The 54,717-nt window shown below is 67.2% G+C and carries 56 protein-coding genes and 1 tRNA gene (1 of these 57 only partly in view); 34 read left to right on the top strand and 23 right to left on the bottom strand.

All coding sequences use genetic code 11. From position 1 onward, the window contains the following. Positions 1–193: the 5' end (the start) of a SufE family protein gene (locus tag I0K15_RS17695; RefSeq protein WP_196102800.1), read on the bottom strand. Its footprint begins 224 nt before the window's first position; only the first 193 of its 417 coding nucleotides appear in the window; its start codon is at positions 191–193; the stop codon falls past the left edge of the window. Between the two features lie 125 nt (positions 194–318). Here I0K15_RS17695 and I0K15_RS17690 point away from each other — a divergent pair, with 125 nt between their 5' ends. The 3 genes from I0K15_RS17690 (at position 319) to I0K15_RS17680 (ending at position 1,992) form a co-directional block, all read left to right on the top strand. Then, positions 319–732, top strand: coding sequence for a hypothetical protein (locus tag I0K15_RS17690; protein WP_196102799.1), 414 nt, complete (start codon positions 319–321; stop codon positions 730–732). Between the two features lie 10 nt (positions 733–742). Then, positions 743–1,141: a GFA family protein gene (locus I0K15_RS17685; protein WP_196102798.1), complete on the top strand. Its 399-nt coding sequence runs from the start codon at positions 743–745 to the stop codon at positions 1,139–1,141. Between the two features lie 110 nt (positions 1,142–1,251). Continuing rightward, positions 1,252–1,992, top strand: coding sequence for an aminoglycoside phosphotransferase family protein (locus I0K15_RS17680; protein WP_196102797.1), 741 nt, complete (start codon positions 1,252–1,254; stop codon positions 1,990–1,992). A 6-nt stretch (positions 1,993–1,998) separates the two neighbouring features. On the opposite strand, the gene rnd is transcribed toward I0K15_RS17680, so the two are convergent. After that, positions 1,999–3,165, bottom strand: coding sequence for a ribonuclease D (gene rnd / locus I0K15_RS17675; RefSeq protein WP_196102796.1), 1,167 nt, complete (start codon positions 3,163–3,165; stop codon positions 1,999–2,001). Positions 3,166–3,547: 382 nt separating this feature from the next. On the opposite strand from rnd, the gene I0K15_RS17670 reads away from it, so the two are divergent. From I0K15_RS17670 to I0K15_RS17645, 6 genes are all read left to right on the top strand, one after another. Then, entirely contained in the window at positions 3,548–4,363 is an 816-nt protein-coding gene (locus I0K15_RS17670; protein ID WP_196102795.1) for a sugar phosphate isomerase/epimerase family protein, read from the top strand. A 403-nt stretch (positions 4,364–4,766) separates the two neighbouring features. After that, on the top strand, positions 4,767–6,095 hold the full coding sequence (locus I0K15_RS17665; protein ID WP_196102794.1) for an extracellular solute-binding protein: 1,329 nt from the start codon (positions 4,767–4,769) through the stop codon (positions 6,093–6,095). A gap of 74 nt (positions 6,096–6,169) precedes the next feature. Beyond that, positions 6,170–7,051 carry a carbohydrate ABC transporter permease gene (locus I0K15_RS17660; protein ID WP_196102793.1) on the top strand — a complete coding sequence of 294 codons (882 nt, stop codon included), beginning with the start codon at positions 6,170–6,172 and terminating at the stop codon, positions 7,049–7,051. Between the two features lie 12 nt (positions 7,052–7,063). Next, positions 7,064–7,990 carry an ABC transporter permease subunit gene (locus tag I0K15_RS17655; protein WP_196102792.1) on the top strand — a complete coding sequence of 309 codons (927 nt, stop codon included), beginning with the start codon at positions 7,064–7,066 and terminating at the stop codon, positions 7,988–7,990. Positions 7,991–8,000: 10 nt separating this feature from the next. Further along, a complete protein-coding gene (locus I0K15_RS17650) occupies positions 8,001–9,113 on the top strand; it encodes an ABC transporter ATP-binding protein (protein ID WP_196102791.1) in 1,113 nt (370 codons plus the stop codon). Beyond that, positions 9,110–9,826, top strand: a complete 717-nt coding sequence (locus tag I0K15_RS17645) for a DUF1868 domain-containing protein (RefSeq protein WP_196102790.1) — start codon at positions 9,110–9,112, stop codon at positions 9,824–9,826. Before I0K15_RS17650 ends, I0K15_RS17645 begins: the two co-directional genes overlap by 4 nt. 191 nt (positions 9,827–10,017) lie before the next feature. Here I0K15_RS17645 and I0K15_RS17640 read toward each other — a convergent pair. Then, a tRNA-Leu gene (locus I0K15_RS17640) sits at positions 10,018–10,104 on the bottom strand. Positions 10,105–10,206: 102 nt separating this feature from the next. Between I0K15_RS17640 and lipB the strand changes: the two genes are divergently transcribed. Continuing rightward, positions 10,207–10,893: a lipoyl(octanoyl) transferase LipB gene (gene lipB, locus I0K15_RS17635; RefSeq protein ID WP_230374174.1), complete on the top strand. Its 687-nt coding sequence runs from the start codon at positions 10,207–10,209 to the stop codon at positions 10,891–10,893. A gap of 81 nt (positions 10,894–10,974) precedes the next feature. Here lipB and I0K15_RS17630 read toward each other — a convergent pair whose 3' ends face one another. Next, the gene (locus tag I0K15_RS17630) at positions 10,975–11,241 is read right to left on the bottom strand and encodes a hypothetical protein (RefSeq protein ID WP_196102788.1); all 267 of its coding nucleotides are present in this window, start codon (positions 11,239–11,241) and stop codon (positions 10,975–10,977) included. A 424-nt stretch (positions 11,242–11,665) separates the two neighbouring features. Between I0K15_RS17630 and ctaD the strand changes: the two genes are divergently transcribed. The 5 genes from ctaD (at position 11,666) to I0K15_RS17605 (ending at position 15,844) form a co-directional block, all read left to right on the top strand. Beyond that, positions 11,666–13,324: a cytochrome c oxidase subunit I gene (gene ctaD / locus I0K15_RS17625; RefSeq protein WP_196102787.1), complete on the top strand. Its 1,659-nt coding sequence runs from the start codon at positions 11,666–11,668 to the stop codon at positions 13,322–13,324. 69 nt (positions 13,325–13,393) lie between these two features. Beyond that, entirely contained in the window at positions 13,394–13,864 is a 471-nt protein-coding gene (locus I0K15_RS17620; protein WP_196102786.1) for a hypothetical protein, read from the top strand. After that, the gene (locus I0K15_RS17615; protein WP_196102785.1) at positions 13,857–14,333 is read left to right on the top strand and encodes a DUF2244 domain-containing protein; all 477 of its coding nucleotides are present in this window, start codon (positions 13,857–13,859) and stop codon (positions 14,331–14,333) included. Before I0K15_RS17620 ends, I0K15_RS17615 begins: the two co-directional genes overlap by 8 nt. Before the next feature lie 121 nt (positions 14,334–14,454). After that, on the top strand, positions 14,455–14,712 hold the full coding sequence (locus I0K15_RS17610; protein ID WP_196102784.1) for a hypothetical protein: 258 nt from the start codon (positions 14,455–14,457) through the stop codon (positions 14,710–14,712). Beyond that, positions 14,696–15,844 carry an MFS transporter gene (locus I0K15_RS17605; protein WP_196102783.1) on the top strand — a complete coding sequence of 383 codons (1,149 nt, stop codon included), beginning with the start codon at positions 14,696–14,698 and terminating at the stop codon, positions 15,842–15,844. The genes I0K15_RS17610 and I0K15_RS17605 overlap by 17 nt, the downstream gene beginning before the upstream one ends. Positions 15,845–16,096: 252 nt before the next feature. Here I0K15_RS17605 and I0K15_RS17600 read toward each other — a convergent pair whose 3' ends face one another. After that, on the bottom strand, positions 16,097–16,552 hold the full coding sequence (locus I0K15_RS17600) for a GatB/YqeY domain-containing protein (RefSeq protein ID WP_196102782.1): 456 nt from the start codon (positions 16,550–16,552) through the stop codon (positions 16,097–16,099). A 194-nt stretch (positions 16,553–16,746) separates the two neighbouring features. Here I0K15_RS17600 and carA point away from each other — a divergent pair, with 194 nt between their 5' ends. Continuing rightward, the gene (carA, locus tag I0K15_RS17595) at positions 16,747–17,901 is read left to right on the top strand and encodes a glutamine-hydrolyzing carbamoyl-phosphate synthase small subunit (protein ID WP_196102781.1); all 1,155 of its coding nucleotides are present in this window, start codon (positions 16,747–16,749) and stop codon (positions 17,899–17,901) included. 81 nt (positions 17,902–17,982) lie between these two features. After that, complete coding sequence (locus I0K15_RS17590; protein WP_196102780.1) at positions 17,983–19,875, top strand: glycosyltransferase family 2 protein; 1,893 nt, start codon at positions 17,983–17,985, stop codon at positions 19,873–19,875. Here the strand turns inward: I0K15_RS17590 and I0K15_RS17585 are convergent. From I0K15_RS17585 to I0K15_RS17560, 6 genes are all read right to left on the bottom strand, one after another. Next, complete coding sequence (locus tag I0K15_RS17585) at positions 19,855–20,721, bottom strand: PhzF family phenazine biosynthesis protein (RefSeq protein ID WP_196102779.1); 867 nt, start codon at positions 20,719–20,721, stop codon at positions 19,855–19,857. The genes I0K15_RS17590 and I0K15_RS17585 overlap by 21 nt on opposite strands. Before the next feature lie 108 nt (positions 20,722–20,829). Then, positions 20,830–21,345, bottom strand: coding sequence for a holin family protein (locus I0K15_RS17580; RefSeq protein ID WP_196102778.1), 516 nt, complete (start codon positions 21,343–21,345; stop codon positions 20,830–20,832). Further along, complete coding sequence (locus I0K15_RS17575) at positions 21,336–21,950, bottom strand: holin-associated N-acetylmuramidase (protein WP_196102777.1); 615 nt, start codon at positions 21,948–21,950, stop codon at positions 21,336–21,338. Before I0K15_RS17575 ends, I0K15_RS17580 begins: the two co-directional genes overlap by 10 nt. Positions 21,951–22,081: 131 nt before the next feature. Next, entirely contained in the window at positions 22,082–22,516 is a 435-nt protein-coding gene (ccmE, locus tag I0K15_RS17570) for a cytochrome c maturation protein CcmE (RefSeq protein ID WP_230374173.1), read from the bottom strand. A gap of 10 nt (positions 22,517–22,526) precedes the next feature. Next, positions 22,527–23,552: an N-acetyl-gamma-glutamyl-phosphate reductase gene (gene argC / locus I0K15_RS17565; protein WP_196102776.1), complete on the bottom strand. Its 1,026-nt coding sequence runs from the start codon at positions 23,550–23,552 to the stop codon at positions 22,527–22,529. A 405-nt stretch (positions 23,553–23,957) separates the two neighbouring features. Further along, positions 23,958–24,833, bottom strand: a complete 876-nt coding sequence (locus I0K15_RS17560) for a lysophospholipid acyltransferase family protein (RefSeq protein WP_422393989.1) — start codon at positions 24,831–24,833, stop codon at positions 23,958–23,960. A gap of 201 nt (positions 24,834–25,034) precedes the next feature. On the opposite strand from I0K15_RS17560, the gene I0K15_RS17555 reads away from it, so the two are divergent. The 3 genes from I0K15_RS17555 (at position 25,035) to I0K15_RS17545 (ending at position 29,874) form a co-directional block, all read left to right on the top strand. Next, on the top strand, positions 25,035–26,954 hold the full coding sequence (locus tag I0K15_RS17555; protein ID WP_196102775.1) for an acyltransferase family protein: 1,920 nt from the start codon (positions 25,035–25,037) through the stop codon (positions 26,952–26,954). 173 nt (positions 26,955–27,127) lie between these two features. Continuing rightward, positions 27,128–29,044, top strand: a complete 1,917-nt coding sequence (locus I0K15_RS17550) for an acyltransferase family protein (RefSeq protein ID WP_196102774.1) — start codon at positions 27,128–27,130, stop codon at positions 29,042–29,044. A 299-nt stretch (positions 29,045–29,343) separates the two neighbouring features. After that, positions 29,344–29,874, top strand: coding sequence for an RICIN domain-containing protein (locus I0K15_RS17545; protein WP_196102773.1), 531 nt, complete (start codon positions 29,344–29,346; stop codon positions 29,872–29,874). Positions 29,875–29,937: 63 nt separating this feature from the next. Here the strand turns inward: I0K15_RS17545 and rpsI are convergent, their stop codons facing one another. Next, complete coding sequence (gene rpsI, locus I0K15_RS17540; RefSeq protein WP_196102772.1) at positions 29,938–30,459, bottom strand: 30S ribosomal protein S9; 522 nt, start codon at positions 30,457–30,459, stop codon at positions 29,938–29,940. A 2-nt stretch (positions 30,460–30,461) separates the two neighbouring features. Continuing rightward, positions 30,462–30,926, bottom strand: a complete 465-nt coding sequence (gene rplM, locus I0K15_RS17535; RefSeq protein ID WP_196102771.1) for a 50S ribosomal protein L13 — start codon at positions 30,924–30,926, stop codon at positions 30,462–30,464. Between the two features lie 260 nt (positions 30,927–31,186). Between rplM and panC the strand changes: the two genes are divergently transcribed. From panC to I0K15_RS17505, 6 genes are all read left to right on the top strand, one after another. Continuing rightward, a complete protein-coding gene (gene panC, locus I0K15_RS17530) occupies positions 31,187–32,002 on the top strand; it encodes a pantoate--beta-alanine ligase (protein ID WP_230374172.1) in 816 nt (271 codons plus the stop codon). Next, positions 31,999–32,817, top strand: a complete 819-nt coding sequence (gene panB, locus I0K15_RS17525) for a 3-methyl-2-oxobutanoate hydroxymethyltransferase (protein WP_196102769.1) — start codon at positions 31,999–32,001, stop codon at positions 32,815–32,817. The genes panC and panB overlap by 4 nt, the downstream gene beginning before the upstream one ends. Positions 32,818–33,426: 609 nt before the next feature. Continuing rightward, positions 33,427–33,849: an adenosylmethionine decarboxylase gene (gene speD / locus I0K15_RS17520; protein ID WP_230374171.1), complete on the top strand. Its 423-nt coding sequence runs from the start codon at positions 33,427–33,429 to the stop codon at positions 33,847–33,849. A 31-nt stretch (positions 33,850–33,880) separates the two neighbouring features. Continuing rightward, complete coding sequence (locus I0K15_RS17515) at positions 33,881–34,390, top strand: 2'-5' RNA ligase family protein (protein ID WP_196102767.1); 510 nt, start codon at positions 33,881–33,883, stop codon at positions 34,388–34,390. After that, entirely contained in the window at positions 34,387–35,247 is an 861-nt protein-coding gene (gene speE / locus I0K15_RS17510) for a polyamine aminopropyltransferase (protein WP_196102766.1), read from the top strand. The genes I0K15_RS17515 and speE overlap by 4 nt, the downstream gene beginning before the upstream one ends. A 158-nt stretch (positions 35,248–35,405) precedes the next feature. Then, the gene (locus tag I0K15_RS17505; protein WP_196102765.1) at positions 35,406–35,621 is read left to right on the top strand and encodes a YgaP family membrane protein; all 216 of its coding nucleotides are present in this window, start codon (positions 35,406–35,408) and stop codon (positions 35,619–35,621) included. A gap of 103 nt (positions 35,622–35,724) precedes the next feature. Here the strand turns inward: I0K15_RS17505 and I0K15_RS17500 are convergent, their stop codons facing one another. Continuing rightward, the gene (locus I0K15_RS17500; protein ID WP_196102764.1) at positions 35,725–36,147 is read right to left on the bottom strand and encodes a PaaI family thioesterase; all 423 of its coding nucleotides are present in this window, start codon (positions 36,145–36,147) and stop codon (positions 35,725–35,727) included. Between the two features lie 49 nt (positions 36,148–36,196). On the opposite strand from I0K15_RS17500, the gene I0K15_RS17495 reads away from it, so the two are divergent. After that, positions 36,197–36,988, top strand: a complete 792-nt coding sequence (locus I0K15_RS17495) for an enoyl-CoA hydratase (protein WP_196102763.1) — start codon at positions 36,197–36,199, stop codon at positions 36,986–36,988. Positions 36,989–37,093: 105 nt separating this feature from the next. Here the strand turns inward: I0K15_RS17495 and ctaA are convergent, their stop codons facing one another. Continuing rightward, entirely contained in the window at positions 37,094–38,227 is a 1,134-nt protein-coding gene (ctaA, locus tag I0K15_RS17490) for a heme A synthase (RefSeq protein WP_196102762.1), read from the bottom strand. A gap of 68 nt (positions 38,228–38,295) precedes the next feature. Further along, positions 38,296–39,201: a LysR family transcriptional regulator gene (locus I0K15_RS17485; protein WP_196102761.1), complete on the bottom strand. Its 906-nt coding sequence runs from the start codon at positions 39,199–39,201 to the stop codon at positions 38,296–38,298. A 90-nt stretch (positions 39,202–39,291) separates the two neighbouring features. On the opposite strand from I0K15_RS17485, the gene I0K15_RS17480 reads away from it, so the two are divergent. Further along, on the top strand, positions 39,292–40,410 hold the full coding sequence (locus I0K15_RS17480; protein ID WP_196102760.1) for an iron-containing alcohol dehydrogenase: 1,119 nt from the start codon (positions 39,292–39,294) through the stop codon (positions 40,408–40,410). A gap of 36 nt (positions 40,411–40,446) precedes the next feature. Here the strand turns inward: I0K15_RS17480 and I0K15_RS17475 are convergent, their stop codons facing one another. From I0K15_RS17475 to I0K15_RS17465, 3 genes are read right to left on the bottom strand one after another with little or no spacing between them, the layout of a single operon-like run. Then, on the bottom strand, positions 40,447–41,178 hold the full coding sequence (locus I0K15_RS17475; RefSeq protein ID WP_196102759.1) for a proteasome-type protease: 732 nt from the start codon (positions 41,176–41,178) through the stop codon (positions 40,447–40,449). A gap of 60 nt (positions 41,179–41,238) precedes the next feature. After that, positions 41,239–42,219 (bottom strand): alpha-E domain-containing protein, encoded by a 981-nt coding sequence (locus tag I0K15_RS17470; protein WP_196102758.1) that lies wholly within the window; start codon positions 42,217–42,219, stop codon positions 41,239–41,241. A 9-nt stretch (positions 42,220–42,228) separates the two neighbouring features. Then, positions 42,229–43,632, bottom strand: coding sequence for a circularly permuted type 2 ATP-grasp protein (locus I0K15_RS17465; RefSeq protein ID WP_196102757.1), 1,404 nt, complete (start codon positions 43,630–43,632; stop codon positions 42,229–42,231). 127 nt (positions 43,633–43,759) lie between these two features. Here I0K15_RS17465 and I0K15_RS17460 point away from each other — a divergent pair, with 127 nt between their 5' ends. Further along, positions 43,760–47,053 carry a transglutaminase family protein gene (locus tag I0K15_RS17460; RefSeq protein ID WP_196102756.1) on the top strand — a complete coding sequence of 1,098 codons (3,294 nt, stop codon included), beginning with the start codon at positions 43,760–43,762 and terminating at the stop codon, positions 47,051–47,053. Between the two features lie 96 nt (positions 47,054–47,149). On the opposite strand, the gene I0K15_RS17455 is transcribed toward I0K15_RS17460, so the two are convergent. Next, positions 47,150–47,596 (bottom strand): type II toxin-antitoxin system RatA family toxin, encoded by a 447-nt coding sequence (locus tag I0K15_RS17455; protein WP_196102755.1) that lies wholly within the window; start codon positions 47,594–47,596, stop codon positions 47,150–47,152. A 66-nt stretch (positions 47,597–47,662) separates the two neighbouring features. On the opposite strand from I0K15_RS17455, the gene hpt reads away from it, so the two are divergent. From hpt to I0K15_RS17435, 4 genes are all read left to right on the top strand, one after another. Next, on the top strand, positions 47,663–48,208 hold the full coding sequence (gene hpt / locus I0K15_RS17450; RefSeq protein ID WP_196102754.1) for a hypoxanthine phosphoribosyltransferase: 546 nt from the start codon (positions 47,663–47,665) through the stop codon (positions 48,206–48,208). Positions 48,209–48,284: 76 nt separating this feature from the next. Further along, on the top strand, positions 48,285–48,815 hold the full coding sequence (locus tag I0K15_RS17445; protein WP_196102753.1) for a CBS domain-containing protein: 531 nt from the start codon (positions 48,285–48,287) through the stop codon (positions 48,813–48,815). Positions 48,816–48,892: 77 nt separating this feature from the next. After that, positions 48,893–49,426, top strand: a complete 534-nt coding sequence (locus I0K15_RS17440) for a CBS domain-containing protein (protein WP_196102752.1) — start codon at positions 48,893–48,895, stop codon at positions 49,424–49,426. Then, entirely contained in the window at positions 49,423–50,100 is a 678-nt protein-coding gene (locus tag I0K15_RS17435; protein ID WP_196102751.1) for a phosphotransferase, read from the top strand. Before I0K15_RS17440 ends, I0K15_RS17435 begins: the two co-directional genes overlap by 4 nt. Here I0K15_RS17435 and I0K15_RS17430 read toward each other — a convergent pair. Next, positions 50,097–51,317: a rhodanese-like domain-containing protein gene (locus I0K15_RS17430; RefSeq protein WP_196102750.1), complete on the bottom strand. Its 1,221-nt coding sequence runs from the start codon at positions 51,315–51,317 to the stop codon at positions 50,097–50,099. The genes I0K15_RS17435 and I0K15_RS17430 overlap by 4 nt on opposite strands. Before the next feature lie 158 nt (positions 51,318–51,475). Further along, positions 51,476–52,432, bottom strand: coding sequence for a lipoyl synthase (gene lipA / locus I0K15_RS17425; protein ID WP_196102749.1), 957 nt, complete (start codon positions 52,430–52,432; stop codon positions 51,476–51,478). A 181-nt stretch (positions 52,433–52,613) separates the two neighbouring features. Here lipA and I0K15_RS17420 point away from each other — a divergent pair, with 181 nt between their 5' ends. After that, positions 52,614–53,567: an MBL fold metallo-hydrolase gene (locus I0K15_RS17420; RefSeq protein WP_196102748.1), complete on the top strand. Its 954-nt coding sequence runs from the start codon at positions 52,614–52,616 to the stop codon at positions 53,565–53,567. Positions 53,568–53,631: 64 nt separating this feature from the next. Here the strand turns inward: I0K15_RS17420 and I0K15_RS17415 are convergent, their stop codons facing one another. Continuing rightward, the gene (locus tag I0K15_RS17415) at positions 53,632–54,717 is read right to left on the bottom strand and encodes a serine hydrolase domain-containing protein (protein WP_196102747.1); all 1,086 of its coding nucleotides are present in this window, start codon (positions 54,715–54,717) and stop codon (positions 53,632–53,634) included.

Genomic DNA, 54,717 nt, shown 5'->3' with positions numbered 1-54,717 from the left:
GGCGATCGTTCTCGAACCGCGGGACGAGCCAGACCTGGCTCGCGCAGCCGTCCACCTTGGTCGCGGGCGTGCGCAGCCCCTCGTGCAGCGGGTCCATCGCCTTGCCCATCTCGATGACATGGGCGTAGCGGTCCTCCCAATCGTCGAGGAACTCGAAGGTATCCACGATCTCGTCGAATTCCGCCTGGGCCATCGGCTCACCTTTCCTTGAGGTTGCCTGATCTAAGCGCGGGTCGGCGGAGCGTCTACCCCCCTTCCGCAGATGCGGCATGCTGGCCTAGGGTGCGCGCACCGAACGACAATGCAGGAGAACTGCCGATGATCCGCCCCCCTCTCGCGATGCTTGCCCTCACCCTGCCCCTGATCCTGACCGCCTGTGGCGACCGGGATCCGGAGGTGCAGGCGCCCGAACCGGAGCCCGACCTGCGCGTCGCCGTGGTGGAGGCGGTGGAGCTCGGCCGCACGACCGGGGGCTGGATCGTAAGCGTGACGGCGCAGGATCCGCGCGGCGTGGTGCAGGATCTGGAGCTGGAGCCCGCGGGGCGGAGCGGCGGCCTCGTGGTCTACGATCTGCAGGCCGAGACGTCGGAGACGATGCAGGCCCGCGTCGGCCAGCGCGGCCGCGTGGCGATCTTCGTGCCGAACGAGGATCTGGCCGGCGCGACCGGTGTCCGCGTCGAGGGCTCGCAGGCCGGGGCGACGGCGCTGCTGCCCGGCATTCCGGAGGGTTAAGGAGGGTGTCATGGCCAAGGGAAGTTGCCTCTGCGGTGCGGTGAGCTTCGAGGTGGCGGGCGCGTTGCCCACCGCCGACGGGTGCCACTGCACGATCTGTCGCAAGTTCTCCGGCCATTACTTCGTCTCCGCGGACGTGCCGAAATCGGCGCTGACCGTTACGGGCGAGGAGAACGTCACGTGGTATGCCTCGTCGGAGAAGGTGCGCCGCGGCTTCTGCCGGATTTGCGGCGCGTCGCTCTTCTTCGACCCGCCTGCACGCGACTGGATTGCGGTGGCGCTCGGCGCCATTGACGGGCCGACCGGCACGCGGATGAGCGAGCACATCTTCATGGGCAACAAGGGCGACTACTACGAGATCGCCGACGGCCTGCCGCAGCACGACACCATCCCGAAGCACGGGGCGTGAGGCTTCCCGACAGCCTGCGCGCCGTGGCGGGCCTGCCCGGTGGGGCGGCCTGGCTCGAGGCGCTGCCGGGTCTGGTCGACGAGATGCTGGCGCGGTGAGACCTGACGCCGATGGGCGAGGCCCTGTCCGGCAGCGAGTCGCTGGTGCTGCCGGTGGCGCGGGGTAGCGCTCCGCTGGTTCTGAAGCTTCAAGATCGAGGCCCCGAGGCGGCGCACGAGGCCGACGCGCTGCGGCGATGGGACGGCTCCGGGGCGGTTCAGCTCGAGGCGTATGACGCCGAGCGCCGGGCGCTGCTGATCGAGCGGTGCCACCCCGGCACGCCGCTCGCCGATGCCGAGCGCACCGATCCGATGGACGTGATCCTGGAGCTGCTGCCCCGCCTCACGGTGGACGCGGGGCCGGGCTTCACACCGCTTCAGGCCGAGGCGCGGCGGTGGTCCGCGACGCTGCCGGAGACCTGGGCGACGGCCGGGAAACCTTGCGAGCGCGCGCTCGTCGATGCTGCCGTGGACCTGCTGCCCGAGCTCTCGGCGGAGGATGGGAGCACGCTCGTCAATCAGGACCTGCACGGGCACAACATCCTGGCGGCCGAACGGGAGCCGTGGCTCGCGATCGACCCCAAGCCGCTGCGCGGCGCGCCGGACTTCGCGCCTGTCCCGGTCATCCGCAGCTTCGAGTTCGGGCATTCGGAGAAGGCCGTGCGGTACCGCCTCGACCGGCTCTCGGCCGAGCTGGGGCTCGACCGGGCGCGGGTTCGAGGTTGGACCATCGGGCACACCACGGCATGGGGGTTCGGTGGCGCCCATGACGCCACCCACCACCAGACCGTGCGCTGGCTGATCGGGATATGAGGGCGGTCAGCCGTCGAGTTCGACCACCTTCACCGACTTGCCCCCCGCACCGAGCGCGATGCGGCCGTCGATCAGCGCCTCGGCCTGCTGGCCGAAGAGCTCGTGCCGCCAGCCGTTCCTCAGACGCTCGCCCTCGGGCCGGCCGAGCACGAAGGCTTCGAGCTCCGACGTGGTCGCAATGAGCTTCTGCGCGACGCCGGATTTCTCGGACCGGGCGCGCAGTAGCACCTTCAGAAGGTCCATCAGCGCCGGGCTCGCCTGCCCGCCCTGCTCGCGCGGCGGGGCCTTGGGCCAGGTCTCTTCCGGTGCGGTCACGGCGGATTTTACCGCCTCGACAATGGCTTCGGCAGTACGACCCTTGCGCGCCTCGCGCAGCAGGAGGCGCGACTTGCCCAGATCCTCGACCGTCAGCGGACCGTTGGAGGCGACCTCCAGCAGCGCGTCGTCCTTCAGCAGGCGGTTGCGCGGCACGTCACGGCTCTGCGCCTCCCGCTCCCGCCAGGCGGCGAGGGCCTTGGCGATGGCGAGAAAGCGTGGCGAGGACGAGCGGGTCTTGAGCCGCCGCCACGCCTCCTCCGGCTCGGTCCGGTAGGTGTCCGGGCTCAAGAGAACGCCCAGCTCCTCCTGCACCCAGCGGGCACGGCCGGTCTCCTCCAGCTTGCGCGAGAGGTTCTGATAGATCTGCCGCAGCCAGGTCACGTCGGCGAGGGCATAGGCCTTCTGCTTCTTGGACAGCGGACGCTGCGACCAGTCGGTGAAGCGGGAGGACTTGTCGAGCCCCGCCTTGCAGATCGAACGCACCAGCGTCTCGTAGCCCACCTGCTCGCCATAACCGCAGACCATGGCGGCGACCTGCGTGTCGAAGAGCGGATCGGGCAGCACCTCGGCCTTCTGCCAGAAGATCTCCAGATCCTGCCGGGCGGCGTGGAAGACCTTCACCACCGACGTATCACGCATCAGGTCGTAGAGCGGAGCGAGGTCGATCTCGCCGGTCAGCACGTCGATGAGCGCGGCGCTCTCGTCGCCGTCGCCAGGATAGGCCATCTGGATGAGGCAGAGCTGGGCGTAGTAGGTCCGCTCGCGCAGGAACTCCGTATCGAGGGTGACGAAGGGATGGGCGCGCGCCTCCTCGCAGAAAGCCGCCAGGTCCGCCGTCGTCGTGATTTCACGCATGGATTACCTTAATTTGTTTTAAGCGAAGCTAGTCTGGAACTCCGGGAAAGACAAAGCCTTGTCCCTAAAATGCGTGGCATCGTCTCAACAGTGACCCGCAGAATTAGCCTGTCGTTCAGGAAACGGGATTGGCCGGAGCGCTCGCGAAAGCGCCGGGTCATTTTTGATGCTGTCGAGAAGACATCCGGCGCGCGGAATACAGGAGCACTGCTGCCCTGTCACGGGGCATTCGAGAGAGAGTCTGCGTGGTGTGTTCTCGGCATCCAGGCCGTGACGCCCACCCCGCGGCGCTCCCGGCCGCTTCAGGAAAACGTCGCCCCACCGTCACCGCGCCGTCACGGCGGGCCTGCACCTTCCGCGCGAACGGACGGGAGGGACTGGGATGGATCCGATCGTGATCGGCGCGGCTCTGCGCGCGGCGGATATCGAGACCTATCGGGAGTGGCTGCTGGAAAAGCCGCGCGATCTGGAGGTTCAGGACTTTATCGACGCGGACCTTCTGAGCGGCGACTGGTCGGCGCGCGTGGACGAGGTGAAGCGGCTGATCGACGGTCATACCGGGCGGCTCGGCATCCACGGGCCGTTCTGGGGCTTCACGATCCACTCCAAGGACCCGGACGTGCGCGCGGTGGTGGCGAAGCGGATGGAGCAGGGGCTGGACGTCTGCGATGCCCTCGGGGCGACGCAGATGGTGATCCACTCGCCCTACACGACCTGGGATTACAACAACATGGACAACAATCCGGGCGCGCGCGACATGGTGGTGGAGAATGTCCACGCCACGCTGGGCGCGGCGGTGAAGCGGGCCGAGGATATGGGCGTCACGCTCGTCGTCGAGAATATCGAGGATGTGGACCCGGCCGACCGGCGTCATCTGGTGGAGAGCTTCGACAGCCCCGCCATTGCGATCTCCATCGACACGGGCCATGCGCATTACGCCCACCATTCGACGGGCGCGCCGCCGGTGGACTATTTCGTCCGCGACGCGGGTGCGCTGCTCCGCCATGTCCACCTGCAGGATGCCGACGGTTACGCGGACCGCCACTGGGCGATCGGCGAGGGGACGATCCTGTGGACCTCGGTCTTCCGGGCGCTGGCGGAGCTGGAGCAGACGCCGCACCTGGTGCTGGAGCTGCGCGACAAGGGCGGCATTCCGGCCTCGATGGCGTATCTGAAGGGCCTCGGCTTGGCCGAATAGGTCGGCTGGGCGTCCGACGCCCGGCATCCTCGGCGTGTCGAGAAAGAACACGGCACCTGCGCTCGGGCCATAGCTAGTCCGGCAGTGATGGCGTGACCGGCGTTGCGTATCCGGCATAACCCGATGTGCTGGATCGGACGGCATGTCCGCTCACTGGATTCCCGAATTGATAAGGTCCTGCGACACCCGTAGCCGTCCGCGCCAGAGGTGCGAGCGGTCGCGGCTCAGGTTTCTCCGTCCAGCCAATGGCTTGGCCGAAAGACGCGGCTGTCGTCCACCTGACCTTACGTCACCCAGACGATTCAAATTTGAGACGAAAACTTCTCTGAACGGAGCACTGGCCTTCAACTTGGGTCCGCAGGGTCGGCCCGGGATGAAATCTTCACGATTCAGGGAGCCTTCGATGTCAAAGTGCAGCACGGGCCTTGCCGCCGTAACCATCGTCCTGTCCGCGGGCGCGGCGCAGGCGGAACCGATCCGCTTCGAATACTGGTACGGCCTCAGCGGCCAGCTCGGCGACGTGGTCCAGCAGACCTGCGACCGCTTCAACCAGAGCCAGGACGACTACGAGATCGTCTGCGTCGGTCAGGACGGCTATGCCAACGCCGTGCAGAACTCAATCGCGGCGTTCCGCGCCGATCAGCACCCGACCATCGTGCAGGCCTACGACGCGGGCACCGCGGACCTGATGATGTCCGGCGAGTTCTACCCGGTCAGCCAGATGATGGAGGATTTCGGGATCGAGATCGACTGGGATGACTATTTCCCGGGCATCGCTAACTATTACGCCTCCTCGACCGGTGAGCTGTTCTCCATGCCGTTCAACAGCTCCACCCCGATGATGTACTACAACATCGAGGATCTGGAGGCCGCCGGCATCACCCCGCCCGAGACCTGGGAGGCGTTCGAGGAGGCGCTCGTCACGCTGAAGGCCAACGGCGAGGAGTGTGCTTTTGCCTACACCCCCTCGACCTGGATCGACCTCGAGCAGTTCTCGATGGCGCACGGTGTGCCCATCGCCACGAACAACAACGGCTATGACGGCCTCGACAGCGAGTACGTCTACAACACCACGATCCATGTCCAGCACATGGAGAACATCAAGCGCTGGCACGACGAGGATCTCTTGGAGATCCGCACCACGCAGGGTGGCCTCAACGCCCGCGACAGCTTCGCACAGGGCGAGTGCAGCTTCTATTTCGGCTCGATCGCGAGCCACTCCACCGTGCACAACCTCGTCGAGGATACCTTCGAGTGGGACGTCGCGATGATCCCGGTCTACGAAGGGACCGAGCGCAAGAACACGGTCGTTGGCGGCGCGTCCCTCTGGGTGCTGTCTGGCAAGTCCGATGACGAGTATCGCGGCGCTGCGGCCTACCTCCAGTTCCTCGCAACGCCCGAGAGCGAGCGGTTCTGGGTGACCAATACCGGCTACATCCCGGTGACGCGGAGCGGCTTCGAGGCGCTGAACGCCGAGGGCTTCTACGAGAACGAGCCCTATCGCGGCCGCGAGCTCGCGCTCGCCTCGCTGACCTACACGGACCCGACGCCGATCACCCGCGGCATCCGCCTCGGCAGCTTCATCCAGGCGCGCAGCGAGTGGGTGAACGAGGTCGAGGCCGCCCTGCAGGGGCAGAAGACCATGCAGGAGGCGCTCGACACCGCCGTCGAGCGGTCCAACGCGCTGCTCGACCGCTTCGCGCGCACCTATCGCGGCCAGGAACTGCCCTGATCGCCCCGACCTGAGACCTGCCCGCCCCGGATCGTGCCGGGGTGGGCACCGGCTTGAGCGAGATCGGGGGCGGGATGCGACGCGCTTACTTCAAGAACAACTGGGTCGCGGCACTGGTGGTCGCACCGCAGTTGCTGATCATCTTCATCTTCTTCTACTGGCCGACCAGCCAGGCGCTCTACTGGGCGTTCACGCTGGAGCAGCCCTGGGGCGGCGGCAACGAGTGGGTGGGGTTCGAGAACTTCCGCTACCTGCTCACCGACGATCTCTACTGGCAGTCGGTGCGCGTCTCGGTGATCTATGCGGTGGCGACCACGGTGCTGGCGATGTCCATGGCGCTGATCCTCGCGCTCTTCGCCGACCGGCAGCTGCGCGGCTACCACGGCTTTCGCATCGGCCTGATCTGGCCCTATGCGATCGCGGCCCCGGCGATCGGGCTCGCCTTCCGCTTCATCTTCAATCCGTCTGCCGGGGTGGCGAGCTATCTCAACTACGCCTTTCCTGAGATCTGGAACCCGGTGATGAACGGCGATCACGCGCTGATCATGGTGATCATCGCGGGCGCGTGGAAGCAGGTCTCCTACAGCTTCATCTTCTTCCTTGCGGGGCTGCAATCGATCCCGCGCTCGCTCTTGGAGGCCGGGGCGATGGACGGGGCGCGGGTGATGCGGCGGATGCGCGACATCCAGTTGCCGCTGCTCACCCCGACCTTCTTCTTCCTGATCATCATCAACCTCACCGACAGCTTCACCGACAGCTTCGGGATCGTGGACACCATGACCTCCGGCGGGCCTGCGCGGGCGACGGAACTGATGGTCTACAAGATCTACGAGGATGGCTTCCGCGGGCTCGACTATTCGGGGGCCGCCGCGCAGTCGATCATCCTGATGTTCCTCGTCATCGCACTCACCTTCGTCCAGTTCCGCTATGTGGAACGGCGCGTTCACTACACCTGAAGGAGGGACCCGATGGTCGAACGCACGCCTTGGCTCAACATTCTGACCCACGTGATCCTGTTCACGGGGCTCGCGATCCTGGTCGTTCCGATCTACCTCGTCTTCGTCGCGGCCTCCCAGACCCTGCAGGACGTGATGGCGATCCCGGCGAAGCTGCTGCCGGGCGACCAGCTTTTCCCCAACATCGCCGCCGCCTGGCACGAGGCGGAGTTCGACACGAAGTTCCTCAACACGCTGATCCTCGCCACGGGGGTGGTGGTCGGGAAGATCGTGCTGGCCGCACTCACGGCCTTCGGCATCGTGTTCTTCGATCACCGGTTGAGGATGCCGATCTTCTGGGCGGTGTTCATCACTCTGATGCTGCCGCTGGAGGTGCGGATCGTGCCGACCTATGCGGTGGCGGCCAACGCGCTGTCGCCGTTCCAGACCATCCTCGACATGCTCGGGATCACCGGGCTGGTCAATGCGCTGACCGGCTTCGAAATCGCGCTCAACTGGAACCTGCTAAACAGCTATACCGGGCTCATCATGCCGCTGGTCGCGACGGCGACGGGCACGTTCCTCTACCGCCAGTTTTTCCTCACGATACCGGATGAACTGGTAGAGGCGGCGAAGATGGACGGGGCGGGGCCGTTGCGCTTCCTGCGGGAGATCCTGATCCCGCTCTCCGTCACCAACATGGCGGCACTCGCCACCATCATGTTCGTGGTGGGCTGGAACCAGTACCTCTGGCCACTCCTCATCATCACCGATCCGGCTTACGGGGTCGCTGCGGTGGAGCTGAGCCGCCTCGTGCCGAACATGAACACCACCGGCGGCGACATCCCGAACTGGCACTGGGCCATGGCCGGTACGCTGATCGTGATGCTGCCCCCGGTGGCGGTCGTCATCCTGATGCAGCGCTGGTTCGTGCGCGGTCTCATCAACACCGACAAGTGAGGAACCGGACATGTCCGACATCTCGATCCGCGACGTGCGCAAGTCCTATGGCAAGGAGGAGGTCGTGCACGGCGTCTCCCTCGACATCCACAACGGCGAGTTCGTGGTGATCCTCGGCCCCTCGGGCTGCGGCAAGTCCACGCTCCTGCGCATGATCGCGGGGCTGGAGGCGATCACGAGCGGCGAGATCGCCATCGGCGACACGGTCGTCAACGAGCTGGAACCGCGGGAGCGGGGCTGCGCCATGGTCTTCCAGAACTACGCGCTCTATCCGCACATGACGGTGGAGGGGAACATCGGCTACGCGCTTAAGGTCGGCGGCATGCGCAAGGCCGAGCGGCTGGAGCGGGTGCGCGAGGTGGCCCGCTCGGTCGGTCTCGAGGAGTTTCTCGACCGCAAACCCGGCCAGCTTTCGGGCGGGCAGCGGCAGCGTGTGGCTATGGCCCGCGCCATCATCCGCGAGCCCGAGGTCTTTCTCTTCGACGAGCCGCTCTCGAACCTCGACGCGAAGCTGCGTGTGCAGATGCGTCACGAGATCCGGCGCATTCACAACCGGATCGGCGCCACCTCGGTCTTCGTGACCCACGACCAGCACGAGGGCATGACCCTCGCCGATCGCATGGTCATCATGAACAAGGGCACGATCGAGCAGGTCGGCACGCCGGAGGAGATCTACGACCGGCCTGCGAGCCTCTACGTCGCGGGTTTCATCGGCTCGCCCGCGATGAACATCCTGCCGGGCGAGATCCCGACCGGGGCCACCGTCGTGACCCTGCCGGACGGCGCCCGCATCCGCATCCCGCAGGCGATCGCGCAACGCCATGGGGGCCGGATGGTGCAGATCGGGCTGCGGCCCGAGACGCTGAGCCTCACGGCGCCCGAGGTGGCCACGCTGAAAGCCCGCTTCGAATTCGCGGAGGAGCTCGGCTCCGGCCGCCTCTACCACCTCGCCGTCGAAGATCTGACGCTCACCGTCCTGTCCTCCGAGAAGCGCCGGTTCAAGGAGGGCGAGATCGTCGGAGTGAGCGTCGCGGACGGCCTCGTCCACGTCTTCGACGCGGAGAGCGGTGCGCGGCTCGGTGACAGCAGCGTGGATCAGCCGGCGCTGGAGGTCGCGCAGTGAGCGACCGCCTCGACCCCGCCTATGCGCGCGACTACCTGACTGGCCGGCTAACCGGCGGGCCTCGCCCGGCGGCGGTCGGGCGCAAGTTCTCGGCAGATGGCGCGGTGCTGCCCGCGCCCGGCAACACCTTCCTCTGCCACGTCGATCCGGCTTCCGACGCACATGCCGCCCTGGCTCGGGCGCAGGACATCCTGAAGGCGGGACCGCTCGCCGACGCTTTCACCTTCCTGCCGCCCGCGAGCTTTCACATGACGGTCTTTCAGGGCGTCATCGCGACGGAACGCGACCTGGAGCGCTGGCCCGGGCATCTCGCCACGGACGCCGCGATCGACGACGTGACGACCGACATCGAACCGCGGGTAGCGTCCCTGACACTGCCAACGGCGTTCCAGATCCGCCCGCTCGGTATCTTCGGCGGCTTCTCGGTCTCCGTCAGCGGTGCCGACGCGGAGCAGGAGGATAGGCTGCGCCGCACCCGCGACACCCTCTCGGACGCCATCGGCCTGCGTGCGCCCGACCACGACAGCTACGACTTCCACATCACGCTCGGCTACCTGCTGCGCTGGCTCAGTCCGGAAGACGCCGAAACCGTGCTCGACACCTCCCGCCGCGCGGCGGAGGAGCTGCCGGAGCAGATCACGCTCGGCCCGGTGGAGTTCTGCACCTTCGACGACATGCACCGCTTCGCCCCAGTTCGCCAACTTATGTCGTGAAAGCCTATTGAGTCGCCAAGCGACTTAACAGCTACCGAGCTATGGCGCGCGTCGTCTGCTCATAGCCGAAACAACAACTCACAAACATGTAGCATTCGGTTAAGCAGCAAAACAGAAATCGCCGAGGCTTGCACTGCTGTCATACAGTATGCCGAACTGGTAACTCGGCTGATCTATTCCACCTAGAAAGGTGGTGCGGTCGAGAAGACTCGAACTTCCACGGGTTTTACCCCACAGCGACCTCAACGCTGCGCGTCTACCAATTCCGCCACGACCGCATCGTGGTGTGGGCGGGCGTATAGCAACGCGCCCAGACCTTGTGAAGGGGGGAAGTGACGGAATATGTCATGCGCACCCATTTTCTTTCGCGGAGCCTCCCGATGGTCGTCTGGACACGGTCCGACCGCCCCGTCCCCTACCCCGACGCGCTGGCCGAGATGGAGGCGCAGGTGGCCCGTATTGCAGCCGGTGACGGGGAGGAGGCGGTGTGGCTGCTGGAGCATCCGCCGCTCTTCACCGCGGGGACCAGTGCCAAGCCCGAGGATCTGCTCTGGCCCGACCGCTTCCCGGTCTACGAGGCGCGGCGCGGGGGCGAGTACACCTATCACGGGCCTGGACAACGGGTGGCCTACGCGATGCTCGATGTCGGGCAGCGAGGCCGCGACGTGCGCGCCTTCGTCTGGCAGCTGGAGGAATGGGTGATCCGCACGCTCGCCGCCTTCAACTTGCGGGGCGAGAGGCGCGCGGGGCGCGTCGGCGTCTGGGTGGCGCGGCCGGACAAACCGCCCCTGCCCGATGGGACCCCACGGGAGGACAAGATCGCGGCGATCGGGTTGCGGCTGCGGCGCTGGGTGAGCTTTCACGGCATTTCCATCAACGTGGAGCCGGACCTGAGCCATTTCGACGGGATCGTGCCCTGCGGCATCCGAGGGCACGGGGTGACCTCGCTGGTCGATCTGGGCCTGCCGGTGACGATGGAGGACGTGGATCTGGCGTTGAAGGAGAGCTTCGCGGAGGTCTTCGATGCGACCACACCCAAGCGAGAGACCGCGCTCTCAGTCCGTTAGGATGACCCAAACGAAAACGGCGCGGGCCCTGGGGCGCCGCGCCGTAAAAGCATTCGACCGAAAAGACGGTCGACGGAACGCTTACTGCTGGTTCACGATTGCTTCGACTTCTTCCTGCTTGTCCGTGGTCGAGCCGTCGCCCTCGAGCACGTTGCGGATCAGAGCCAGCTGACCGAGGGTCAGGGTGGTCACGTCGGCTTCGACGCCGATGTTGTCCAGTTCGGACTGCACGAGAGCCTCGAACATGGTCAGGCCCACGCCCATTGCCGACTGAGTGTGTGCCTCGGCGAACACGCCGGTGGAGGCGAAGGTTGCAGCGGCGGTGAGAGCGATAAGCGAACGCTTCATTTTAGTTTCTCCTGTTTTCACGACAGCCCGAAATCAGCGCGATCCCGGCATCCCCGTCGTACCGTGACAACTCACATGTCCCACGTTGGGTTTCAAATAAACTTCCTGCAACAGAAAATTTATCTTTCGGGACTGTCATCAGCGCGACGCCGCAAACATGTTTCAGTCTCTCGTTTCGGCAAGACTGGGGTGGGTCTTTTTTTCGAACCGTGCTCAAGAAGCCGTGAAGGACGGGGTGACAACTGCGTCACAACCGGTGATGCGGATCGGCGCCGCAACGCGAGCATCAGTCGCACCTGGAAATGCTCGGAAATGGTTGAGCCCCCGCGAGAACCCGAGTAGCACACGGTCGACGAAGGTATGCACGCCTGCGCGCGAGTCGTGATGCTATGCTGCCTTCCGCAAGATGCAGGAGACGTAAATCATGGCAGATGCGGCCACCCATGCCGATGACGCACATGACGAGCGGGGGTTCTTCACCCGCTGGTTCATGTCCACGAACCACAAGGATATCGGCATCCTCTACCTGATCACGGCGGGCCTTCTGGGCTTCATTTCCGTCGCGTTCACCGTGTACATGCGCCTGGAGCTCATGGAGCCGGGCGTCCAGTACATGACGATGGAGGATGGCTCGCCCAACGGGCACATCTGGAACGTGATGATCACCGCCCACGGCATCCTTATGATGTTCTTCGTGGTGATCCCTGCGCTCTTCGGCGGGTTCGGTAACTACTTCATGCCGCTCATGATCGGCGCGCCGGACATGGCGTTCCCGCGTCTCAACAACCTGTCCTACTGGCTGTTCGTCGCGGGCTCCGCGCTCGCGCTAGCGTCGGTATTCTCGCCGGGCGGCAACGGACAGCTCGGATCGGGGATCGGCTGGGTGCTCTATGCGCCGCTGTCGACCTCCGAAGCGGGTTACTCGACTGACCTTGCGATCTTCGCGGTGCACGTCTCCGGCGCCTCGTCGATCCTGGGGGCGATCAATATCATCACGACCTTCCTGAACATGCGGGCACCGGGCATGACGCTCTTCAAGGTACCGCTCTTCGCCTGGTCGATCATGGTCACGGCCGTGCTGATCCTGCTGGCACTGCCGGTTCTGGCCGGCGCGATCACCATGCTGCTGACCGACCGCAACTTCGGCACGGCGTTCTTCCAGGCCGAGTATGGCGGCGACCCGGTTCTCTACCAGCACCTGCTGTGGTTCTTCGGCCATCCGGAAGTGTACATCGTGATCCTGCCGGGCTTCGGCATCATCTCCCACGTGGTCGCGACCTTCTCCAAGAAGCCGATCTTCGGCTACATGCCAATGGTCTGGGCGATGATCGCGATCGGCGCGCTCGGCTTCGTCGTGTGGGCGCACCACATGTACACAGTCGGCATGTCGACCTCGCAGCAGGCCTACTTCATGATGGCCACGATGGTCATCGCGGTGCCTACCGGCGTTAAGATCTTCTCCTGGATCGCGACGATGTGGGGCGGGTCGGTGCAGTTCACGACGCCCATGCTCTGGGCGATCGGCTTCATCTTCCTGTTTACCGTGGGCGGCGTGACCGGCATCGTGCTGAGCCAGGCGGCCATCGACCGGGCCTATCACGACACCTACTACGTCGTGGCGCACTTCCACTACGTGATGTCGCTGGGTGCGGTCTTCGCCATCTTCGCCGGGATCTACTACTGGTTCTCGAAGATGACGGGCTACGCCTACAGCGAGATCGGCGGCAAGATCCATTTCTGGATGATGTTCATCGGGTCGAACATCACCTTCTTCCCGCAGCACTTCCTGGGCCGTCAGGGCATGCCGCGCCGCTACATCGACTACCCGGAGCAGTTCGCGCTCTGGAACTATGTCAGCTCGATCGGCGCGTTCATCTCCTTCGCCTCGTTCCTCTTCTTCCTCGGCGTCATCGCGCATGCCTTCTGGGTGAAGCGCGCCGTGAAGGAGCCGAAGTACTGGGGAGAGGGCACGGATCCGACGCTGGAGTGGACACTGCCCAACCCGCCGCCCGAGCACACGTTCGAGCAGCTCCCGACCCGCGAGATGTGGGACGAGAGCCTGATCCGAGGCGACAAGCACTAACGCGTCCCGGATGCTATCATCAGGGCCGGGGAGCGATCCCCGGCCCTTTTTGCGACAGGAACGGCTCAGATGCGCATCAAGCTTCTCTGGCAGATCGTGACGGTGCTGGTGCTGCTGAACGCGGCACTGGTCGCGAATGGCCTGTTCGTGGCGGACCGGGTGCCGCCGCTGAGCGAGACGGCGCTGATCGGCGCGACCTCCAAGCTCGACGGCCAGGTGCAGATGGCGCTGGCCGCGGCGATCGCCGCCCTCTTCTGGCCACGGAAGGGACTGGCGCTGCGCCCTGCCCTCGCGAACGCGATCGGCGGCGGCCTGCTCGCGGCCTTCGGTGTCGCCTGGATCCTGAGCAACCTGCCGCTGGAATACCACGCGGCCCTTGTCGCGGGCCGTGGCGGGACGGAGAACCTCGTCGATCCAGCGCTGATCGAGGAGGCCGCCCGCATCTTCGGCGCCGTGAACGTGGTCGTCATCGCCGTGCCGCTCATCTGCCTCAGCCTTGCGGCCTTCACTCGTTTCGCCCGGAGGGATGCGCATGGTTGAGACCCGCCAGTCCGAGCCGATCCTCTCGCTCACCCTCTGGCCGCACCAGTCACTGACTGCCGAAGGGTTCGAGGTGATGTCCTGGGTGATCGGTCTCGGCCTCGCGCTGCCGGTCGTGCCCTTCATCGGCACACCGGTCTTCTGGGGCCTCCTCCCCTTCGTCGGCGGTGCGTTCCTGCTGTTCCGATGGATGGTCCGCTACAACCAGCGCAAGCGGCGGCTGCGCGAAGAGCTGCGGATCTGGCCCGATCTCATCACCGTCGAGCGGATCGAGGCCGACGGCACTACCCGCGACTGGCAGGCAAACCCGCACTGGGTCCGCGTGCAACTGCGCGAGGATGCAAAGATCGAGAACTACCTGACGCTGAAGGGCGCAGGTAGGGAGATCGAGCTCGGCGCCTTCCTCAGCCCCGAAGAGCGGGTGGCGCTGAAGGAGGATCTCGAGCGGGCGCTGGTGCGGGCGTACTGACCGCTCCGACTGCAAGCGCCGATTGCGCCGGACGAAGCGCTGTGGCACTGACTCGGATATGGCGCGATCCGAGCGCTTACCTGCATCCGACACCGCGCATCCTCGTTGAAAGGCAGAAGCCATGCTTGCCATGCTGAAAGCGACCCGCGTTTTCGTGGCCATAGGCCTTGTCGTCGGCGGTCTGGCCGGAGCGCTGCTCTTCGGCCTCGGCATCGCCGCCTATTTCGGCGCGATCGATCTGGGGCCGGACTTCGCCAGCATGAACCCGCTTTACCTCGCCATCCTCGGCTTCGGCCTGCCGCTGGGCGCGTGGCTCGGCTGGCTGCGGTTCAACAGCCTTTTCGACAGGGCGGTGACCTCCCGTGGCGGCGCGGACTGAGGCGGGCGCCCGGCCGACGGGCCTGCGCGCGGCGCTGCTGCTCTTCGGGCTGAACGGGGCGCTCTACGGAAGCTGGGCGGCGCGGATCCCGGACATCAAGTTCTCACTCGGGCTCGACGAGGCGACGCTAGGGCTGGTGCTGCTGGCGGCGGCCTGCGGCGCGGTGTCGAGCTTCGGCCTTGCCGCGCGGGCGGCGGACCGGTTCGGCGCAGGACGGGTGACGCTGGTGCTCGCCGGGCTCGCGATCCCGCCGCTGCCGATGCTGGCGCTGGCGCCATCGGCCTGGACGCTGGCGGCGACACTCTTCGTCTTCGGCGCGGTGGCGGGCTCAATGGACCTGTCGATGAACGCCTACGCGACGGAGGTGGAGAAGCGCGCCGCGCGCTCCCGCATGTCGCTGCTGCACGGGACGTGGTCGATCGGCTTCGCCTTGGCGGCCGCGGTGGCCGGCGTGGTGGCCGACCGGCTCGCCCCCGCGCCGCATCTGGGCATGATCGCCGTGGTCGGGGTCGGAGTGCTTGCGGTGGCCGTTGCGCTGATCGTGGCGCCCGGTGCGCAGGGCGCAGGCGGCCCGCGCGCGGCGCTCTTCGCCATTCCCCGCGGCCCGCTGGTACCGGTGGCAGCCCTTGTCGCCATCGCCTTCCTCGCCGAGGGCGCGGTGATGGACTGGGCGGCCGTGCATGTGCGCGAGGGGCTGGGCGGCACGACGGCGGAGGGCGCACGGGTCCTCACCGCCTTCGCGCTCACCATGGTCGCGGTGCGGCTCGCGGGCGATGCGGTGATGGACCGGCTGGGGCCTGTGACGACGGCACGGATCGCGGCGGGGCTGGCGACGGTGGGAGCACTCGGCATGGCCTTCGCCCCGACGCCGATCTGGGCTGCGGTCGCGATGGTCCCGCTGGCGTTGGGGCTCGGGCCGATGGCGCCGCTGGGCTTCTCGCAGGCGGGCAAGAAGGCGCGCGGCGGCTCCGGCGAGGCGGTCGCAGCGGTCGCCCTCACGGGCTATGGCGGTATCCTGGTGGGGCCGGTCCTGATGGGCTTCAGCGGCGCGGCGCTGGGGCTCGGCACCAGCTTCGGCCTGATCGCGCTGGGGGGTGTCGCGATGTTCCTGCTGGGCCGCCGACTGGTGTGAGGGGCCGTCGCGTCCCGGCCGCAGCGCCGGGACCTTTAGGCCCAGGGCGCACCGTCTACTGACGACGAGGACCGCGCTACTGAGAGACCCCGGATCAAGTCCGGGGTGGTTCGTACTCTGAACAACTGTCCCGGCCGAAGCGCCGGGACCGCTCGGGATTAGGCGTGTTCGGCAGCGCTTTCTGAAGGAGCGTGCTAAACGATGGCACACGGCCCCGGATCAGGTCCGGGGCGGTTCCGGCCAACCTAAAGGTCAGCCCAGCCGAGCCTTCACGTCCGCGCCGACCTTGCCGAAATCCATCTGGCCGGGATGCGTGGCCTTCAGCTCCGCCATCACCTTGCCCATGTCGCGGATGGAATTGGCGCCGACCTTCTGCATGGCCGCCTTGATCGCTGCTTCCGTCTCCGCATCGTCGAGCTGACGGGGCAGGAAATCCTCGATCACCGCGATCTCGCCGCGCTCCTGCTCGGCCAGTTCCAGCCGGCCGGCCTCCTCGTAGGCGGTCGCGCTGTCCTCGCGCTGCTTGATCATCTTGGAGAGGATGGCGAGGATCTCCGTGTCCGAGACACCGTCGCTCGCCTCGTCGCTGCGGGCCGCGATGTCGCGGTCCTTGATCGCGGCATTCACGAGGCGCAGCGTCGACAGCCGGCCGCTGTCCTTCGCCTTCATCGCCTCCTTCATCGCCGCAGAAATACGCTCACGCAGCATGGCAACCCCGTCTGTGCCGTCCGACCTCTCGCGGACCGGGCGACTATACCGGGCCTGCCTGGGACGTGCAACGCTCGCCGGATCGCTCAACCATATGATATAATTACATATTTTTCAAAACCGCTTTCGCTTGACGCAACGGGCGCAGCACCGTAGCTTCCGCCAGATTTCACACATGTCAGAGGTTGTCCCCCATGGCCGACACCGCCCCCACCGCCGCCCTGGTCCTCGCCGACGGAACCGTCTTCCATGGCCGAGGCTTCGGGGCGGAGGGGCTGGTGACGGCGGAGCTTTGCTTCAACACCGCCATGACCGGCTACCAGGAGGTGATGACCGATCCGTCCTATGACGGGCAGATCGTGACCTTCACCTTCCCGCATATCGGCAATACCGGCGTGACGCCCGAGGATGAGGAGGCGAGCCAGCCTTACGCCAAGGGCATGGTGGTGAAGTGGGACCCGACGGAGCCGTCGAACTGGCGCGCCGTGGGCACCCTGCCCGACTGGCTGCGGCGGACCGGGCGGATCGGGATCGGCGGCATCGACACACGGCGGCTGACCCGGGCGATCCGGACCATGGGCATGCCGCATGTCGCGCTGGAGCATCGGGCGGACGGGCAGTTCGACCTCGAGAAGCTCGTCGCGGCCGCCCGCGGCTTCGAGGGGCTGGAGGGCGCGGACCTCGCCAAGGGTGTGAGCACGCTGCAGAGCTACCGCTGGGAGGATGGCCGCTGGGAGTGGGGCACGGGCTTTCCCGCCGGACAGGTCGGCGGGCCGAAGGTCGTCGCCATCGACTACGGGGCGAAGCGCAACATCCTGCGCTCGCTGGTCTCCGCCGGGTGCGAGGTGACGGTTCTGCCCGCGACCGCGACCTACGAGGACGTGATGGCGCAAAGCCCCGACGGGGTGTTCCTCTCCAACGGCCCGGGCGATCCAGCGGCGACCGGCGCGTATGCCGTGCCGATGATCCGGGAGCTGATGGACAAGACCGAGCTTCCGATCTTCGGCATCTGCCTCGGCCACCAGATGCTCGCCCTCGCGCTCGGCGGGCAGACGGTGAAGATGAACCACGGCCACCACGGCGTGAACCACCCGGTAAAGGAGATCGAGACCGGCAAGGTCGAGATCACCTCGATGAACCATGGCTTCGCGGTGGACGGCGGCACGCTGCCCGCGGGCGTAGTGGAGACGCATGTGTCCCTGTTCGACGGCACGAATTGTGGTCTGCGGGTCGAGGGTCGGCCGATCTTCTCCGTCCAGCACCACCCGGAGGCGTCGCCCGGACCGCAGGACAGCTTCTACCTCTTCGAGCGCTTCGCGGCGTCGATGAAGGAAGAAACCACGGCCTGAACTCCACGCGTTAACCTTTTGTCGTGGTTAACGTTTTGTTTACTCTCCTAGGGCCATCGTCCCCCCAATCGTGGGGACGATATGAACCAGGGATTCCAGGAACAGGCGACGCCGTTCGTTGGGCCGAACGAGAGTCTTGCCCCCTCTCCACCGCGCACCGATATCGGTGAGCTCGCGGTCGAGCTCGGCTATGCGCAGCCCGGCGCGGTGCTGCATACCCGCCTGATCGCGCGGCGCGCGGGCGAGAGCCTGCACAACACATTGTTGGCCGAGGGCCTGATAGACGAAGCGCAGCGGATCGAGCTTCTGTCCCAGATCTGGGGCGTCGGGCGCGTCGATCTGGATGCGAGCCCGCCCGACGCGGAACTGCTCAAGGATTACAGCGTCTACGACATGCTGCGGATCGGCTTCATGCCGTGGGTGGGCCTTGGCGGCGTGCGCATCTTCGCCCTCAGCGATCCGGAGCGGACGGAGGAGGTCCTGCAGCTCAACCATCCCGATGGGGTGAAGCCCGCCATCTCACTTGCCCCACGCTCGATGATCGAGGCTCAGCTCACCGCCCACTTCGACCCGCTCCTCGAAAGCCGGGCGATGACGCTCTGCCCGCCGCGCTATAGCTGCCGGAACTGGGGTGGCGGCCGGCATGTGTGGCTCGGGCTCGGAACGGGCTTTTCGCTGATCTCCGCCTTCTTGCTGTGGCCCGGGGTATCGCTGACCCTGGCGCTGATCGTGATCGCGCTCGGCAACACGCTGACCCTGATGATCCGCTGCGTCGCGCTGATCGCCGTCGCGCGCAGGCCCTTGCCGGCCGAGGACCCTGACCCGCCCGGCAAGCTGCGCGACCCGCCGACGGTCACGGTCCTGCTGCCGCTGCTGCGCGAGGGGCCGGTCCTGAAACGGCTGATCGACGCGCTGAACGCCCTCGACTACCCCGCTGTCCGCCTCGACCTGATTGCGCTGGCGGAGGAGCAGGATGTGGAGACGCGGGAGACGCTGGCGGCTCTCGACCTGCCGCCCAACCTGCGGGTCCTCACCGTCCCGCACGGCACCCTGCGCACCAAGCCGCGGGCGATGAACTACGCCCTGCCCTTCTGCCGTGGTGAGATCATCGGGATCTACGATGCGGAGGACCGGCCGGAGCCTGACCAGATCCTGCGCGTCGTCGGCCATCTGCGCGAAGCACCCGAGGACGTCGCCTGCGTGCAGGCCCGCCTCGACTTCTACAACCCTAACCAGAATTGGCTGACGCGCTGCTTCACGCTGGAATACGCGACGTGGTTCCGGGTGCTGTTGCGCGGGGTGGAGGCGCTGCGCCTGCCGCTACCCCTGGGCGGCACCTCAGTCTTCTTCCGCCGCGCGGCACTGGAGCGGGTCGGCGGCTGGGACGCGCATAACGTCACCGAGGATGCGGAGCTCGGCATGCGCCTCGCCCGCTTCGGCTATCGCTGCGAGATGATCGCCTCGACCACCTACGAGGAAGCCAACCCGAGCCTGCCGAACTGGCTGCGGCAGCGGTCGCGCTGGTTGAAGGGCTACTGCATCACATGGGCCACACATATGCGCCGACCCGGTGCCCTGTGGGGCGATCTGGGACCGCGCGGTTTCCTGGGCTTCCACGCGATCCTACTGGGGGCGATCGTCGCCTATCTCGCCCTACCGCTCTTCTGGGCGATGACCATTGCGACAGTGGCCGGGCTGACCGTTCCGGCGATGGAGGCGGTGCCGAAGCCGCTGTGGCTCATACTCGTGGTCAGCTTGCCGCTCGGCCAAGCGGTGATGCTGACGGCGGTGGGCGTGGCGCTGAGGGCGCGGCGGTCGCGCTGGCTCTGGCCTTGGGTCTTCACCCTGCCCTTCTACTGGCCTCTCGGCGCGATGGCGGCGTGGCTGGCGGTGTTCGAGCTCTTCACCGCGCCCTTCCACTGGCACAAGACCGAGCATGGGCTCGCCGACACCTCAGATGTGGAGCACTCCTGACATCAGCACATGGGCCTGCCCCGCCACACGCACGCCCTCGATCGCCTCGCGCGGCCCGAGGACGGAGACGCGCGCCCGGCCCGGGCGGCCCAGCCCATGGCCCTGCTCGGCAACGTAGTCGGGCGTGGCGAGGTGACCGTGATGCCAGAGCCAGGACGCTGCGCACCCCGTCGCCGACCCGGTGAACGGATCCTCGTCCTGTTCGGGCGGGAGCATCAGGAGCCGGGCGAAGGTGTCGCCGCCGTCAACGCCTTCAAGGCAGACGAGATAAGGCTCCATTTGCCCCTGCCCGCTGTCGGCCTGCCACGCGGCGAGTGCCTCCCGATCGAGCTGCGCGCGGCGCACCGCGTCGAGGGAGCGGAGCAACGTCACACAGAACGGCGTGCCGGTGGAGACGACTTGCGGCGCGCCCACGACCTCCTCCGCCGCGAGGCCGTAGATCGCGGCGATCCGCTCCGGTGCGAAGGTCGGGCCGAAGGTGGGCGCGGGCTGCGTCATCTCGATCCAGCCGTCCGCATGGATGTGGATCGGCAGGACGCCGGCCCCGACCTCCAGCGTGAAGCGGTCGCCCGCGGCCACCTTCCCCCGATGCATCAGCGAGGCGACAGTGGCAACGGTCGGATGGCCTGCCAGCGGGATCTCCCGCGTCGGCAGATAGTAGCGCGCGCCGAAGTCGGCGGTGTCGCTGGGGACGAGATAGGCGCATTCGCTGAGGCTCGTCTCGCGAACGAGGGCGAGGCGGTCCTCCAGCGCCATGTCGCCCGCCCCGTGCACCACAACGCAGCCGTTGCCGCCGAAGGCCCGGTCGGTGAAGGCATCCACCCAGTCGCAATCGTAGCTCGCCATCCGCCTCTCCTTTCGCGGACAGGAAAGGAGAGGCGGATGGCGCGGGTCAAAGGAAGTATTGTGCCCGGAACAAAGCGGTCCCGCCGGGTCGGGCGGGGCCGCAAGCGTTCAGCGCCCGGCGCGCCACTCGGCCACGACAGGGTTCTCGTCGGTGGGCGGAGCGGGGCGGCGCGCGTCCTCCAGCGCCTCGACGGTGGCCGCGACCCGGGCGACGGACTGGGTGTCGGACGTGAGGCGGCGCATGCGGATGTGGTGCAGCTCGCGCGCGCCGAAATAGAAGCTCACCACAGCCCCCATCAGCCACCAGAGCGGGTCAGGCACCAATGCGAGGCCCTGCATCCGCGCAGCGAAGCCCAATGGATCCTGCATCGCGTAGACGAAAAGCCCCATGGTGCCGAGCGCCATGGCCAGGCGCGGCAGCCGGTTGAGCCCGTCGATCGCCGCATCGAACCAGGTGCGGTTGTGGCCGAACTCCGCCCCGTGCTGGGCGAGGGCGGCCAGATGCTCCTGATGCTCCTGCGCGGCGCGGGCGGTGCGGTTCTCGGTAAAGACCTCGGCCACGCCGGTGATCGCCTCGCCCACGCCGCGGGCGGCGGTGCCGATGATGGTGCCGCTCACGCCCATGCCGACACCCGTGCGCGGTGCTGGGCGTCGGTGAGATGCCAGCGGGGGTGGATGAACTCCTCGGCCCGGACGATCCAGCCGCCCTTGCCGCCATCGCGCCGCCGCGCGTATTTGCGGCTGGTCGGGCGGCGGTCGGCGAGCGCGTAGTACCAGTTGCGCCGCTCGACGCCGTAGGCATCGTTGAGCCGGTCGCCCCCGATCTCCGCCGCAGCCCGGTGCGCGGCGGCCGCCGTAAGCGGACCGATGGCGCCGTCGATGGTGACCGGCTCGCCGAACTTCGCGAGCAGGCTTTGCAGGAGCCGCACGGCCCGGCTGCCCGCATTCACGTACATGTCGAAGACCGCGGCCTGCACCGGCGCAGGCAGACGCCCGATCTCGGGCGCCTCGAAATAGTCGCGGCGGAAGATCGCGGCGGCGTGCTCCACCGGCAGGATGCGCACGTCCGCCGCATCCACGTCGCCGTCGCCATCCAGATCGAGGCCCAGCCGCCGCATCGTGTGGATGGTAACGCCGTGGTTCGTGGCCCCGCCGGGATCGTCGGGATCGTCCACGAAGCCGCCCTCACGGGCGAGAATACCCGCGATCATCTCGTCAATCCTGTCCATCAAACGCCCTTCCGAGAATGCTTTAAGGAAAGGTGAAAGGATGCTGGAAACTGTTTGAAACGCGGTTAACGGCGCGGTGGAAAATCTTCGGACGAAGATTTTGAACGATCTTTCGTCCGAAAGATCGTGTCTCAGTTGGTGAGCTCGATGCCCCGCTCCTCGAACGCGTCGGTGAGTTCCTTCGGCCGGTACTCCTCGTCGTGCTTGGCGAGGACCTCGTCCGCCCGGAAGAGCTCGCCGTCCATCCGGCCCGTCACGATGGTATCCTCCCCCTCGGCAAAGAGGTCGGGCACGATGCCGGTGAAGGTGACGCGGATGTCGGCCTCCGTATCGGTGACGGTAAAGAAGTGAACGTCGCCCCGCTCCCAAGTTCCCTCCTTGACCAGACCGCCGAGGCGGATGGTCTGACCTTCAGCAGGCGGGTTCTCCACGATTTCGGAGGGCAGGCGGAAGAACTGCCCGCCTTGCCCGATGCCCACGATGATGAGGCCCGAGGCCGCGGCCAGCAGGACGGCGCCCAGGGCGACGAGTTGCACGCGGCGGCGTTTGCGGGGGCTCATGGGCATCGGTCTCTCCTTACGGGAACAGCGGCGCGAGCATCAGGCCCGCGGTCTCATCCAGTCCCAGCATCAGATTTGCGTTCTGGACCGCCTGACCGGAAGACCCCTTGGTCAGATTATCGAGAGCGGCAAAGACCCGCACCCGCCCCGACCGCCGATCACCGACGACGCCGACATGCACGAAGTTGGAGCCGCGCACATGCCGCGTCGCCGGCGCCTCGCCCATCGGCAGCACCTCGCAGAAGGGTTCGGGGCCGTAGCGTTCGGCAAGCGTCGCATGAATCTCGTCCGCGTCGCCGCGCACATGGCAGGTGGCGAGGATGCCGCGATTGGCGGGCATCAGGTGCGGGGTGAAGGTGACCTCGACGGGGCGCCCGGCGGCCTTGCCGAACTGCTCGTCGAACTCCGAGGTGTGGCGGTGCTGCGGCAGGCCGTAGGCATGGGTGCCCTCGCTGACCTCGGAGTGCAGCATCGCTTCCTTGGCCGCACGGCCCGCACCGGAGACGCCGCAGACCATGTCGATGATGATCTCGTCGGGATCGATCACGCCCGCCTGCAGGAGCGGCAGAAGCGCGAACATGCCGGTCGCGGCGTTGCAGCCGGTGCCCGCGACGAGGCGGGCCGCGCGGATGTCGTCCCGGTAGAACTCGCTGAGGCCGTAGACAGCGGTCTTCTGCAGCTCCGGCGCGCGGTGGGCGTCGCCGTACCAGCGCTCGTAGACCGCGGTGTCCGACAGCCGGAAGCCAGCGGAAAGGTCGATGACCTTCACGCGCTCGGGGATGGCCGCCACGATCTGCTGCGACGTGCCGTGCGGCAGGGCTGCGAAGGCGAGGTCGATGCCGGACCAGTCGACGGTATCGACCTTGGTGAGCTCCGGCAGGTCGAGATGGCGCAGATGCGGAAAGACCTCGGCCAGACGCATCCCGGCCTTTCGGTCGGCGCAGAGCGCGCCGATTTCCAGGTCGGGATGGGTGGCGATGAGGCGGATCAGTTCGGCGCCGGTATAGCCGCTGGCCCCGATGATCGCGACGGTCTTGGTCATCTCGGTCTCTCCATAAGTAGGCGCTAACTAATGGACCACGACCGGAGGATCAATCGTGGCTGAGCGCTGAGGGCCGCGCCCGACCTGGAGGGCGCTCGCGGGACGGGATTGATATGCTCGCACTTTCAAGCATTCATATGGCTGCTTCGATGTCCGGCATCACCAACGCGCCCTCCTGGGGGAGGGTGATTGGGCTTCCCGGAAATCGTCCGGTGGACGGTTTCGCCCGATCACGGGCGGAGCCCCCGGGCCGGCGCGGCCCGGCGGTGCCGCCCGGCGGAAGGGTGCTTCTACTTGGTACCACCCCGGACTTGATCCGGGGCCTTTGGATGAATTGCGCCACGCTCTGGGCGGTCCCGGCGCTGCGGCCGGGACGGTGTACCGGAAGCCTACGCGGACGAGGCGTCAGCGCGCGTTCTTCTCCTCGAACTCATAGCCGAAGCCGAGATTGGGGATCGGGGTGGGCGACAGCGCGTAGGTCTGGGCGCGCAGCCAGTCCATCAGCTCCCGCGGATTGCCGGAGCGCGCGTCGATCTCCGCCCGGTCGAGCGGCTCGCCGATCACGACCGGAACCGCCCCGCCGACCCGCGCCTTGAACTCGGAGATCAGGAGCGCCATCCGCAGCGTGTAGTGCAGGTGCGAGGCCACCTGGAAGCGCCGCGAATTCGCCCCGTGGAAATACACGGGCACCACCGCCGCGGCCGACTTCGCGATCATCTTCGCCGTGAAGGTCCGCCAGCGCGGGTCGAGCGGGATGCCCCGCGGCCGCGCCGCCGTCGACACCGTACCTCCGGGGAAAATCCCGATGCAGCCGCCCTCCCGCAGATAGTCCAGCGCCGTCTTGCGGGTTTCGAGGTTCAGCCGCTGCGCCTCCTTCGTCTCGTCGAAGCTGATCGGCAGGATGATGCGGTTGAGATCCTGCGCCTTCTGGAAGACCTGGTGGGCGATGATACGAAAATCCTGCCGCGTTTCCTGCAGGATGTGGCCCATGATCAGCCCGTCGAGGATCCCGAACGGGTGGTTGGAGATGACGACGAGCGGCCCCTCCCGCGGGATGTTGTCGAGCGAGCCGCCGATCACGTCGAGGCCGAGCCCGTAGCGCTCCACCATCACGGACCAGAAGTCGCGGCCCTGCGCCACCTCGTGCTCGTAGCCCTTGGCGCGCCGGATCAGCCCCGGACGGCCCGTCAGGTTCTCCAGCGCGCGGATCATGGCGCGCCCGCCGCGGGTGCGGGCGGAGTTGGCGTAGGATATCTCGCGGGCGACGTGGCGAAGCTGCATCAGTCTGATCTCAAGCCGTTACGTAAGGTCATTTCGGAAAAAAGCGCGGCCCATCAGCCACATCCTTGGCATGATCCCGGCGCCGATGCCAGAACACGCGACATCACAAGTTTAAGTTGTGTTTTACTTACCGAGCGAATCTTCCGCCAGCGGATCACCCCTCGCTGGCGTTTTTTGATACGAGATTTTACAGGCCGGTCCATGTTGCACCGTACGGAGATTGACGGGCTGCGCGCATTCGCAGTGCTCCCCGTCATCGTTTTCCATGCCGAATTTCCGCTGCTGCCGGGCGGCTTTCTCGGGGTCGATATCTTCTTCGTCATCTCCGGCTACCTGATCACCGCGATCCTGATGGAGGATATAGACAAGGGGCGCTTCTCCCTTGCCAAGTTCTACGAACGGCGCGCCCGGCGGATCCTTCCTGCCCTCGCCGTGATGCTCGCGGTGACGGTGCCGTTTGCCTACGCATGGATGATCCCGCCACAGCTTGAGGAGTACGGGCACAGCCTGATCGCCGTGCCGCTCTTCCTGTCGAATGTGCTGTTCTTCTTCAAGACCGACTACTTCACGCCCGCGGCCGAGGAGCAGCCGCTGCTCCACACCTGGAGCCTCGCGGTGGAGGAGCAGTTCTACATCTTCTTCCCGATCCTGCTGTTGCTGTTGTGGCGCCACGCCCGGCCACAGCTCACCAAGACCGTGATCGTGCTCCTGTTCGCCGGGTTCTTTATCAGCGAGATCGGGTGGCGGACGCTGCCCGAAGCCGACTTCTACCTCCTGCCCTTCCGGGGCTGGGAGCTGCTGGCAGGGTCGGCCTGTGCGCTCGTCCAGCGGAAGTACGGTCAGGGCCGGCACGAATGGCTGGCGGCCCTCGGTCTCGCGCTGGTCGTCGCCTCCTTCGTGCTGCTGGGTCCGCACACGCCGATGCAGAGCCTTCTGGGCATCCTGCCGGTGACGGGCACCGCGCTCATCATCCTCTTCGCCTCCGAGAAGACCTGGGCCGCGCGCATCCTGTCGCTCAAACCCTTCGTCGCGATCGGGCTCATCAGCTACAGCGCCTATCTCTGGCACCAGCCGATCTTCGCCTTCGCGCGGATCCGGATGCTGGGCGCACCGGATGGCTCGACTATGGTGATGCTGACGCTGCTCACGCTCTTCGTCGCGTGGCTGTCCTGGCAGTTCATCGAGCAGCCGTTCCGCCGCAAGCGGATGCCGCTCTTTGCCAACCGTGCCGACGTCTTCACGGCGACGGCCGCGGCCAGCATTTTCGTGGTTGCTGTCGGCGTGGTCGCGACGCACGTCGCTTACAACCCCCGCTGGATGAACCTCACGCCGATGCAGCAGGCGTATCTCGCCAGCACCGAGCGCAGCCCGATGCACGAGGCCTGCTACCTCACCCGGCACGAGGATGCCGCCGCCACCGAGAGCTGCACCTTCTTCGAGGATGACGTGCGGGTCGCCGTGTTGGGCGATAGCCACTCCACCGAACTCGCTTTCGCGCTGGCCGAGGAGCTGCGGCCCTTCGGCACCGGCGTGCGCCAGTTCAGCCGCTCTGCCTGCGGTCCGCCCTTCTCCAACGAGGGTGGCATGAGCATGAGCTGCGTGAACTGGGTGAAGGACGTGGTGGACCTCATCATCGCGGATGAGGAGATCACCCATGTCGTTCTCGGCTACCGGCTGAATCTCTATCTTTCCGGTAGCCATGAAGAGGTCTGGCCTGCGCTGCCCTCCGAGCATGATGAGGCGCATCGCAACTCCATCATCCGCTCGCTACACGAGCTGATCCTCACGCTCTCCCACACCAAGGAGGTCGTGATGCTCGCCCAGGTGCCCGAGCTGCCCGCTCCGATCGAGGAGCTGGTCTATCGCGACTATCTCGACCGCAACGGGGAGATCCTGGGCGTCACGCGCGCCTGGTGGGACGACCGCACCCGCTTCGACCGGACGCATCGGACGGACCTGCCGGACAACTTCACCCTGATCGATCCGACGGAGATCTTCTGCTCTTCGGATCGGTGTTTCGCGGGTCGGAACGGTGTCTCCTACTACTTCGACGACGACCACCTGTCGATTCACGGCGCCCGGCAGGTTGCGCGCGCCATTCTGCCGCATGTCATGAACTGATTTCGGCGGAGCATCGCCGAAACGCTCCGCCTTTTCGACGTGCTCGCGATTTTAGTGACCCGTTAGCTCAACCTTTGCCTGTGTCCAGATGTCCGGGCTCGCCTGCCCGTGCTATGTCGCACTGCAGCGTAACGTGAGCGGCCGGGGGGCCGCGTTCGAGCGTTGGAGGGGGCATGAACTACCGTCGCGAGATCGACGGGCTGCGCGCTGTCGCGGTCCTGCCGGTCATCCTGTACCACGCGGACGTCCATTTCCTGTCGGGGGGCTTTCTGGGCGTCGACATCTTCTTCGTGATCTCGGGCTACCTGATCACCGCCATCATCGCCGAGGAGGTGGCGCAGGGCCGCTTCTCCATAGCCCGGTTCTACGAGCGGCGGGCGCGGCGGATCCTGCCGGCGCTCACGGTGGTGCTGGTGGCCACCCTGCCCTTCGCCTGGGCGTGGATGATGCCGTCCCAGTTGGAGGATTACGGCGCGAGCCTCGTGGCCGTGATGCTCTTTGCATCCAACATCCTCTTCTTCCTGCAGCTGGACTATTTCGGCCCGGCGGCGGAGGAGCTGCCACTCCTGCACACCTGGACGCTGGCGGTGGAGGAGCAGTTCTACATCTTCTTCCCGCTCCTGATGCTCGCGATCTGGCGCTTCGGTCCACGGGTGGTGGTCGGCGTGCTGGTGGCGCTGTTTCTGCTGAGCCTCGCGGCCAGCGAGGTTGGCTGGCGCGTGGCGGACGAAGCAAACTTCTACCTGCTGCCCTTCCGCGCGTGGGAGCTGCTGGCGGGCTCGCTTTGTGCACTTGCACAACGCCGCTTCGGCCAGTCGCGCAGTGAGGTGCTGGCGGGCATCGGCCTCCTGATGATCGCCGGTGCGATCCTGATGTTCGACAAGACGACGCCGATGCCGAGCCTCTGGGGCCTGATCCCGGTGGGCGGCACGGCGCTGGTGATCCTGTTCGCCGCCACCGGCACGTGGACCGCACGGCTGCTGTCGGTGCGGCCGATGGTGGCGATCGGGCTCATCAGCTACAGCGCGTACCTGTGGCACCAGCCGCTCTTCGCCTTCGCCCGGATCCGCTTGCTGGAGCCGCCGAGCCTGCCTCTGATGCTCACCCTCGCAGCCCTGTCGCTGGTGCTCGCCGCGATTTCCTGGCGCTTCGTCGAGCAGCCGTTCCGCCGGAAGGAGGCGCGCTGGCTGCCCGCCCGCTCCGCCGTCTTTGGTGCGACGGCTGCGATCAGCGGCGTGGTGCTGGCGGTCGGCCTCACGCTCTTCCTGCGCCCCGGCACGCCGGAGAGCCACGGTCTCAGCGCCCGCCACGCGGCCTACCTGCAAAGCGCGCGGCCCAGCCCGCAGCGCGCCGACTGCCACTCCACCGGCGGCAATCAGATCGATCCGGAGCAGCCTTGCGTCTTCTTCGCCGAGGATGCCCGCGTCGCGGTGTTCGGCGACAGCCATGTGGTCGAGCTCAGCTACGCGCTCGCCCGCCTGCTGGAGCGCGACGGCGAGGGCGTGATCCAGCTCAGCCAGAGCGCCTGCCCCCCGAAATACGAGGCGCCGCCCTATTCTTCGCTCTGCGCCCGCTGGACGCGCGAGGCGCTCGACGCGCTGCTGGCAGACGAGACGGTGACGCATGTGGTCGTGGGCTACCGGCTGAACTCGAAGCTCTTCGGCGGGCATGAGCAGGTCTGGCCCGCCCAGCCCGCCTCGTTCAGCGAGGACGATCGCGACGCCACGATGGACGCGCTCCACGGCATTCTCGCTGAGCTTGCGCAGACCAAGGAGGTCATCCTCGTCGCCCAGTCGCCGGAGCTGCCGGCTCCGGTCACGGAGCTCGTCTACCGCGACTTCACCGATGGCTACGGCAACCTCGTCGGCGTGTCCGAAGCGTGGTGGGAGGCCCGCAGCCGCTACGAACGCGCCCGCCGCGACGAGCTGCCCGCGGGCGTGTCCGTGGTCGATCCGATGGGCCTGTTCTGCGCCGAAGGCAACTGCGTCGCGGGGCGCGATGGCGTCGCCTACTACTTTGACGACGACCACCTGTCGATCCACGGCGCGGAACTGGTGGCGCGGGAGATCCTGCCATACTTGGACCTGTGATCGGGGCGGCAGGCCGGGCGAGCGCCTGCCCGTGGGGTGGCGCTCCCAACCGTCGAACGATGCACTTTATCCCGGTCAAGTCGTTGCTAGCTTTGATCGAAGCGTGTCGTAGCAAAGCGCCAGCCCGCCGGGACGGACGGGCGCTCGCCCGGCGCCTTCGGCTTGATTCCGGGCGCGTTGGCGCTTCTTGCAAGCGATTGGAGATCCGCGATCTGACCTATTCGTGAGAGAATGAATGTTGATGGCGGGCAGCGGCTCAACGATTTCACCAGAGATGGTGGTTATCGGGGGACCGGCGGATGCAAAAACGACAATCCATTCTAATCGCAGCACTCCTCAGCATCGCCGCGACCACCGCCCTCGCTCAGACGCCGCCGCAGATCCGGCTCGCCGACCCGCTCGACTATCCCGGTGAGGGCTACTGCATCGACGTGGTCGGCGTCGGCGACACGGCCCGTGCCGACCTGCCTCTCGTCGTCCACAACTGCCTGCCCGAGCGCGGCAGCAGCGACCGGATCGCGGAGGAGCGGGAGGGTCGGCTCTTCATGCCCGCCTTCGACGCCTGCGTGACCGCGTTCGGGGTCACGGCACCCCTGCCCGGCTCGCCCGTCGTGCTGCGGCCCTGTGGCGCGCAGGAGAGCTTCCTGCCCGCCGACCGCTTGCAGCTCTTCGACCGGACGGCGGAGAACCGGCTGCGCCTGCGCGGCAGCGACCTGTGCCTAGCCGCTGGACCTGACTCCGCCCGGACCTTCAGCCCCAACGACCGCTGGCGCACGCTGACGATGGAGCCCTGCGACACCGTCCCCATCGCCCGCTCCGCCTGGGACTGAGTCCAAACGAAAAACGCGCCCGGCGGGACCGGGCGCGTTTCGCATTGCAAGGCGTCCGACGGATCAGCGCTTGGAGAACTGGAAGCTCCGGCGGGCCTTGCGCTTGCCGTACTTCTTCCGCTCCACGACGCGGCTGTCGCGGGTCAGGAAGCCCGCGGCCTTCAGCGCCGGGCGCAGGGAGGGCTCGTAGAGGCTCAGCGCCTTCGAGACGCCGTGGCGCACCGCACCCGCCTGACCGGAGAGGCCGCCGCCCTTCACGGTTGCCATCACGTCGAACTCACCCTCGACCCCGGCGATGGAGAACGGCTGGGCGAGCAGCATCTGCAGCACGGGGCGCGCGAAGTACTCGTTCATCGGCTTGCCGTTCACGGTGACGGTGCCGTTGCCCGGCTTCACCCATACGCGGGCGATCGCGTCCTTCCGCTTGCCCGTCGCGTAGGAGCGGCCCAGCTCGTCACGGACCGGCTCACGCGGTGCCGCGGTCTCGGTCAGCATCTCCTGCTCGTCGCCGTCCACGCCCAGCGCGGTGGTCTCGGCGGCGACCGCCTCTTTCAGGCCGTCGAGCGATTTGATTTCGTCAGCCATCGTCATGCGCTCCGGGTGTTCTTGGCATTCATGGACTTCACGTCCAGCACTTCGGGGTTCTGCGCCTCGTGCGGGTGCTCACCGCCGGCATAGACGCGCAGGTTGGTCATCTGCTGGCGCGACAGCGGGCCGCCCGGCAGCATGCGCTGCACGGCCTTGGTCACGACGCGCTCGGGGAACTTGCCTTCGAGCAGCTGCTCGGCCGTGCGCGACTTGATGCCGCCCGGGTGACCGGTGTGCCAGTAGTAGGTCTTGTCGGTGCGCTTGTTGCCCGTGAGCTGGACCTTGTCCGCATTGATGACGATGACGTTGTCGCCCATGTCCATGTGCGGGGTGAAGGTCGCCTTGTGCTTGCCGCGCAGGCGCATGGCGATGATCGAGGCGAGACGGCCCAGAACCACGCCCTCGGCGTCGATCAGGATCCACTTCTTCTCGATATCGGCCGGTTTGGCAGAGTAGGTTTTCATCTCTCGCAATCCGTGTTCTCGGTATCGTTGGCCCCTGCACGGAGAGCCCGCGCGGGAGGATGGCGTGGTTCTAGCGATTTGCACGGTGCGGTCAATTGCAAAGCGCGCGGAAGATCTAATCAAAAACAATGACTTGGAAATTAGGTATCTTAATACCCCATCTCTGAGGAGGTTTTCCGCCGCGTCCGCTGTGGACACGCCCCCGGCGAGACGCTAGGCCCCGCGCAACAATGTTGCGGAACCGCACGGGGGAGGAGCCGGTGATCATCTGCGAGACCAAGGCGGCGCTGCGCGCGGCGCGCGCCGATCTGGCGGGCAGCGTCGGGTTCGTGCCCACCATGGGCTTCCTGCACGAGGGTCACATGAGCCTCGTGCGCGCGGCGAAGGCGGAGTGTGACCGATTCGCCGTCTCGATCTTCGTGAACCCGACGCAGTTCGGCCCGAACGAGGATCTCGCGAGCTACCCGCGCGACCTGCCCCGCGACCTCGCGATGCTGGAGGCGGAGGGCGTGGACCTCGTCTTCACCCCCGGTCCGGAGGAGATCTATTCCGGTGGCGACGTCACCGTCGATCCAGGGCGTCTGGGTCGCATCCTGACGGGAGAGCTGCGCCCCGGTCATTTCGGCGGGGTGGCGACGGTCGTGACCAAGCTCTTCAACCTTGTCCGCCCGGATCGGGCTTACTTCGGTGAGAAGGACTACCAGCAACTCACGCTGATCCGCGCCATGGTCGCCGATCTCGACATGGGGCTGGAGATCCGGGGGATGCCGACGGTGCGGGAGGCGGACGGCCTCGCCATGTCCTCCCGCAACGTGCGCCTGACGCCGGAGCATCGGGCGGAAGCCCCCGTGCTGAACCGCGCTCTGGATACGGCGGAGGCGGCGGGTCTCCGCCCGGTCGCCGAGCTCGCCCGGATCATCCGCGACGTGCTTGATGGTCAGCAGGTGGAAGCGGTGGACATACGCGACGCGCGGACGCTGACGGAGGTCGCGGGCGTGCCGGACGCCCCCGTCGTCGCCCTGCTCGCCGTCCGCTTCGGCACCGTGCTTCTCATCGACCAGAGGGTGATCTCATGAGTGTGCATTCCGACGCGAAGCCCGTTACCGTCCCCGCGATCCGAGTCCGGAAGGGGGCCGAGCCACTGGTCGCGCTGACCGCATATCACGCGCAGGCGGCCTCCTGGGTCGATCCCCATGCGGACATCATCCTCGTGGGCGACTCGCTCGGCATGGTGCTCCACGGCCTGCCCTCCACCGTCGGCGTGCCGCTGGAGATGATGCTGATGCACGGCGCCTCTGCCGTCCGGGGCGCGAAGCGAGCGCTCGTCATCGTGGACCTGCCCTTCGGCACCTATGAGGAAAGCCCAGAGGCCGCCTTCCGCACCGCCGCCCGCGTGATGGCGGAGACCGGTTGCGGCGCGGTGAAGCTCGAGGGCGGCGTGCACATGGCCGAGACCATCGCGAAGCTCACCCGCAGCGGCATCCCGGTGATGGCCCATATCGGCCTGACCCCGCAGGCGACCCACACGATGGGCGGGTTCAAGACCCAAGGCCGCGACCGCGCCGACTGGGACCGCCATGTGGCGGACGCGCAGGCCGTGGCCCAGGCCGGTGCCTTCTCCGTCGTGCTGGAGGGCATGGTCGAACCGCTGGCCCGCCGCATCACCGAAGCGGTGGAGATCCCCACCATCGGCATCGGCGCCTCCCCGGTCTGCGACGGCCAGATCCTGGTGCTGGAGGACATGCTGGGCCTGCACGAGTGGACCCCGAAATTCGTGCGCGAATTCGGTGCGTTGCGCGGCGATATTGATGTCGCAATTACCGCCTATGCGCAGGCGGTGCGGAACCGGACCTTCCCGGGGGAAGCCGAGACCTACGCACCCAAGGACTGAGGGCTGCACTACGTGATTAGGGTCGCGCCCGACCTAGAGGGCGCATGCGAAACACCTCATCTGAGCGCGCGCCCTCAAGTATCGACGTCGCGCTTTCTGTTTCCGAGATCGCCAACGCGCCCTCCGGGGGGAGGTCGGGCGCGGCCCGGCGATGCCGCCGGGCGAGCCAGTGCTCCTCAGCGCCGTCATCCTCGGGCTCGACCCGAGGATCTCCCGTAGTTGGCGATGGCCGGGTCAAGCCCGACCATGACGCTACTGGTACGACCGCCCCGGACCTAATCCGAGGCCTCTCGGACCAACGCACCCCAGTCGCTCCCATCACGACGGTGCGTCACCCAACCTATGCACCCGGCAAAACCCGCCATGCAGCCGTAGAAAAACGCTTGCGCCGAGTCGCCCCTGCCCTTATCTGCCGCTCCACAGGATGACCGATCCCAACCCGATGAGGGGGGCGCTAAGGCATCGCTGGATTCAATCTACTGGTCAGACTTGGAGGACGTCATGCTCGACGCCACCCGGGTCCAACTGGGGACTGGTCTGGAGACAGGCGCCCACGCGGATCACACCGCGCGCGACGAACTGCGTGCAGCAAACACATCCTGTGCCCCCATGGCACGGCAACCGGAAGACATCTTCGACGAGGATCGCGCGGATCACTTCATCCGCCGCGACGGTCGCATCTTCGCCGGCACCCACCTCATCATCGAGGTCGAGGGCGCCGAGGGGCTCGATGACGAGGATCGCATCCAGCAGGCCTTCCGCGATTGCGTGGACACCTGCGGCGCGACGCTCCTCCACATCCACACGCACAAGTTCAGCCCCCAGGGCGTGAGCGGCGTCGCGGTGCTGGCGGAGAGCCACATCTCCGTCCACACGTGGCCCGAGATCGGCTACGGCGCCTTCGACGTGTTCATGTGCGGCGACGCCCAGCCGTGGAAGGCCGTGGACGTGCTGCGCGATGCCTTCGGCGCCCGTGACGTGCGCGTCAAGGAACTGCACCGCGGCGAGGAGGCGGTGGCCGCCGCCCTTTGACGGCCAGCCGCTCCGCCCCACCTGCGGAGCCATGACCGATCCGCTGATCCTGACGCTCGCGCTCGACGAGGAGGCCCAGGGCTTCTTCGAGCGCGAGCGTCGACGCCTCTTTCCGCCGGAGCGCAACATGATCCCCGCGCATCTGAGCCTGTTCCACAAGCTGCCGGGCGAGGAGATCGCGACCGTATCCGATCGGTTGTCGAACGTTGCGGATCGCACGTCACCCCTGCCCCTCGACGTGACCGGCGTGATGTTCCTCGGCCGCGGCTCCGCCTACAGGGTGGAAGGCGCCGACGAGGTGCGCAATGAACTGGCGGCAGGCTGGCAGAACTGGCTGACCCCGCAGGATCGGCAGGGCTTTCGCTGCCATGTCACCGTCCAGAACAAGGTGACCGGCGCCGAGGCGAAACGTACTTTCACTGCCCTGCAGGAGAGCTTCGCGCCCTTCTCCGCCACGGGCATCGGCTTCGACCTCTGGCACTATCGCGGCGGCCCGTGGGAGGCCGCCGGACATTTCCCCTTCCAAGGAGCACCGACATGACCGCCAAGGACAAGGACTGGGCCACCGAGACCCTTCACGACGACTACGCCCAGTCCCTGAAGGTGACGCGCACCCTCTACGACAGCGCGACCGAGCTGCAGCGGATCAAGGTGCTGGAGAACCCCCGCTTCGGTCGCTTCATGACGCTCGACGGTGTGGTGCAGACCACGGAAGGCGACGAGTTCATCTATCACGAGATGATGACCCACGTGCCGATCCTCGCGCACGGGATGGCGCGGAACGTGCTGATCATCGGCGGCGGCGATGGCGGCATCGCGCGGGAGGTGCTGCGCCACGCCGCGGTCGAACACGTGACCATGGTCGAGATCGACGGGGGCGTGGTGGAGTTCTGCAAGGAGCATCTGCCGAGCCTGTCAGCAGGGGCCTTCGACGACCCGCGCCTCGACCTCGTCATCGCGGACGGCGCGGAGTTCGTGGACACCACCGACCGCCGCTTCGACGTCATCATCATCGATTCCACCGATCCGATCGGACCGGGCGAGGTGCTGTTCACCGAGACCTTTTACGGCAAGGCGAAACGCTGCCTGACCGAGGGCGGCATCCTCGTCACCCAGAACGGCGTGCCCTTCCTTCAGGGCGAGGAGCTGACCAACACGATGCGCGCCTTCCGCGCCCTCTTCGCGGACTGGGGCTGCTACCTCGCCACGATCCCGACCTATGCGGGCGGGCCGATGGCGATGGGCTGGGGGACGGACGGGCCGGGGCGCGACGTGACGCTGGCCGAGCTCTCCGCCCGGTTCGCGGAGGCGGGGCTGGCACCGCGCTACTACACGCCCGAGGTTCACAAGGCGGCCTTCGCTTTGCCGGGCTACGTCCTCGCGCTGATGCCGGACTGAGCCCAAGCTATCCCGCCCGTCGATCGCCTGACGGCTCCCTACCGTTGGGCCGGGCGCGCCCGCGGCGCGGGCGAGGTCCGACAATTGCGCTGCCGCAATGCGTCGCGTCGCGATCGGTCTAGGCTCGATGTCCTCCGAAGCAGCACGCGAGGTGCATCATGGCGCGCACGGCTTTCCAGAACGTCGGAACGCTCGACCGGGCGCTCCGCGCGATCCTCGGGACAGCGATGGTCCTGATGGCGCTCAGCTGCCCGTGGGCCATCGCGCAGGGGCCATTCTTCATCTGGGGCATCGGGATCCTCGGGGCCGTCTTCCTCCTGACGGCGGCGACGGGATCCTGCCCGATCTACCGCCTGCTCGGCCTCCGCAGCTAGGGCGCCCCCTCTTCCACCTTGTCCAAGTATCCCCGCCGGAGGCAGCCGACATCGATCAGGGACGCCTCCGGCGGGCGTATTGGAAGAGAGTGATAGGCGGGGCTCAGCGCGCCGGGGGGATCGAGTAGGTGAGGGAGGCCCGGGCGACCACCGCGTCCTCACCGTCCGAGCGCAGAAGCACGTCGCCCACCGCCAGCACCCGGCCGAGCTTCAGGATGCGCACATCGGCAATGAGGTCGCGCCCCGCCGCGGGCTTGCGCATGAAATCGATCGAGCAGTTCGTCGTCACCGTCAGCGCCTGCCGTCCGATCATGCCGAGCACGGCCACGTAGAACCCGCAATCGGCGAGGGAGAACATCGCGGGACCGGAGATCGTGCCCCCCGGCCGCAGGTGATGCTCGCCGACCAGCAAACGCACCCGCGCCTCCAACGGCGCCAGATGCTCCACCTCGAACTCGCCCTGCACCTGCGGAAAGACCTCGGCGAGGAAGTCCTGCACCTCGCCCGCGTTCATCTTGAGGTCCATTGCCGTCTCCGTGCTAAGCTCCGGGCGACACTGGCAAAGGAGCGCCCCCATGTCGATCCTGCTGCGCGAGGATGCCGACGGCATCGCGACGCTGACCCTTAACCAGCCCGAGAAGTTGAACCCGCTGTCGGAGGCGATGCTGGCGGCGCTGCAAGGTCAGTTCGACGCCCTGATGGAGGATCGCGGGACCCGCGCCGTGGTGATCCGCGGCGCAGGCAAGGCGTTTTGCGCCGGTCACGACCTGCGGGAGATGGCAGCCGGGCGGCAGGCGGAGGACGGGGGTGCGGCCTACTTCCGCGAGCTCTTCGCTCAATGCGCGCGGATGATGACGACGATCCCGAAGCTGCCCCAGCCGGTGATCGCCGAGGTCCACGGCATCGCAACGGCGGCAGGCTGCCAGCTCGTGGCCTCCTGCGACATGGCCGTGGCGGCAGAGACGGCGCGCTTCGGGGTGAACGGGGTCAATATCGGCCTCTTCTGCTCGACACCGATGGTGGCGCTGTCGCGGAACATCCCGCGCAAGCACGCCTTCGAGATGCTGACCACGGGCGGTTTCGTGGATGCGGAGCGCGCGGGCGAGTTGGGGCTGGTGAACCGCGTGGTGCCGGAGGCGGAGCTTTCTGGCGCGGCGCAGGAGCTTGCGAAGACCGTGGCGGCCAAGCTCGCCTCCGCCGTACGCGTCGGCAAGCGGGCCTTCTACGATCAGCTCGAGATGGGGCTGGAGGACGCCTACGCCTATACGGGCGAGGTCATGGCGCTCAACATGGCCGACGCGGATACCGCGGAAGGGATCGCCGCGTTTCTCGAGAAGCGCGATGCGCGGTGGAAGAACCCGGACTGAGCAGAGTGGCCAAGGCAAAAGTCTACCTCCACTTGGTACCGCCCCGGACCTGAGCCGGGGCGGTTCCTGAACTGTGAACCCTATTGCACCCCGACGAACGCCCCCTCAGGCCCGCACGCTCTGCGCCCGCGGATAGCTCGCCTCGAACCGGGCCCGTAGCAGCGCGACCCAGAGCAGCACCGCGAGGAACTGGTGGCCGATCGCGAGGTGCCACGGCGCCACGTAGAGCACGGTGATGATCCCCAGCACCACTTGCAGCGCCAGCGCCAGCATCATCCAACCGAAGGCGAGCCGGACCTGGGCGAGCGCCGAGCCCCGCGCGCGCCACCAGACGAAGAGGCCGAACAGGAAGACCGCATAAGCCAGCATCCGGTGGTTGAACTGCACCAGCCCCGCATTCTCGAAGAAATTGCTCCAGACCGGCTCGATATAGAACGGATCGGGCGGCAGGAACTGGCCCGACATCAGCGGCCAGTCCACATAGGTCCGCCCCGCATCGATCCCCGCCACCAGCGCACCGAGCAGGATTTGCACGAACAGGAGCGGCACCATAACCGAGGTCAGCGTAACCAGCCCGCCCTGCCTCTGCCGCCGGGCCTGCAAGATATCGACCTCGTCCCGCCCCAGCCGCAGCACATACCAAGCGATCAGACCGAGGATCACGAACGCGAGGCCGAGATGCGTGGCCAGCCGGTAGCTCGCCACGTCGAGCATCGTGCCCGTCAGCCCGCTCGACACCATCCACCAGCCGATGGCGCCTTGCAGACCACCGAGCGCGCCGAGGCCCAGCAGCCGCGGCGTCCACCCCCGCGGGATTTGCCCGCGCAGGAGGAACCACAGGAAGCCAACGCCCCACACCAGCCCGATCACCCGGCCGAGCTGGCGGTGGCCCCACTCCCACCAGTAGATCACCTTGAACTCGGCCATGCTCATGCCGCGGTTCTGGAGCTGGTATTCGGGGATCGCGCGATACTTCTCGAACTCCGCCTCCCACGCCTCGGCCGACAGCGGCGGGAGCGCGCCGGTCACGGGCCGCCACTCGGTGATCGAAAGCCCACTGTCGGTCAGCCGCGTCAGGCCGCCCACCGCGATCATCACCACGACGAGGACGAAGAGCACCTTGAGCCACGCCGCTATCGCCCGACGCGCCGCCCCTGTATCAGTGGCCTTGGGGGCTGCGGCAGGGGCCTCGCGGCGGGTCTCCCCGACCTCCTCGAAAATGGAGCGTTTCTGGGCCATTCGGGCTCTCCCTTCCAGTTGACGCTGACTTACTCCCGAGACCGAAAGCCCACAAGAGGCCGGCCACGTCACGGATTGACGCGGGCCGCGAGAAGCTCCGCATGCAGCCGCACCGCTTCAGGCCCCGGCGGCGGGTCGCGGCGCAGGCCGAGATGATAGCCCTGCCCCGTCTCCTCCACCCGGTGGCCGAGCGGGACCAGCGCGCCGGAGGCGATCTGCGCGGCGATGAGATCCAGCGAGCCGAGCACCACACCGTCGCCATGCACCGCCGCCTCGATGCCCAGCACGTAGGAGGTGAAGGTGCGCCCGATCCGCAGCGGCGCGCCGTGACCCGCCCGCGCGAACCAGGCCGCCAGTGTCACCCAGTTCGGCCGCACCCGCGCGTAGTCGAGGAGCGGCAGATCGGCGATCTCGGCCAGCGTCAGCGCCGCCGGGTCGTCGACGCCCAGCCGCGCCAGCAGCTCGGGTGCGGCCACCGGCTGCAACCGCTCCGCCATCAGCGGCGCGAGCAGCCAGTCGGGATGCTGGCCGCGGCCGTAAAGGATGGTCAGGTCATGGCTGCGCGCCGCCGCTTCGCTGAGGCTGTCGGTGGTCAGCACTCGAACCGCGAGCTCTGGCCGAGCGCGCAGTTGCGCCGCGAGCCAGAGGTGGGAGACCGAGGTCGCCGCCGCGATCGTCACTGGCGGCGGCGGGGCCGTTCCGCGCAAGGCCGACAGATCGCCCTCAAGGTAGTCGAGCGCCGCCGACACGCTCGCCGCCAGCCGACGCCCCGCATCGGTCAGCGCGATGTTGCGCCCGGCCCGCGCGAACAGCGCCTCGCCCAGATCCGCCTCCAGCGCCTGGATCCGTCGCGAGACGGCGGCCTGCGTGACCAGCAACTCATCCGCAGCGCGGGAGAAGCTGCGATGCCGCACCGCCGCGTCGAACACCCGCAGTGCGTCGAGGGATTTCGGCAGGGCGGGCCGGTACTGCATGATCTGAGCTCATGAAAACACCCGAGACTTTGTGGACTGTAAGCGATCCTGCGCCCCGCGCAAACTCTCCTGAAAACCGTGGGGTGAGAGATGTTCGACATGGGCGCGGTGCCGCGCATCCAGTTCGGGGCCGGTCAGGCCGCGCTGTTGCCCGAGCATGTGGCAAGCTTCGGTGCGCGCGACGTCACTCTCATAGCCGACCCATTTCTCATGCAGGGTGCCGACATCCCGCGCGTCGTCGAAGCGCTTCGCGCCGACGCGATCCGGGTCCGCCTGTTCCATGCGTTCAGCGGGGAGCCGAAGGCGCACCACGTCGCCGCCGCGGCGGACGTAGCCCGCGGCAGTGATCTCGTCATCGGCATCGGCGGCGGCTCGGCGCTCGACGTAGCGAAGCTGGCCGCGACACTCGCAGGGGCGCCCGGCGGCCCGATGGACTACGCCCTCGGCCGCACGCCGCTCCCCGCCGCCCTGCCCAAGATCATGGTGCCGACCACCGCGGGCACGGGGTCGGAGACGTCGGCGACCAACATCTTCTCCTCAGACGCGGGCGAGAAGCTGTGGATCTGGGGGCCGCAGACCCGTGCGGAGCTGGTGATCCTCGACCCTGCGCTGACGGTGAGCCTGCCGCCGCATCTTACCGCCTGGTGCGGCCTCGACGCACTCGTCCATGCCTTCGAGGCCGCGACCAACCGCAACGCCCATGCAGGCGCCGCGCCCTATGCGCTTGATGCCCTGCGCCACATCGCGTGGGCCCTGCCCCGCGCCGTCGCCTGGCCCGACGATATGGAGGCGCGGAGCGCGCTCCTCATCGCGTCCTGCCATGCGGGGATCGCCATCGACGCCTGCGGGACGGCGGTGGCGCACAACCTCTCCCACGCGCTCGCCCGCTTCGCGCCGGTCCACCATGGTCACGCGACGGCCCACGCCTTCGCCGCGAGCCTGCCCTGGCTGATCGAGGCGAGTACGCCGCAGCTGCGCGCCGCGGCCGCCGCCCTCGACTGCGCCCTCTCCGACCTGCCGGAGCGGGTGGAGATCCTGATGGGCGCGGTGGACCTTGGCCCCCTGCCGCAGATCCCGGTCACGCCGGAGGCGCTTATCGCGGAGATGCAGGCCGAGGCCAACGCCCCGATGCTGCGCAACACGGTGCGCGAGGTCACGCCCGCCGACCTCCACCACCTCGCGGAAGCGACGCTCGCCCGCGCGGCCTGAGCCCTTCTTCTTTGTCCTAAATACGCAAACCCGACGTCAGACCGGGATCTCCACCATCTGATCGAAGGCGCCGCGCAGCGCCGCCGACCAGGCCTCGGAGAGTTGGGAGAACGTCTCGTCCCCCTCCTCGATCCGGCGGAGTTGCTCGAACCCGATCCCGTCCTTGCGCATCACCGCGAGGTCCAGCGGCATGCCGACGGAGAGGTTGGAGCGCAGGGTCGAATCCATCGACAAGAGCGCCGCGGTGACACCCATGTTGAGCGGCGTCTCCTCGGTGATCACCCGGTCGAGGATCGGCTTGCCGTATTTGTGCTCCCCGATCTGGAAGTACGGCGTGTCCTCCGTCGCCTCTATGAAGTTGCCCGCCGAATAGACCTGGAAGAGGCGCATCGCGCCGCCCGCCCGCTGGCCCGCGACGACGATGGAGCTCGCCGAGCTCTCCCCGGCGGAGCTCAGTCCCGGACCGTAGCGGCCCATGACGATGCGCATCGCGTCGCCCACGATCTCGGCCACGCGGAACATGGTTGGCGCAGTATAAAGCGTCTCGATCCCGTCCTCGGCCCGCTCGATATTCTCGTCGAGCAGCGAGATCACGGCCTGCGTGATCGCGAGGTTGCCGGCCGTCATCATGCAGATCACCCGGTCGCCCGGCTGCTCCCACGTGAACATCTTCTTGTATTTCGAGATGTTGTCGACACCCGCATTGGTGCGGGTATCGGACAGGCAGATGATGCCGTCCTTCAGCTTGAGCGCGACACAATAGGTCATGGGAGACTCCGGGGATGAAACCGCCGCACTAGTTGCGCGCCCCGGCCCTCAAATCAAGCGCTACTGCACCTGTTCCTGCGACGGCGTGGCCACCGGGCCGTTGAAGCCATAGGCATCGGCCAGTTCGCCCGCCATCCGGTTGGTCTCCACGATCATGTCGGTGAGCCATTCGTGCAGGCCCGCTGCGATGATCTGCTCCACCGTGAGCCGCATGAGCTGGCCGTGAACCGCCTGGGCGTGGGCGCGCACCATGTGCTGGGCGTCGGTCTCGCCCCCGATATCGGCGAGGTTCGCCACAATCTCCGCATAGCAGGTGATGAGCGAGCGCGGGCTGGAGGCATTGAGCACGAGGAAATGCACGACCGCCTGCGGCGTCACACTCTCGCGGTAGGTCCAGCGGAAGGCGCGCAGGGAGTTCGCGGCGCGCAAGAGCTGCACCCATTGCATGTGGTCGAGGCCGCCGCCCACGTCCTGCGCACTCGGCAGCAGCACGTGGTACTTCACGTCGAGCAGGCGCGCGGTCGCGTCCGCCCGCTCCACCGCCTTGCCGAGGCCGATGAAGTTCCAGCCCTCGTCGCGCAGCATTGAGGCTTCGGCCGCGCCGTGGAACAGGAAGCCCTGCGTCTTCACCCAATCGAGGAACTCGGCCAGCCGCCCGCCCGTGACGGCGGAGGGGTTCTTGCGCCGCATATCCGCCCAGGCGGAGTTGAGCACGTCCCAGACCTCCCGCGTCACCGCGATGCGCATGGCGCGCGCGTTCTCCCGCGCGGCCTGCAGGCAGCAGTGGATCGAGGAGGGATTGGTCTCGTCGAAGATGAGGTGGCGCGCCACCTCCTCCATCGTCGCCTGCTTGATGTCGCCCGGAAACGTCTCCTGACAACCACTGGCGATCACGATGGACTCCCATTCGGAGGCGCGGCCCTCCTCGGTGTTGGGGAGGAGGTCCATCCGCCGCCCCGCGTCGAGCAGTCGCGCGACGTTGCCTGCGCGCTCCACATAGCGCGACATCCAGAACAGGCCGTTGGCCGTGCGGCTCAGCATGGGCGCCTCCTATCGGTCCAGAACCCAGGTGTCCTTCACCCCGCCGCCTTGGGAGGAGTTCACGACCAGCGACCCCTCCTTCAGCGCGACACGGGTTAGGCCGCCGGGAATGAGCTTCGTCTCCTGCCCCGAGATCACGAAGGGGCGCAGGTCCACGTGGCGCGGCACGAGACCCTCATCGCCCAGCGTCGGCGCGGCGGAGAGCTTGAGCGTCGGCTGTGCGATGAAGCCCGCCGGGTCCGCCTCGATCCGCTTGCGGTAATCCTCGATCTCCTGCTCGGTCGATTTCGGCCCGATCAGCATGCCGTACCCGCCGGATCCGTGGACCTCCTTCACCACCAGCTCGTGCAGGTTCTCCATGACGTGGGACAGCTCGTCCGGCTTGCCGCAGCGCCAGGTCGGCACGTTGGGCAGGATCGGCTCCTCGCCCAGATAGAAACGGATCATCTCGGGCACGTAGATGTAGATCGCCTTGTCGTCGGCCACGCCGGATCCCGGCGCGTTCACGATCGTCACCCCGCCCGCCTTGTAGGCGTCGATGATCCCCGGCACGCCGAGCATGGAGTCCTTGCGGAACACCTGCGGGTCGAGGAAGGAGTCGTCGATCCGCCGGTAGAGCACGTCGATCCGCTGCGGCCCCTTGGTCGTGCGCATGTAGAGGCGGTGGTTCTCGACGAAGAGATCCGGCCCCTCCACCAGCTCCACCCCCATCAGATCGGCGAGGAAGCTGTGTTCGTAATAGGCGGAGTTGAAATGGCCCGGCGTCAGGATCGCGAGCGTCGGCTCCCCGTCGCAATTGGGGGGCGCGACCGATCGCATGGCGTCTGCCAGCATGTCGCCGTAGTGATCCACCGGCCGCACGATGCCGGAGCGGAAGAGCTCCGGGAACATACGCGCCATCACCTCCCGGTTCTCCAGCACGTAGGAGATGCCCGAGGGCGTGCGGCAATTGTCCTCCAGCACGTAGGAGGTGTCCTCGTCCACCCGTACCAGATCCACGCCGCAGATGTGGGAGAAGATGCCGCCCGGCGGGCGGAACCCCTCCATCACCGGCTCGTAGGCCTCATTGCCGTCGATCAGGTCGGCGGGGACGATCCCCTCCTTCACGATGGCCCGCTCTGTATAGATGTCGGTGAGGAAGGCGTTGAGCGCCCTCGTGCGCTGGATTGAGCCCGCCTCGATCTTCTGCCACTCGGTGCTGGAAAACACCCGCGGAACCATGTCGAAGGGGATCAACCGCTCCGGATCGCCGCCCTCACCGTAGACGGCGAAGGTGATGCCAACGCGGCGGAACAGCGCTTCGGCTTCGGCCCGTTTCTCGTTCAGCGCATCGGGACCGTTCGCCTCCAACCAGTCGGCGATCATGCGATACTCCGGCCTGATCTCCCCATCCCGATACATTTCGTTGAACATGATCGCCTTTCCGGTGGACTTTGCGGGACCGCATCACAGCATTGCCCGAAGAGACTGACACGAAAAGGCGCTTTGCCAAGGGTTGTGAGATCAATTTCGCAGCGGCCCCACGTCCAATGGATGAAAAATGAGCATCAAGATCGCGCTAACGCACCGCACGACCTACCGCTACGACCGACCGATCTTCCTGAATCCGCATGTCGTCCGGCTGCGGCCTGCGCCCCATGCGCGCACCCCGGTGCTGAGCTATTCGATGAAGGTCCAGCCCGATGATCACTTCATCAACTGGCAGCAGGACGCGTTCGCCAACTGGCAGGGGCGGCTCGTCTTTCCCGAACGGACGCGGATCTTCGAGGTCGAGGTCCAGCTCATTGCCGACATGATCGCGATCAACCCCTTCGACTTCTTCGTTGAGGATTATGCGAGCGAGGTCCCCTTCTCCTATCCGGGAGCCCTCAAGAAAGAGCTGTCGATCTACCGCCGCCAGCCGAAGCAGACCCGCACATTCCACGAGTTCCTGGCCCGCGCGCCGAAGCAGGAGGGCTCGGTCAACGACTGGCTGGTCGCGATGAACCAGTACGTGCAACGGGAGATCGAATACACCGTTCGGATGGAGCCGGGCGTGCAGACGCCGAAACAGACCATCCAGAAGGCCCTCGGCTCCTGCCGCGACAGCGCCTGGCTGCTCGTCAACATGCTGCGCGAATGCGGCTACGCGGCGCGCTTCGTCTCGGGTTATCTCGTGCAGCTTACCGCTGATCTGAAGGCCATTGACGGGCCGAGCGGACCGGAGAACGACTTCACCGATCTCCATGCATGGACCGAGGTCTATCTGCCCGGCGCGGGCTGGGTGGGCCTCGACCCGACCTCCGGCCTCTTCGCTGGGGAGGGACACATTCCGCTGGCGGCCACACCCATCCCCTCCTCCGCCGCCCCCATCGCGGGCTCGCTGGAGAAGGCCGATGTGGAGTTCGACTTCGACATGCGCGTCGACCGGATCGAGGAGCCGCCTCGCGTCACCGCCCCGATCAACGAGGCGGACTGGGCCGCGCTCGACCGCACCGGCCACATGATCGACCGTAAGCTCGAGACGGGCGACGTGCGGCTGACCATGGGCGGCGAGCCCACTTTCGTCTCCGCCTACGACCGCGACGGTGCCGAGTGGACGGTGGACGCCGTCGGCCCGACCAAACGCGAGAAGGCCGACCAACTCATCCGCCGCCTGCGCGAGAAGTTCGCGCCAGGTGGCATGCTTCATTACGGCCAGGGCAAGTGGTATCCGGGCGAGCAGCTCCCCCGCTGGGCGTTCTCCCTCTACTGGCGCGACGACGGCATCCCGCTGTGGAAGAACCCCGATCTGGTTGCGACCGAAGGCTCACAGGGCGCGGATGTCAAGACGGCCGAGACCTTCATGAACCACCTCTGCGACGCGCTGGAGGTGGAGCGCGACCTCGCCGCCCCCACCTACGAGGACCCCGCCGCCTTCGCCCTGCGCGAGCAGGAGCTGCCGCCGAACGTGACGCCCGAGGACAACAAGCTGGAGGATCCACAGGAGCGGGCGCGGCTGGTCAAGGTCTTCGAACGCGGTCTTGCCACGCCCACAGCCTACGTGCTGCCGCTGCAATTGGCGCAGGCCAAGGACGGCCGCCGCTTCCGCTGGCGCTCCGAGCGCTGGAAGACCCGGCGCGGCAAGCTCTACCTGATGCCCGGCGACAGCCCCGCCGGCTTCCGCCTGCCGCTGGGCTCGCTGGAGCATCAGAGCGAGGCGCGCCGCATCATGCAGATGCCCTTCGTCCGCGACCCGATGACTCGCCCCGGCCCGCTGCCGCAGACGGCGGAGGGGCGCGCGATCTCCCAACCCACACAGGAGCCTTCGGACGACTGGATGGCCGCCCACACCGTCTTCGTCGATGGCGACCAGCCGGTGCGCACCGCACTGACCGTCGAGCCGCGGGACGGCCGCATCTGCGTCTTCCTGCCGCCGACCGGCACGGCAGAGGAGTATATCGACCTCGTCACCGCGATCGAGGAGACCGCCGCCGAGCTCGAACAGCCCGTCCATGTGGAGGGCTACGAGCCGCCCCGCGACGGCCGCATGAACCTGATCGGCGTGACCCCCGACCCCGGCGTGATCGAGGTCAACATCCAGCCGACCTACACCTGGCCGCATCTGCGGGAGGTGACCGAGACGCTCTACGAGGAAGCCCGCGCCATCGGCCTCGACAGCTTCACCTTCATGGTGGACGGGCGGCCCACCGGCTCCGGCGGCGGCAACCACATCGTCGTGGGCGGGCAGACGCCCGGCGACAGCCCGTTCCTGCGGCGGCCGGATCTCTTGGGCTCCATCATCCGCTACTGGCAGACCCACCCGTCGCTCAGCTACCTCTTCTCCGGCATGTTCATCGGGCCGACCTCGCAGGCGCCCCGCCTCGACGAGGCGCGACACGACAGCCTCTACGAGATGGAGATCGCGCTGAAGGAGGTCGAGCGGCTCGGCGGCAACCCGCCCCTGTGGCTCGTCGACCGGATCTTCCGCCACCTGTTGACGGATCTCACCGGCAACACCCACCGGGCCGAGATCTGTATCGACAAGCTGTTCTCCCCCGACGGCCCCTCCGGCCGCCTCGGCCTCGTGGAGTTCCGCGGGTTCGAGATGCCGCCGCATCCCCGCATGGCCATGGCGCAGTCGCTCATCATCCGCGCCCTGATCGCCTGGTTCTGGGAGACGCCCCACAAGGGCGCGCTCACCCCCCACGGCACACATCTGCACGACAAGTACCTGCTGCCCGAGCACTGCTGGCAGGACTTCCGCCGCGTCCTCGCCGATCTGTCGCAAGCCCATGGCACGCCCTTCGAGGACAGCTGGTTCGCCGCCCAGTACGATTTCCGCTTCCCCGTCGCGGGCCGGGTCGAGGTCGACGGTGCGGAGATCGAGATCCGCTCCGCCATCGAGCCCTGGCTGGTGCTGGGCGAAGAATCGACCGCCGGCGGCACGGCGCGCTTCGTCGACTCATCGGTCGAGCGGCTGCAGGTGAAGCTCACCAACGCCGATCCCCGCTACAAGCTCACCTGCAACGGCTACGCCATCCCGCTGGAGAAAGTCGGCAATGCCCAGATCGGCGGCGTCCGCTTCCGCTCCTGGCAACCGTGGAGCGCCCTGCACCCCACCATCCCGGCCCACGCGCCGCTCACCTTCGACCTCTGGGACAGCATCTCCGGCCGCTCCGTCGGCGGCTGCACCTACCAGGTCCACCACCCCGGCGGCCGTGCCCACGAGACCCGGCCGATCAACGCACTGGAGGCCGAGGGCCGCCGCATCGCCCGGTTCGAGGCGGGCGGCCACAGCCCCAATCTCAGCATGCCCCAATATCTCGGCACGCACCCGGATTTCCCGCGCACGCTGGACCTGCGGCGCACCTGAAGGCGCGGCCCGCCTCCAAAAACCGAGCCGACATGAGTATTTGAGCGAATTCGAAAGCCGCTTCGAATTCGCTCAAATACTCCCGCAGGAGGCGGCTCAACCGTAGAGCTGGTCGGCCCGTTTCTCAAAGGCGCGCACGATCCGGCGCATCGCCTCGTTGAAGACCGCGCCGATGGCAGCCTGCAGCACACGGCTCTTGAACTGGAAGTCCACGTAGAAGTGGACCTTGCAGCCGCCGTCCGGCTTGTCCTCGAACCGCCAGTTGTTGATGAGGTACTTGAACGGCCCGTCGAGATATTCGACGTCGATCGTGTTGGGCTCGGGCTTCATGGTGACGCGGCTCAGGAAGCTCTCGCGGAACACCTTGAAGCTGACGACGAGGTCCGCGTCCACGACCTTGCCCTCCTCGACCTCCCGTTCATGGCGCACGCGACAGGCCGCGACCCAGGGGATGAATTTCGGGTAGGATTCGACATCCGCCACCAGGTCGTAGATCTGGTCGGCCGAATAGGGCATGTCGCGGGTCTCGGAATGGGTCGTCATGTCTGCTCGCTCTGGTCCGGTGCCGTTTTCTGCCGTAAAGAAGCGCCCGCCACAACGGAGAGTTCCATGACACAACCGCTCACCTACGTGATCGACGAGATGATCTCGGCCAAGTCCATCGCCGCGCGCGTGGAAGCATTGGCGCGCGAGATCTCCGATCATTTCGCCGATACGGACAAGCTCGTCGTGGTGGGGCTGTTGCGCGGCTCCTTCGTCTTCATCGCCGACCTGGTGCGTGAGCTGGACCTGCCGGTGGAGGTCGATTTCATCGAGGCGTCCTCATATGGCGACGGCATGGAATCGACCCGCGAGGTGCGGATCCTGAAGGACCTGCGCTCGGGCATCGAGGGGCGCGATGTGCTGGTGGTCGAGGACATCGTGGACACCGGCTTCACCCTCAAGCACGTCACCGGCATGTTGCGCGCCCGCAAGCCCGCCCGGCTGGAGGTTTGCGCGCTGCTCGACAAGCCCTCACGGCGCGAGGCGGACATCCGCGCGACCTGGACCGGCTTCGAGATCCCCGACGAATTCGTCGTCGGCTATGGCATCGATTACGCCCAGCGCAACCGCAACCTGCCCCATATCGGCAAGGTCCGCTTCACCCGGCCGTGAGGCTGACGCGTGGGACAACTTGTCGCGAATTGAGAACCGTTCTAGGTCTTGGGGAGATGCGACCCGGGGGAGCGGCGTGCAACAACCGATGCTGATTGCGGACCGGCCGGAATTCGCGCAGAAGCCGCCGCCGCTGACCTGCAGCCCCGACGACATGATCGAGGCGACCGCCCAGGCGATGTCGGCCTACAACTACGGATGCGCCGTGGTCGTGGATGGCGAGAACGAGGTCATCGGCATCCTGACCGAGCGTGACATCCTGACGCGGGTCGTCGCCGTCCACCGCAGCCCCGCGCAGACGCGCGTCTCCGACGTGATGACCGCCAATCCGCGCACGGGCCGGGCCGATGACGACGTGGTCGACTGGCTGCGCATCATGTCCAACGAACGCTTCCGCCGCCTGCCGATCCTTGATGCGGACGGAAAGCTCGTGGCCCTGTTCACGTTGGGCGATTTCGTCGCCTATACGTGGCCGGAGCTTTTCTGGCGGCCCGCCGCGAACAGCGCGCCGGCGCAGGCCTCGCTCGACATGCGCACGCTGTTGCTGATCGCGGGCAGTGCGGCGGGCTACACGCTGTTGATGGCGCTTCTCTTCAATCTCACCTGACGGAATGCCGCGCTCGCCAGAACGGGCGCGCGGACTAGGTCACATCTCAAACGAATTGGGACAGTGGGAGGAGGCCCATGGCTGAAAACGATCGCGCAATGCGTCTGAAGGACCGTCCGGAGTTCGCCTCGAAGCCCAAGCCCCTGACATTCGCCGCCTCCGCGACCGTGCGGGAGGCCGCGAACGAGATGTCGCGCCTCAACTACGGCTCGGTCTTCGTCGTCGATGGCGAGGAGCGGGTGAAAGGCGTCGTGACCGAGCGCGACCTCATGCGCCGCGTCATCAGCGAGGGCCGCGATCCGGAGACCACGCCGCTCTCCGACATCATGACGAGCGATCCGCGGGTGGCGAAGGAGGATGACGACCTCCTCGAATGGCTGCGCATCATGTCCAACGAGCGCTTTCGCCGCCTGCCGGTCGTGGACAATGACGGTAAGATCAAGGTCGTCTTCACCCAGGGCGATTTCGTCAGCTACACGTGGCCGGACCTGATGTACCAGGTGCGCCAATACGCAAAGGCACAGCTCGCATCCAACTTCCCGCTGGTGCTGATCGCGGGGGGCATCGCGCTCTACACCATCCTGATGGCGCTGATCTTCTCCGTCATGTGAGGCCGCCTGAGCGGTTCCTGTTCCGCCACGGCATCGAGCGCGTCGTCCGTCCGCTGACGGGTGGCGCGCGCAATCATGTCTGGCTGGTGGAGCGGGGCGGTGTGCGGTTCGTGGCGAAGAGCACGCGGCGGAGCGCTGCGGCCTTGTGGTGGCTGCACCGGCTCGAACCTGCGTTGCGAGAGGCGGGACTGCGCACAGCGCTGCCGATTGTGGCACGGGGCCGGATCGTCTTGGAGGGCTGGACGCTGGAGCACTTCATCTCAGGCCGCCCGGCTGGGGTGCAGGACATAGCGGCGCTCCGCCCTGCCCTCCTGCATCTTCACCGCCTAACCCGGAACATCCCGCAGCGTCCCGGATTCTGCGCGGCCCGCGAGTTGCCGCGGGTTTTTCGAAGTGGAGATGCCGTGCTGCCGAGCCGCAGCGGGCCTTTGGTGAAAACGTTGCGCGCCCTGCCCCAAGGCCCTCATGGCGCCGTTCACGCAGAGCTCAACCCATCCAACATCATCCTGACGGACACCGGGCCGTGCCTCATCGACTGGGACGAAGCGCGCCGGGATCTCGCGCTGTTCGATCAGGCACCAAGCCAACACGCCTCCGCCCGCGCGGCGTTCGAAGTCGCAAGCTGCTGGCAGGTGGAGCCGCGCCGGACGATCGCGCTCGCCCGCCGTGCTTAGTTCGCCATGTCGTAGAGCCGCTCGCTCAGGGTACCGACGGCTACCGGATTGCCGGACGCGGCCCAGCCCTTGATCGATTCGGGGTAGAGCTTCACGTTCGCGATCCCCGCGACCTCGGAGGCGTAGAACCAGTTCACCGCCGAGAGCGTGCCGTCCGAGCAGAAGTTGACCACCGGGATCTCCTCCCAAGCTACGTCGACGTTCTTCAACCGGTCGAGCACTTCGAGCTCGCGCAGCCCGCTCTCCTCGATCATCGCGGCGCGGTGGGTCTGCATGCCTTCGAGGTTCTGCGCTCCGTGGATGGTGGAGGGGACGACCACGCCGCCCTCCTGCTCCGGCCGGAAGAAGCCCGCGGGCCGGCCGTCGAGCAGCGCGCCCTCCATCTGACCCGTCGCGATCGCCGCGACCTCCAGCGGCGTGGCGCGCCAGGTGGTGGCGAGCGTGACGCTGACCTCCTGCGGCTGCGGGACCGCGGAACCATAGTCGATGGTCCGGCCTTCCGACGCCCAGCGCGCGCCACCGCCTTCGAGCAGGGCAAGCTCGGTGAAGCCCGCCGATTTCAGAATCCAGTAGACGAAGGCCCCGCGCGCGAAATGCATCACATGATCCTTCGCCGCGACGATGACTGTGGGCCGCTCTGGGTCGAGCCCCGCCTCGCTCAGGATCTGCGACAGTGCCGCATCGCTCGGCGGGGCACCGGGGTTGTCGCCAGGCCCGCGCCACTGGTCGAAGGAGAGGGCGAGACTGCCGGGGATATAGCCGAACTCGACGCCGTCCCCCTCCCGCCGCAGGTCGACGATCTGGAGCCGCGGATCGCCGAGGATCCCGGCCAGCGCCTCCGTCGTCATCAGGGGCTCGAGCGTCAGCGGCGCTTCCGGCTCCGGCTCGGCCACCACGACCTCCTCGACCGGCGGCGGTGCGACCTCGGGCACCTGCAGCGACGAGATATCGGCCGAGACCGGTGTGAACTCGTCATCCAGGCAGGGAATCGCGAGGACCGCGCCCACGCGCAGCAATTCGGGGCGCGGCCCGATCACCGCCATGTTCGCCTCGTGGATCAGCGGATAGAGCGTGCGGTCGCCATAGGCCTGGAACGCGATCAGGCTGAGCGTCTCACCGGACTGAACAGGGTGCGAATAGTTGCAATTCTGTTCTGCTAAAGCGGGCGAACCGGCGGCGACAAAGGCTGAAAGCACAGCAAAACAAGGCGATCTCACGACCGATACCTCCCCACGTTTGTTCATTTGGGGAAACGGTACCACGGAAGAAGTGCATTTTACACGATTATGGCGAAATTTCGCCGAATGCTCGCCTTAAAGTTGCGTTGCCGCCTCAGCGAATCTGCGCCGCCCCAACGGGGGACAGGCGGAATGCCTCACCCCTGCTGGAGCTTCGCGAGCCGCGCTTCCCGCAGCCGCGCGAAGTCGTCGCCCGCGTGGTAGCTCGACCGCGTCAGCGGCGTGGCGGATACCATGAGGAAGCCCTTGCCGTAGGCAGCCTTCTCATAGCTCGCGAACTCCTCGGGCGTGACGAAGCGGTCCACCGCATGGTGCTTCGGCGTCGGCTGGAGGTACTGGCCGATGGTCAGGAAATCGATATCGGCGGCGCGCATGTCATCCATCACCTGGTGCACGGCCTGCTTGTCCTCGCCAAGGCCCACCATGATCCCCGACTTGGTGAACATGGAAGGATCGAGTTCCTTGACCCGCTGCAACAGCCGCAGGGAGTGGAAGTAGCGCGCACCGGGCCGGACCTCCGGATAGAGCCCCGGCACGGTTTCGAGGTTGTGGTTGAAGACGTCCGGTTTCGCCTCGACCACCACCTCCAGCGAGCCCGGCTTCGACTTGATGAAATCGGGCGTCAGGATCTCGATCGTGGTCTCGGGCGCCTTGCGCCGGATCGCACGGATGGTCTGGGCAAAGTGCTCCGCCCCGCCATCGTCGATATCGTCGCGGTCGACGGAGGTGATGACGACGTGGTTCAGCCCCAGCTTCTCGACCGCCTGCGCGACGCGGCCCGGCTCGAACACGTCGAGCGCATCGGGCCGCCCCGTCGCGATGTTGCAGAAGGTGCAGCCGCGCGTGCAGATGTCGCCCATGATCATCATGGTGGCGTGGCCCTGGGACCAGCACTCGCCGACATTCGGACAGCCCGCCTCCTCGCACACGGTGACGAGGTTGTTGTCCCGCATGATCTTCGCCGTGTCGCGATAGCCCTTGGAGTTGGGCGCCTTCACCCGGATCCAGTCCGGCTTCTTCGGCTGGGCATTGTCGGGGCGATGCGCCTTTTCCGGGTGACGCTCGGCGGGGATCTTCAGGTCGCGCGGTGCCATGGGGCCCTCCATTCTTGGACCTGTCATAAGCCCTTAGGTCGGGCTTGTCATCGCGACCGTCAAGCGCGCCGCCCCGCCATGCGTCCCGTGCAAGGCCCGGAAACGATCTGTTGAACGCGCCGGGCTCGACGCGGGGCGGGCGGCGCACAGTTCGTGGAGCATAGAAACGGGAGGTTCCGACATGACCGAGTTCAACATGACCCGCCGCGGCGCGCTGGCACTTGGGGCAGCCGCGATGGCCACGCCCGCCCTGCCCGCCGCCCCGATGCTGGGCCCCGACCGCCCGGTGCACCGCCGCATCGTGCTGGGCGATTTCGAGGTGACGACGCTGCTCGATGGCGTCGCCCCGCGCGACAACCCGCACGAGATCTTCGGCACCGACCAGGATCCGGCCACGGTGCAGGAGCTGTTGGCCGAGAACAACCTGCCCACCGGCGTTGCCGAGTTCACCTTCGTGCCCACCCTCGTGAACACCGGCGAGAGCCTGATCCTCTTCGACACCGGCAATGGCCAGGGCGCGCGGCCGGGCCGCGGCCTGCTGCGCGAGAGGCTGGCGGCGGCAGGTTACACGCCCGAGCAGGTGGATACCGTCGTCCTCACCCACATGCACCCCGACCATATCGGCGGCATGATGGAGGACGGCGCGTCGGCCTTCCCCAACGCCGACTACGTGACGGCGGCCGCCGAGTGGGACTTCTGGTCCAGCGAGGACCGCGTCGGCACGCCGGGCGAGCGGGTCCACACCCTCTTCAACCAGATGGTCCTGCCGGTCGCCGAGCGCACCCGCATGATCACGCCGGGCGACAGCGTGGTGAGCGGTGTGGAGGCGGTGGACGCCTCCGGCCACACGCCAGGCCACATGGCCTACCATATCGAGAGCAATGGGCAGCGCCTGATGCTGATCGCGGACGCCGCGAACCACTTCGTCCTGTCCATGGAACGGCCGGACTGGGAAGTGCTCTTCGACCTCGACAAGGCCGCAGCCGCCCAGACCCGCCGCAGCCTGCTGGGCCAGGTCGCGGCGGACGGCATTCCCTTCGTCGGCTATCACATGCCCTTCCCCGGCATGGGCTATCTCGAAGCGTCGGGCGACGGCTTCGCCTACGAGGCGGCGAGCTACCAACTCAACCTCTGACGAGGGTTTTCGGCCGGGAACTCCGGTCCAAAAGTCTTCGTGCAAAGACTTTGGCCCGCGGCGCTCAGACCGGCGCCGCGGGCGGGAACAGGAACGATTTCAGCAGTTCCATCGCCGCGAACGCCTCCTCGCCCGGTGCCGCGACGAACAGCGTCGTGTTATGCGCCTCCAGGTAGGCCCATTCGGCCGAGAACGCGCCGTTGCCGCCATCGTGCCAGAAGACGCGGCCAAGCTCCGGCACCTCCTCGACCACCAGACCGTAGCCGTAGAAGGAGCTCTCCTCCGCATCCTCCGCCACATGCGCGGACAGCGCCCGCTGCACGAGATCGTCACCCACGATCCGGCCACCGCGAAACGCCTCCTCGAAGGCGAGGAAGCCCGCCGGCGTCGCGATGAGCCCGCCATTGCCGATCAGGTGCCAGCCCGGCGGCCCGCCACCCCAGCTCGCCGCGCGGATCGTGTCGCCGCCCGGCGCACTCAGCGCCCGGCCGGTGTCGAGCACGCCGTCATAGCCCATCGATGGCAGCCCCGCCTCGGTGAGCATCGCCGCCAGCCGATCCGCATAGCTCTCCCCACCCGCCGTCTCGACGATCGCCGCGAGCACGCCGTAGCCCACGTTGGAGTAGAGGTACTGGCCCGGCGGCCCCTCCAGCCCGGCCTCGAAGGCGCGGGCGAGATAGGCCGACCGGCCGATCACCTCGTCATCGTCGCCGATCGCCTCTGGGAACCCCGCGCTGTGGGTCAGGAGCTGGTGGACGGTGATGCCCGCCTTGTCCTCCGGCACGTCCGGCAGCAGATCGGCCAGCGGCGTGTCGAGGGCAAAAAGCCCCGCCTCCACCGCGTCGAGCACCAGAACCGCCGTCACCGTCTTCGTGATCGAGTTGAGATCGACCTGCACGTCACCGGCGGCCACGCCCTCCGGCACGACATCGCCGGTAGCGGCCACCACCGACGCGCCTTCCCGCGCATAGCCGGCGACGACGCCCGCACCCTGCTCTTCCAATGCGGCAAGGGCTGCGGACCACCGCGCCTCGAAGGGCTGGTCGGCGAGGCCCTCAGGCATGTCCACCCCTCGAGGACCCCAGAACAGGGTCGCGACCACAGCCGCTGCGAACAGGGCCGACGCCCCGGCCCAGATGCGATTGAACAC

The sequence above is a fragment of the Pontivivens ytuae genome (assembly GCF_015679265.1).
GTDB lineage: Bacteria > Pseudomonadota > Alphaproteobacteria > Rhodobacterales > Rhodobacteraceae > Pontivivens > Pontivivens ytuae.
This window is presented reverse-complemented; position numbering and strand designations above follow the sequence as displayed.

Bases quoted from the DNA above. Each gene is read 5' to 3' on its own strand.
- I0K15_RS17690 (WP_196102799.1), top strand. From the start codon at position 319: ATGATCCGCCCCCCTCTCGCGATGCTTGCCCTCACCCTGCCCCTGATC.
- I0K15_RS17685 (WP_196102798.1), top strand. From the start codon at position 743: ATGGCCAAGGGAAGTTGCCTCTGCGGTGCGGTGAGCTTCGAGGTGGCG.
- I0K15_RS17680 (WP_196102797.1), top strand. From the start codon at position 1,252: ATGGGCGAGGCCCTGTCCGGCAGCGAGTCGCTGGTGCTGCCGGTGGCG.
- rnd (WP_196102796.1), bottom strand. From the start codon at position 3,165: ATGCGTGAAATCACGACGACGGCGGACCTGGCGGCTTTCTGCGAGGAG.
- I0K15_RS17670 (WP_196102795.1), top strand. From the start codon at position 3,548: ATGGATCCGATCGTGATCGGCGCGGCTCTGCGCGCGGCGGATATCGAG.
- I0K15_RS17665 (WP_196102794.1), top strand. From the start codon at position 4,767: ATGTCAAAGTGCAGCACGGGCCTTGCCGCCGTAACCATCGTCCTGTCC.
- I0K15_RS17660 (WP_196102793.1), top strand. From the start codon at position 6,170: ATGCGACGCGCTTACTTCAAGAACAACTGGGTCGCGGCACTGGTGGTC.
- I0K15_RS17655 (WP_196102792.1), top strand. From the start codon at position 7,064: ATGGTCGAACGCACGCCTTGGCTCAACATTCTGACCCACGTGATCCTG.
- I0K15_RS17650 (WP_196102791.1), top strand. From the start codon at position 8,001: ATGTCCGACATCTCGATCCGCGACGTGCGCAAGTCCTATGGCAAGGAG.
- lipB (WP_230374174.1), top strand. From the start codon at position 10,207: ATGGTCGTCTGGACACGGTCCGACCGCCCCGTCCCCTACCCCGACGCG.
- I0K15_RS17630 (WP_196102788.1), bottom strand. From the start codon at position 11,241: ATGAAGCGTTCGCTTATCGCTCTCACCGCCGCTGCAACCTTCGCCTCC.
- ctaD (WP_196102787.1), top strand. From the start codon at position 11,666: ATGGCAGATGCGGCCACCCATGCCGATGACGCACATGACGAGCGGGGG.
- I0K15_RS17620 (WP_196102786.1), top strand. From the start codon at position 13,394: ATGCGCATCAAGCTTCTCTGGCAGATCGTGACGGTGCTGGTGCTGCTG.
- I0K15_RS17615 (WP_196102785.1), top strand. From the start codon at position 13,857: ATGGTTGAGACCCGCCAGTCCGAGCCGATCCTCTCGCTCACCCTCTGG.
- I0K15_RS17610 (WP_196102784.1), top strand. From the start codon at position 14,455: ATGCTTGCCATGCTGAAAGCGACCCGCGTTTTCGTGGCCATAGGCCTT.
- I0K15_RS17600 (WP_196102782.1), bottom strand. From the start codon at position 16,552: ATGCTGCGTGAGCGTATTTCTGCGGCGATGAAGGAGGCGATGAAGGCG.
- carA (WP_196102781.1), top strand. From the start codon at position 16,747: ATGGCCGACACCGCCCCCACCGCCGCCCTGGTCCTCGCCGACGGAACC.
- I0K15_RS17590 (WP_196102780.1), top strand. From the start codon at position 17,983: ATGAACCAGGGATTCCAGGAACAGGCGACGCCGTTCGTTGGGCCGAAC.
- I0K15_RS17585 (WP_196102779.1), bottom strand. From the start codon at position 20,721: ATGGCGAGCTACGATTGCGACTGGGTGGATGCCTTCACCGACCGGGCC.
- I0K15_RS17580 (WP_196102778.1), bottom strand. From the start codon at position 21,345: ATGGGCGTGAGCGGCACCATCATCGGCACCGCCGCCCGCGGCGTGGGC.
- I0K15_RS17575 (WP_196102777.1), bottom strand. From the start codon at position 21,950: ATGGACAGGATTGACGAGATGATCGCGGGTATTCTCGCCCGTGAGGGC.
- ccmE (WP_230374173.1), bottom strand. From the start codon at position 22,516: ATGCCCATGAGCCCCCGCAAACGCCGCCGCGTGCAACTCGTCGCCCTG.
- argC (WP_196102776.1), bottom strand. From the start codon at position 23,552: ATGACCAAGACCGTCGCGATCATCGGGGCCAGCGGCTATACCGGCGCC.
- I0K15_RS17560 (WP_422393989.1), bottom strand. From the start codon at position 24,833: ATGCAGCTTCGCCACGTCGCCCGCGAGATATCCTACGCCAACTCCGCC.
- I0K15_RS17555 (WP_196102775.1), top strand. From the start codon at position 25,035: ATGTTGCACCGTACGGAGATTGACGGGCTGCGCGCATTCGCAGTGCTC.
- I0K15_RS17550 (WP_196102774.1), top strand. From the start codon at position 27,128: ATGAACTACCGTCGCGAGATCGACGGGCTGCGCGCTGTCGCGGTCCTG.
- I0K15_RS17545 (WP_196102773.1), top strand. From the start codon at position 29,344: ATGCAAAAACGACAATCCATTCTAATCGCAGCACTCCTCAGCATCGCC.
- rpsI (WP_196102772.1), bottom strand. From the start codon at position 30,459: ATGGCTGACGAAATCAAATCGCTCGACGGCCTGAAAGAGGCGGTCGCC.
- rplM (WP_196102771.1), bottom strand. From the start codon at position 30,926: ATGAAAACCTACTCTGCCAAACCGGCCGATATCGAGAAGAAGTGGATC.
- panB (WP_196102769.1), top strand. From the start codon at position 31,999: ATGAGTGTGCATTCCGACGCGAAGCCCGTTACCGTCCCCGCGATCCGA.
- speD (WP_230374171.1), top strand. From the start codon at position 33,427: ATGGCACGGCAACCGGAAGACATCTTCGACGAGGATCGCGCGGATCAC.
- I0K15_RS17515 (WP_196102767.1), top strand. From the start codon at position 33,881: ATGACCGATCCGCTGATCCTGACGCTCGCGCTCGACGAGGAGGCCCAG.
- speE (WP_196102766.1), top strand. From the start codon at position 34,387: ATGACCGCCAAGGACAAGGACTGGGCCACCGAGACCCTTCACGACGAC.
- I0K15_RS17505 (WP_196102765.1), top strand. From the start codon at position 35,406: ATGGCGCGCACGGCTTTCCAGAACGTCGGAACGCTCGACCGGGCGCTC.
- I0K15_RS17500 (WP_196102764.1), bottom strand. From the start codon at position 36,147: ATGGACCTCAAGATGAACGCGGGCGAGGTGCAGGACTTCCTCGCCGAG.
- I0K15_RS17495 (WP_196102763.1), top strand. From the start codon at position 36,197: ATGTCGATCCTGCTGCGCGAGGATGCCGACGGCATCGCGACGCTGACC.
- ctaA (WP_196102762.1), bottom strand. From the start codon at position 38,227: ATGGCCCAGAAACGCTCCATTTTCGAGGAGGTCGGGGAGACCCGCCGC.
- I0K15_RS17485 (WP_196102761.1), bottom strand. From the start codon at position 39,201: ATGCAGTACCGGCCCGCCCTGCCGAAATCCCTCGACGCACTGCGGGTG.
- I0K15_RS17480 (WP_196102760.1), top strand. From the start codon at position 39,292: ATGTTCGACATGGGCGCGGTGCCGCGCATCCAGTTCGGGGCCGGTCAG.
- I0K15_RS17475 (WP_196102759.1), bottom strand. From the start codon at position 41,178: ATGACCTATTGTGTCGCGCTCAAGCTGAAGGACGGCATCATCTGCCTG.
- I0K15_RS17470 (WP_196102758.1), bottom strand. From the start codon at position 42,219: ATGCTGAGCCGCACGGCCAACGGCCTGTTCTGGATGTCGCGCTATGTG.
- I0K15_RS17465 (WP_196102757.1), bottom strand. From the start codon at position 43,632: ATGTTCAACGAAATGTATCGGGATGGGGAGATCAGGCCGGAGTATCGC.
- I0K15_RS17460 (WP_196102756.1), top strand. From the start codon at position 43,760: ATGAGCATCAAGATCGCGCTAACGCACCGCACGACCTACCGCTACGAC.
- I0K15_RS17455 (WP_196102755.1), bottom strand. From the start codon at position 47,596: ATGACGACCCATTCCGAGACCCGCGACATGCCCTATTCGGCCGACCAG.
- hpt (WP_196102754.1), top strand. From the start codon at position 47,663: ATGACACAACCGCTCACCTACGTGATCGACGAGATGATCTCGGCCAAG.
- I0K15_RS17440 (WP_196102752.1), top strand. From the start codon at position 48,893: ATGGCTGAAAACGATCGCGCAATGCGTCTGAAGGACCGTCCGGAGTTC.
- lipA (WP_196102749.1), bottom strand. From the start codon at position 52,432: ATGGCACCGCGCGACCTGAAGATCCCCGCCGAGCGTCACCCGGAAAAG.
- I0K15_RS17420 (WP_196102748.1), top strand. From the start codon at position 52,614: ATGACCGAGTTCAACATGACCCGCCGCGGCGCGCTGGCACTTGGGGCA.